Source organism: Halopseudomonas sp. (genome assembly GCF_036961105.1).
Taxonomy (GTDB): domain Bacteria; phylum Pseudomonadota; class Gammaproteobacteria; order Pseudomonadales; family Pseudomonadaceae; genus Halopseudomonas.
The window spans coordinates 1-55,521 of record NZ_JBALWW010000018.1; the positions used below are offsets into that span (position 1 = coordinate 1).

The 55,521-nt window shown below is 58.6% G+C and carries 58 protein-coding genes and 1 pseudogene (1 of these 59 only partly in view); 26 read left to right on the plus strand and 33 right to left on the minus strand.

Annotation, left to right across the window (positions count from 1 at the left end):
• Positions 1-59 precede the first annotated feature (59 nt).
• The 4 genes and pseudogenes from V7756_RS14925 to V7756_RS14940 form a co-directional block, all read right to left on the minus strand.
• A pseudogene (locus V7756_RS14925) lies at positions 60-251 on the minus strand (helix-turn-helix domain-containing protein); the annotation flags it as partial.
• Between the two features lie 417 nt (positions 252-668).
• Positions 669-2,042, minus strand: coding sequence for an IS1182 family transposase (locus V7756_RS14930; RefSeq protein WP_335610990.1), 1,374 nt, complete (start codon positions 2,040-2,042; stop codon positions 669-671).
• A 144-nt stretch (positions 2,043-2,186) separates the two neighbouring features.
• Complete coding sequence (gene umuC, locus V7756_RS14935; RefSeq protein ID WP_335610991.1) at positions 2,187-3,458, minus strand: translesion error-prone DNA polymerase V subunit UmuC; 1,272 nt, start codon at positions 3,456-3,458, stop codon at positions 2,187-2,189.
• On the minus strand, positions 3,451-3,882 hold the full coding sequence (locus V7756_RS14940) for a LexA family protein (protein WP_335610992.1): 432 nt from the start codon (positions 3,880-3,882) through the stop codon (positions 3,451-3,453). Before V7756_RS14940 ends, umuC begins: the two co-directional genes overlap by 8 nt.
• 154 nt (positions 3,883-4,036) lie before the next feature.
• On the opposite strand from V7756_RS14940, the gene V7756_RS14945 reads away from it, so the two are divergent.
• Positions 4,037-4,708 (plus strand): SOS response-associated peptidase family protein, encoded by a 672-nt coding sequence (locus V7756_RS14945; RefSeq protein WP_335611060.1) that lies wholly within the window; start codon positions 4,037-4,039, stop codon positions 4,706-4,708.
• Positions 4,709-4,896: 188 nt separating this feature from the next.
• Here V7756_RS14945 and V7756_RS14950 read toward each other — a convergent pair whose 3' ends face one another.
• The gene (locus tag V7756_RS14950) at positions 4,897-5,112 is read right to left on the minus strand and encodes a helix-turn-helix domain-containing protein (RefSeq protein WP_335610993.1); all 216 of its coding nucleotides are present in this window, start codon (positions 5,110-5,112) and stop codon (positions 4,897-4,899) included.
• A gap of 148 nt (positions 5,113-5,260) precedes the next feature.
• Between V7756_RS14950 and V7756_RS14955 the strand changes: the two genes are divergently transcribed.
• From V7756_RS14955 to V7756_RS14985, 7 genes are all read left to right on the plus strand, one after another.
• Complete coding sequence (locus V7756_RS14955; RefSeq protein ID WP_335610994.1) at positions 5,261-5,497, plus strand: hypothetical protein; 237 nt, start codon at positions 5,261-5,263, stop codon at positions 5,495-5,497.
• On the plus strand, positions 5,490-6,692 hold the full coding sequence (locus tag V7756_RS14960) for a site-specific integrase (protein WP_335610995.1): 1,203 nt from the start codon (positions 5,490-5,492) through the stop codon (positions 6,690-6,692). The genes V7756_RS14955 and V7756_RS14960 overlap by 8 nt, the downstream gene beginning before the upstream one ends.
• Positions 6,685-6,936, plus strand: a complete 252-nt coding sequence (locus tag V7756_RS14965) for a hypothetical protein (RefSeq protein WP_335610996.1) — start codon at positions 6,685-6,687, stop codon at positions 6,934-6,936. Before V7756_RS14960 ends, V7756_RS14965 begins: the two co-directional genes overlap by 8 nt.
• Complete coding sequence (locus V7756_RS14970; RefSeq protein WP_335610997.1) at positions 6,929-7,858, plus strand: HD domain-containing protein; 930 nt, start codon at positions 6,929-6,931, stop codon at positions 7,856-7,858. Before V7756_RS14965 ends, V7756_RS14970 begins: the two co-directional genes overlap by 8 nt.
• A gap of 161 nt (positions 7,859-8,019) precedes the next feature.
• Positions 8,020-8,418: a DUF6957 family protein gene (locus V7756_RS14975; protein WP_335610998.1), complete on the plus strand. Its 399-nt coding sequence runs from the start codon at positions 8,020-8,022 to the stop codon at positions 8,416-8,418.
• A gap of 165 nt (positions 8,419-8,583) precedes the next feature.
• Positions 8,584-8,886: a hypothetical protein gene (locus V7756_RS14980; protein WP_335610999.1), complete on the plus strand. Its 303-nt coding sequence runs from the start codon at positions 8,584-8,586 to the stop codon at positions 8,884-8,886.
• A gap of 146 nt (positions 8,887-9,032) precedes the next feature.
• A complete protein-coding gene (locus V7756_RS14985) occupies positions 9,033-9,431 on the plus strand; it encodes a hypothetical protein (protein ID WP_335611000.1) in 399 nt (132 codons plus the stop codon).
• 68 nt (positions 9,432-9,499) lie between these two features.
• Here V7756_RS14985 and V7756_RS14990 read toward each other — a convergent pair whose 3' ends face one another.
• Both V7756_RS14990 and V7756_RS14995 read right to left on the minus strand, forming a co-directional pair.
• Positions 9,500-9,985, minus strand: a complete 486-nt coding sequence (locus V7756_RS14990; protein ID WP_335611001.1) for an HAD domain-containing protein — start codon at positions 9,983-9,985, stop codon at positions 9,500-9,502.
• A 96-nt stretch (positions 9,986-10,081) separates the two neighbouring features.
• Entirely contained in the window at positions 10,082-10,333 is a 252-nt protein-coding gene (locus V7756_RS14995; protein ID WP_335611002.1) for a type II toxin-antitoxin system TacA family antitoxin, read from the minus strand.
• Positions 10,334-11,541: 1,208 nt separating this feature from the next.
• Between V7756_RS14995 and V7756_RS15000 the strand changes: the two genes are divergently transcribed.
• Positions 11,542-12,354, plus strand: coding sequence for a hypothetical protein (locus V7756_RS15000; RefSeq protein ID WP_335611003.1), 813 nt, complete (start codon positions 11,542-11,544; stop codon positions 12,352-12,354).
• Between the two features lie 6 nt (positions 12,355-12,360).
• Here V7756_RS15000 and V7756_RS15005 read toward each other — a convergent pair whose 3' ends face one another.
• The 4 genes from V7756_RS15005 to V7756_RS15020 all read right to left on the minus strand — a co-directional run bounded on the left by V7756_RS15005 (position 12,361) and on the right by V7756_RS15020 (position 19,702).
• A complete protein-coding gene (locus tag V7756_RS15005; RefSeq protein WP_335611004.1) occupies positions 12,361-15,939 on the minus strand; it encodes a hypothetical protein in 3,579 nt (1,192 codons plus the stop codon).
• Between the two features lie 170 nt (positions 15,940-16,109).
• Positions 16,110-17,690, minus strand: coding sequence for a hypothetical protein (locus tag V7756_RS15010; protein WP_335611005.1), 1,581 nt, complete (start codon positions 17,688-17,690; stop codon positions 16,110-16,112).
• Positions 17,691-18,497: 807 nt separating this feature from the next.
• A complete protein-coding gene (locus tag V7756_RS15015) occupies positions 18,498-19,034 on the minus strand; it encodes a sensor histidine kinase (protein WP_335611006.1) in 537 nt (178 codons plus the stop codon).
• Positions 19,022-19,702 carry a sensor histidine kinase gene (locus tag V7756_RS15020; protein ID WP_335611007.1) on the minus strand — a complete coding sequence of 227 codons (681 nt, stop codon included), beginning with the start codon at positions 19,700-19,702 and terminating at the stop codon, positions 19,022-19,024. The genes V7756_RS15015 and V7756_RS15020 overlap by 13 nt, the downstream gene beginning before the upstream one ends.
• A 189-nt stretch (positions 19,703-19,891) precedes the next feature.
• Here V7756_RS15020 and V7756_RS19135 point away from each other — a divergent pair, with 189 nt between their 5' ends.
• Positions 19,892-19,978 carry a hypothetical protein gene (locus V7756_RS19135; protein ID WP_442909013.1) on the plus strand — a complete coding sequence of 29 codons (87 nt, stop codon included), beginning with the start codon at positions 19,892-19,894 and terminating at the stop codon, positions 19,976-19,978.
• A 36-nt stretch (positions 19,979-20,014) separates the two neighbouring features.
• Here the strand turns inward: V7756_RS19135 and V7756_RS15025 are convergent, their stop codons facing one another.
• Both V7756_RS15025 and V7756_RS15030 read right to left on the minus strand, forming a co-directional pair.
• Positions 20,015-20,677 carry a cytochrome c oxidase assembly protein gene (locus V7756_RS15025; RefSeq protein ID WP_335611008.1) on the minus strand — a complete coding sequence of 221 codons (663 nt, stop codon included), beginning with the start codon at positions 20,675-20,677 and terminating at the stop codon, positions 20,015-20,017.
• 12 nt (positions 20,678-20,689) lie between these two features.
• Positions 20,690-21,283 (minus strand): SCO family protein, encoded by a 594-nt coding sequence (locus tag V7756_RS15030; RefSeq protein ID WP_335611009.1) that lies wholly within the window; start codon positions 21,281-21,283, stop codon positions 20,690-20,692.
• A 292-nt stretch (positions 21,284-21,575) separates the two neighbouring features.
• On the opposite strand from V7756_RS15030, the gene V7756_RS15035 reads away from it, so the two are divergent.
• The 9 genes from V7756_RS15035 (at position 21,576) to V7756_RS15075 (ending at position 29,410) form a co-directional block, all read left to right on the plus strand.
• On the plus strand, positions 21,576-22,709 hold the full coding sequence (locus V7756_RS15035; protein WP_335611010.1) for a mechanosensitive ion channel family protein: 1,134 nt from the start codon (positions 21,576-21,578) through the stop codon (positions 22,707-22,709).
• A 479-nt stretch (positions 22,710-23,188) separates the two neighbouring features.
• Positions 23,189-24,397 carry a PepSY-associated TM helix domain-containing protein gene (locus tag V7756_RS15040; RefSeq protein ID WP_335611011.1) on the plus strand — a complete coding sequence of 403 codons (1,209 nt, stop codon included), beginning with the start codon at positions 23,189-23,191 and terminating at the stop codon, positions 24,395-24,397.
• Complete coding sequence (locus V7756_RS15045) at positions 24,394-24,936, plus strand: thiamine pyrophosphate-binding protein (RefSeq protein ID WP_335611012.1); 543 nt, start codon at positions 24,394-24,396, stop codon at positions 24,934-24,936. Before V7756_RS15040 ends, V7756_RS15045 begins: the two co-directional genes overlap by 4 nt.
• Positions 24,933-25,262, plus strand: coding sequence for a hypothetical protein (locus V7756_RS15050; RefSeq protein WP_335611013.1), 330 nt, complete (start codon positions 24,933-24,935; stop codon positions 25,260-25,262). The genes V7756_RS15045 and V7756_RS15050 overlap by 4 nt, the downstream gene beginning before the upstream one ends.
• Positions 25,259-25,834, plus strand: a complete 576-nt coding sequence (locus tag V7756_RS15055; RefSeq protein WP_335611014.1) for a DUF6162 family protein — start codon at positions 25,259-25,261, stop codon at positions 25,832-25,834. The genes V7756_RS15050 and V7756_RS15055 overlap by 4 nt, the downstream gene beginning before the upstream one ends.
• Before the next feature lie 51 nt (positions 25,835-25,885).
• Positions 25,886-26,821: a metal ABC transporter solute-binding protein, Zn/Mn family gene (locus V7756_RS15060; RefSeq protein ID WP_335611015.1), complete on the plus strand. Its 936-nt coding sequence runs from the start codon at positions 25,886-25,888 to the stop codon at positions 26,819-26,821.
• Positions 26,818-27,600: a metal ABC transporter ATP-binding protein gene (locus V7756_RS15065; protein ID WP_335611016.1), complete on the plus strand. Its 783-nt coding sequence runs from the start codon at positions 26,818-26,820 to the stop codon at positions 27,598-27,600. The genes V7756_RS15060 and V7756_RS15065 overlap by 4 nt, the downstream gene beginning before the upstream one ends.
• Positions 27,597-28,502, plus strand: coding sequence for a metal ABC transporter permease (locus V7756_RS15070; RefSeq protein ID WP_335611017.1), 906 nt, complete (start codon positions 27,597-27,599; stop codon positions 28,500-28,502). The genes V7756_RS15065 and V7756_RS15070 overlap by 4 nt, the downstream gene beginning before the upstream one ends.
• Positions 28,499-29,410 (plus strand): metal ABC transporter solute-binding protein, Zn/Mn family, encoded by a 912-nt coding sequence (locus V7756_RS15075; RefSeq protein WP_335611018.1) that lies wholly within the window; start codon positions 28,499-28,501, stop codon positions 29,408-29,410. The genes V7756_RS15070 and V7756_RS15075 overlap by 4 nt, the downstream gene beginning before the upstream one ends.
• Positions 29,411-29,429: 19 nt before the next feature.
• On the opposite strand, the gene V7756_RS15080 is transcribed toward V7756_RS15075, so the two are convergent.
• From V7756_RS15080 to V7756_RS15090, 3 genes are read right to left on the minus strand one after another with little or no spacing between them, the layout of a single operon-like run.
• Positions 29,430-30,146 carry a phosphatase domain-containing protein gene (locus V7756_RS15080; RefSeq protein ID WP_335611019.1) on the minus strand — a complete coding sequence of 239 codons (717 nt, stop codon included), beginning with the start codon at positions 30,144-30,146 and terminating at the stop codon, positions 29,430-29,432.
• Positions 30,133-30,876, minus strand: coding sequence for a phosphatase PAP2 family protein (locus tag V7756_RS15085; RefSeq protein ID WP_335611020.1), 744 nt, complete (start codon positions 30,874-30,876; stop codon positions 30,133-30,135). The genes V7756_RS15080 and V7756_RS15085 overlap by 14 nt, the downstream gene beginning before the upstream one ends.
• Positions 30,873-32,831, minus strand: a complete 1,959-nt coding sequence (locus tag V7756_RS15090; protein WP_335611021.1) for an LTA synthase family protein — start codon at positions 32,829-32,831, stop codon at positions 30,873-30,875. Before V7756_RS15090 ends, V7756_RS15085 begins: the two co-directional genes overlap by 4 nt.
• 115 nt (positions 32,832-32,946) lie before the next feature.
• On the opposite strand from V7756_RS15090, the gene V7756_RS15095 reads away from it, so the two are divergent.
• The 5 genes from V7756_RS15095 to V7756_RS15115 all read left to right on the plus strand — a co-directional run bounded on the left by V7756_RS15095 (position 32,947) and on the right by V7756_RS15115 (position 36,771).
• Entirely contained in the window at positions 32,947-33,630 is a 684-nt protein-coding gene (locus V7756_RS15095) for a response regulator transcription factor (RefSeq protein WP_335611022.1), read from the plus strand.
• The gene (locus V7756_RS15100) at positions 33,620-34,882 is read left to right on the plus strand and encodes a sensor histidine kinase (RefSeq protein ID WP_335611023.1); all 1,263 of its coding nucleotides are present in this window, start codon (positions 33,620-33,622) and stop codon (positions 34,880-34,882) included. The genes V7756_RS15095 and V7756_RS15100 overlap by 11 nt, the downstream gene beginning before the upstream one ends.
• Positions 34,883-34,980: 98 nt before the next feature.
• Entirely contained in the window at positions 34,981-35,670 is a 690-nt protein-coding gene (locus V7756_RS15105) for a class I SAM-dependent methyltransferase (RefSeq protein WP_335611024.1), read from the plus strand.
• Complete coding sequence (locus V7756_RS15110) at positions 35,667-36,389, plus strand: lipopolysaccharide kinase InaA family protein (protein WP_335611025.1); 723 nt, start codon at positions 35,667-35,669, stop codon at positions 36,387-36,389. The genes V7756_RS15105 and V7756_RS15110 overlap by 4 nt, the downstream gene beginning before the upstream one ends.
• Entirely contained in the window at positions 36,379-36,771 is a 393-nt protein-coding gene (locus V7756_RS15115) for a diacylglycerol kinase (RefSeq protein WP_335611026.1), read from the plus strand. Before V7756_RS15110 ends, V7756_RS15115 begins: the two co-directional genes overlap by 11 nt.
• On the opposite strand, the gene V7756_RS15120 is transcribed toward V7756_RS15115, so the two are convergent.
• From V7756_RS15120 to V7756_RS15145, 6 genes are all read right to left on the minus strand, one after another.
• Positions 36,768-38,276, minus strand: a complete 1,509-nt coding sequence (locus tag V7756_RS15120) for a PepSY domain-containing protein (RefSeq protein ID WP_335611027.1) — start codon at positions 38,274-38,276, stop codon at positions 36,768-36,770. The genes V7756_RS15115 and V7756_RS15120 overlap by 4 nt on opposite strands.
• A 52-nt stretch (positions 38,277-38,328) precedes the next feature.
• The gene (locus V7756_RS15125; RefSeq protein WP_335611028.1) at positions 38,329-40,494 is read right to left on the minus strand and encodes a TonB-dependent receptor; all 2,166 of its coding nucleotides are present in this window, start codon (positions 40,492-40,494) and stop codon (positions 38,329-38,331) included.
• A 92-nt stretch (positions 40,495-40,586) separates the two neighbouring features.
• The gene (locus V7756_RS15130) at positions 40,587-40,970 is read right to left on the minus strand and encodes a DUF2946 domain-containing protein (RefSeq protein WP_335611029.1); all 384 of its coding nucleotides are present in this window, start codon (positions 40,968-40,970) and stop codon (positions 40,587-40,589) included.
• 86 nt (positions 40,971-41,056) lie between these two features.
• Entirely contained in the window at positions 41,057-41,878 is an 822-nt protein-coding gene (locus V7756_RS15135; protein ID WP_335611030.1) for an alpha/beta fold hydrolase, read from the minus strand.
• Between the two features lie 62 nt (positions 41,879-41,940).
• Positions 41,941-42,096: a hypothetical protein gene (locus V7756_RS15140; protein ID WP_335611031.1), complete on the minus strand. Its 156-nt coding sequence runs from the start codon at positions 42,094-42,096 to the stop codon at positions 41,941-41,943.
• A 222-nt stretch (positions 42,097-42,318) separates the two neighbouring features.
• Positions 42,319-44,502: a heavy metal translocating P-type ATPase gene (locus V7756_RS15145; protein ID WP_335611032.1), complete on the minus strand. Its 2,184-nt coding sequence runs from the start codon at positions 44,500-44,502 to the stop codon at positions 42,319-42,321.
• 74 nt (positions 44,503-44,576) lie between these two features.
• Between V7756_RS15145 and cadR the strand changes: the two genes are divergently transcribed.
• Positions 44,577-45,023 carry a Cd(II)/Pb(II)-responsive transcriptional regulator gene (gene cadR / locus V7756_RS15150; RefSeq protein ID WP_335611033.1) on the plus strand — a complete coding sequence of 149 codons (447 nt, stop codon included), beginning with the start codon at positions 44,577-44,579 and terminating at the stop codon, positions 45,021-45,023.
• 3 nt (positions 45,024-45,026) lie between these two features.
• On the opposite strand, the gene V7756_RS15155 is transcribed toward cadR, so the two are convergent.
• On the minus strand, positions 45,027-45,737 hold the full coding sequence (locus V7756_RS15155) for a tellurite resistance TerB family protein (protein WP_335611034.1): 711 nt from the start codon (positions 45,735-45,737) through the stop codon (positions 45,027-45,029).
• A 164-nt stretch (positions 45,738-45,901) separates the two neighbouring features.
• Between V7756_RS15155 and V7756_RS15160 the strand changes: the two genes are divergently transcribed.
• Complete coding sequence (locus V7756_RS15160; RefSeq protein ID WP_335611035.1) at positions 45,902-46,573, plus strand: NAD-dependent dehydratase; 672 nt, start codon at positions 45,902-45,904, stop codon at positions 46,571-46,573.
• A 72-nt stretch (positions 46,574-46,645) separates the two neighbouring features.
• Here V7756_RS15160 and V7756_RS15165 read toward each other — a convergent pair whose 3' ends face one another.
• From V7756_RS15165 to V7756_RS15210, 10 genes are all read right to left on the minus strand, one after another.
• Positions 46,646-47,101, minus strand: a complete 456-nt coding sequence (locus tag V7756_RS15165; protein ID WP_335611036.1) for an excinuclease ATPase subunit — start codon at positions 47,099-47,101, stop codon at positions 46,646-46,648.
• A gap of 61 nt (positions 47,102-47,162) precedes the next feature.
• Positions 47,163-48,425 (minus strand): beta-ketoacyl-ACP synthase, encoded by a 1,263-nt coding sequence (locus V7756_RS15170; RefSeq protein ID WP_335611037.1) that lies wholly within the window; start codon positions 48,423-48,425, stop codon positions 47,163-47,165.
• Complete coding sequence (gene fabG / locus V7756_RS15175; protein WP_335611038.1) at positions 48,425-49,150, minus strand: 3-oxoacyl-ACP reductase FabG; 726 nt, start codon at positions 49,148-49,150, stop codon at positions 48,425-48,427. The genes V7756_RS15170 and fabG overlap by 1 nt, the downstream gene beginning before the upstream one ends.
• A complete protein-coding gene (locus tag V7756_RS15180) occupies positions 49,147-49,623 on the minus strand; it encodes a hotdog family protein (RefSeq protein WP_335611039.1) in 477 nt (158 codons plus the stop codon). Before V7756_RS15180 ends, fabG begins: the two co-directional genes overlap by 4 nt.
• The gene (locus V7756_RS15185) at positions 49,616-50,809 is read right to left on the minus strand and encodes a beta-ketoacyl-ACP synthase (RefSeq protein WP_335611040.1); all 1,194 of its coding nucleotides are present in this window, start codon (positions 50,807-50,809) and stop codon (positions 49,616-49,618) included. Before V7756_RS15185 ends, V7756_RS15180 begins: the two co-directional genes overlap by 8 nt.
• Positions 50,794-51,342, minus strand: coding sequence for a DUF3261 domain-containing protein (locus tag V7756_RS15190; protein WP_335611041.1), 549 nt, complete (start codon positions 51,340-51,342; stop codon positions 50,794-50,796). Before V7756_RS15190 ends, V7756_RS15185 begins: the two co-directional genes overlap by 16 nt.
• On the minus strand, positions 51,336-52,619 hold the full coding sequence (locus tag V7756_RS15195; protein ID WP_335611042.1) for an NAD(P)/FAD-dependent oxidoreductase: 1,284 nt from the start codon (positions 52,617-52,619) through the stop codon (positions 51,336-51,338). Before V7756_RS15195 ends, V7756_RS15190 begins: the two co-directional genes overlap by 7 nt.
• 24 nt (positions 52,620-52,643) lie before the next feature.
• Complete coding sequence (locus V7756_RS15200) at positions 52,644-54,878, minus strand: MMPL family transporter (protein WP_335611043.1); 2,235 nt, start codon at positions 54,876-54,878, stop codon at positions 52,644-52,646.
• Complete coding sequence (locus tag V7756_RS15205) at positions 54,875-55,420, minus strand: LolA family protein (RefSeq protein ID WP_335611044.1); 546 nt, start codon at positions 55,418-55,420, stop codon at positions 54,875-54,877. The genes V7756_RS15200 and V7756_RS15205 overlap by 4 nt, the downstream gene beginning before the upstream one ends.
• A protein-coding gene (locus V7756_RS15210) for an acyl-CoA thioesterase (RefSeq protein WP_335611045.1) crosses the window boundary here: on the minus strand, positions 55,420-55,521 show its 3' portion. 339 nt of this gene lie beyond the right edge of the window; only the last 102 of its 441 coding nucleotides appear in the window; its start codon lies beyond the right edge, outside the window; the stop codon is at positions 55,420-55,422. Before V7756_RS15210 ends, V7756_RS15205 begins: the two co-directional genes overlap by 1 nt.

Here is a 55,521-nt window from a genome sequence, read left to right on the forward strand (position 1 = left end):
CCTGTTCCCCGAAGGCGCGTTTGAAAAGCTCAAGCCCGAGCTGGTCAGCCCCCTGGTAGCCTTCCTCTGCTCCGACGCTGAGCCACGCGGGCCGAGTAGCTGCCAGCTGCATCTCGATTGCGGCGCATCTCTCGGCTGACCGTCGAAGGGGATCGGTTGATCCAGCAGGCAATCCTGCGCAAGCTGAGGCCTTGGGCATGACTAACTTGAATGGTGGCACGCTCTTCAACGCTGAGTTCGGAATAAGACATAGGGCAGCACCGTACCGGAAAGGTCAGGTGTTGCGCTCAGTTTTTGCCGCCGCCCTCGTGTCGAGAACCAATTCTGATCATCTTAGGAGGACACCCTCCACGAGAATTTAAGCTCAGCGCAACAGTTTTTCCGGCCAATAGGCCAAACGTGAGACTAATCCCATTCCCCTACAGCTGATACGCGCCATCGTTCCCTGCAGGCAGTTCATCCTAAATCAGTCCCAACTTGGTCAGCCCCGCTGACGTCTGCTTTTGGCCGATTCTGTTGAAAAAGTCGGATTTTCGGTTCTGCGGTGCTGAGGCACCGCAACCACCGGAGGACCTAATCACCACACTCAGTGGTTTCTCGGCCCTTCGTTGACTCTTGCTGCTCTGTTATTGGGTTAGTTTGAGGGTTTTTGCTTAGTGCAGGCGCACCTATCCCGTGACGGGTGGCGCTTGAGATGTAAATTTAGCCAGCCGTCGCAGGTTCTGCACCGTGGCGGCCAGGGTAAATTCATCGGTCGCGCCACTCATGCCACGTAGTCGCAAGCGATCCAATTTCAGGATGCGCTTGAGGTGGGCAAATAGCATTTCGACCTTTTTACGTTCGTGGCGAGAGCGCTGATACGCCGGCGTTGCTGCAATGTGCCGAGCCACATCACGAGCGGCTTCATGGACGCTGCGAGCGATCTTGCGGAACGACGTGTTCGGGCAGCACTTGGCTTTCATCGGACAGGAAACACAATCGGTCTGCCGAGACCGGAAGATGATGGTGTTGGCTTTGGTGACGTGCGAACGTTCGTTTTTGAAGGCTCGCCATTCGCTACGTAGAGCATTGCCAGCTGGACAGCGGTATTCCTCAGTCTCTTCATTCCAGTGGAAATCGTTGCTCGAAAAACTGTCGTTCTTGCGCTCGGTTTTGTCCCATACCGGCACATGCGGCTCGATCTCCTTTTCCTCTACCATCCAAGCCAGCATCGGCGCGGTTCCGTAAGCGGTGTCGCCAATGAGGCGTTCCGGCTTGATGTCGAACTGAGCCTCGACACGGTCGATCATTGTCTTGGTGCTCTCGACCTCGGCCGTACGATGGGCCGGTGTGGGTTCCACATCCACGATGACACCGTGCTCGGTATCGATCAGATAATTAGTGCAGTAAGCGTAGAACGCCGGGCCACCTGGTGCTGCGGTCCAGCGGGCTTGCGGATCAGTCAGCGATAGGCGCTTCGGTAGCGTTTCGGCCAAAGCCTCTTCGTCGAGTGCCTCAAGATACTCACGCACGGCGCGGGTGCTCAGGGCCGGATCGCTCCAGTTGACCTGTTCGTCGCTCGGTACACCGCGCTGCCGGCTAGCATCCGCTTTGATGATGCTGGCGTCCACGGCAAAGCCTTCACCTTTGACCAAACCTGCATCCATGCAACGACGCAGCACTTCATTGAACAGCCAACGAAAGAGATCGCTGTCTCGAAAACGGCCGTGTCGATTTTTGGAAAAGGTCGAGTGATTGGGGACTTCATCTTCAAGGCTTAACCGGCAGAACCAGCGATACGCCAGGTTCAAATGGGTCTCTTCGCATAGCCGCCGCTCGGAGCGAATACCGTAGCAGTAACCGACAATCAGCATGCGGATCATAAGCTCAGGATCAATCGAAGGACGCCCTATCGGGCTATAGAAGTCGGCGAGGTAACGGCGCAGGTCGCTCAGATCAAGACATTGATCGATGCTGCGCAGAAGGTGATTGGCTGGAATGTGATCTTCAAGGTTGAACGAGTAAAACAATCGCGCCTGTCCACTCGATAATTGTCCCATCATGCTGTGTGATCCCTCGCCGGCCAATGAAGATATTTTGCCGCAGGCCAGCAAAGGGAGCTACTTTTTCAACAGAATCGGCCGAAACCAGTCTCTCTCGACGCTCAAGCTTGAACCGATAAAATCGTTGCCATTGGCTCAACTCCCTCATTTACACCGCGCACGCCAAAGCTGATCCCACCTAGTAGTGTAGTTCGGGCTTTTGAGCTCCTGTTTCATTCCCCAGCCGGGTGCAACTGGCACTCGCGCGGGGCGTAAGGTGCCCCTTCCCCAGCGTCCATTGATTTCATCCAGTACGCTCATGACTCTTTCGGCCGCAGCGGATTGTGCCTCGGCGAATAGATCGTCTGTGAACTCACCCTGCTGACGAAGATCTAGCAGCATGACTTCTGCTTTCGCGTAGGCATGGCCCGGGCGGAATATAGCTTCTAAACCCTGTAGGGCGGCGCGGGTGATCAACCGGGTATCGTCTGAAGGGTATGGCAGCTCGCATAGGATGCCTTTGGCAAACTTGGCTTCATCCGGATTAAACATGCCCGTGCGAATCGCCACTCGAACCTTCTTGCATAGCGAGCCCTGCGCTCGCAGCTTCTCGCAGGCTCGGGTTGCATAAGTGGCGACAGCCTCTCTGATCGGCTCAATTTCATATAAGCGCTCACCGAACGCGCGGCTACTACAAATCTCCTGTTTCGGCGGTGCTGTCTCTTCCAAAGCCAGACAGGGTATACCCCTGAGTTCGCGGGCCGTTTTTTCAACGACAACCGAGAACTTCTTGCGCAAGGTCCACGGGTCAGCTTGAGCCAGGTCCCACGCGGTTTTTATGCCCATCGCCGTGAGATGCTCGTTCACTCGCCTACCTACTCCCCAGACCTCGTCGACCGGCAAAGCTCTCAATACTTTGTCTCTTCGTTCTGGGTCGCAAATATCCATCACGCCACCGTAATGCTTCTGCCAACGTTTTGCGGCGTGGTTGGCAAGCTTGGCGAGTGTTTTGGTCTGAGCAATTCCCACGCAGGTGGGCATGCCCGCTAATTTGAGCACCTGTGCGCGAATCCGTCGGCCGAGCTGCTCGCGGTCTGCTATCCCGGTCATATCCGCAAACGCTTCATCGATCGAATACACCTCAAGAGCAGGAACCAAGCTTTCTATAATGGTCATTACTCGTTCGCTGATATCCCCATAAAGCGCGTAATTCGAGCTAAATGCCAGCACACCATTGCGCTGGAGCGTCCCGCGTATTTGATGGTAGGGCTCCCCCATCTTTACAAACGGCTTGGCGTCAGCACTTCTGGCAATGACGCAGCCATCGTTGTTGCTGAGCACGACGATCGGCACCCGACTCAAGTCCGGCCGGAATACCCTTTCGCACGAGGCGTAGAAGGAGTTGCAGTCGATCAACGCAAAAACAGCATCAGCCATGGCTGCGGTGCCTGCGGATACTGTCTGTAACGACGCCCCAGATCAGCAGGTCATCGCCCTCGAGCACATAGCGCGGTGGGTACTTGGGGTTTTCAGACTGCAGCACCAGTTCCTCTCCGCGCAAGATCAGCCGTTTAACAAAAGTTTCTCCGTTGATGGCGGCAATAACCACATCACCATTCCGGCCAGTCAACGCTCTGCTCACCACCAGCACATCCCCATCCAGAATACCCGCCCCGATCATGCTGTCGCCTTCTGCGCGCACGAGATAGGTGTGCGGCGCATCTATATCAAGCAACTCATCAAGGGACAGCGTCTGCTCCATGTGATCCTGCGCCGGCGACGGGAAGCCCGCAGAGACCCGAGAGGAAAAAAAGGGCAGCTCAATACTCGAGCTGCCCACGGGACCCAGAATGAGAACCATGTTCATACCAGTCACTCCGAAAATACTGTTCATATATACAGTAAACGAAATTGAATGCACCGGGTCAAAGAAAAGTGTGAATTACAGATAGGCGGGAACAGGAATGTGCGTACGATTCACTCAGTACTAATAGCAGGTACGCTATCTCGAGAAGCTGAACTGGCAAGCTCCGCTCGCTTTTGAGCCGGATGAAGAGCCTATGAGCCGGTACAACGTAGCCCCCACCACTCAGGTTCAACTTCTGCATTGGGATGAGGATGGGTTACGAATGAGCGCCTTGCCCTGGGGCTACGCTCCGCCCTGGGCAAGAGGCAGTGGCAACCGTCCTCCAGCAATCAATGCCCGATTAGAGACTGCGGTAACCAGCCGATACTGGTCCAACGTTTGGAAGAGCGGGCGCTGCCTGGTGCCCGCAAACGGGTGGTACGAGTGGGTAAAAGACCCAACTAATACCAAACGCAAGCAGCCTTACTACATCAAGCTAAAAACAGATGAACCTATGTTCTGTGCCTCAGTTGGCCGCTTCACTGGTGGAGCTGATGAAAAGCTGGATGACGGCGACGGCTTTGCAATCGTCACGAGCGCCAGCGACCAGGGCATGGTGGACATCCATGATCGTATGCCGGTCGTGTTGACTGCGGACACCGCCAGGGAATGGTTAGACACGGGATTGGAACCTGAGCGCGCAGAAGACTTGGCAAGACATCATGCTGAGCCAGTAGATGCCTTCGAGTGGTATGAAGTCGGTAAGGAAGTCGGAAATGTTAAAAACAAAGGCCCCGGCCTGATACGCGCCACCGCGACCCCCACTCAGCAGCAGCTGTAAATGGGGCGATACGCGCAGACATTTGGGAAGAGCTTGGCCGGGAGCAGCCTGTCGCAATAACCAAAGTAGGGTGACGGGGCCATACAGACAACACTCAAACCCATTTGAAACTTGGCTTGATAGGAGTCTTTGCTAGCGGGTCAATTAATGGCTGCGCCGGGCCTAAATTTGGCAAGCTGTAGAAAGGTTCAATCCCCACCATTCTCAGGCTGTATCTCAAGTAGGTCGCCGACCTCGCAACCCAGGTATCGGCAAAGCTCTTCAATAACATCCAGCTCAATACGTGTGGCGGTCTCATGATAGAGCCGCGTAATCGTACCGCGGTTAATGCCTGTATCTCGAGCTACGTCGATCACTTTGAGCTTCTTCTCGCCCATCAACCTCGACAGATGGCACTTAATCATGTTCCCACCAAAGACTATTTGACCCGCAGGAGATCAAAAAAGCTTGCAGAAAGCCTTTTTGAATGCATAATGATCTTCAGGAGATCACATTAACCTTTAAGAGGGCCTTGTGGCCTCCAGCGAGAAACATTACCAGAGGATCATTGCTATGTCACAGATATACCTAACAACCGACGAGCTAGCCGCTCGTATCAAATACGACGCCCGCACCATCCGCGAGCGCCTAAAGGATTCTGTGTTGTTTGAAGGCACGCATTACATCCGTCCTTTCGGTGGCCGAAAAATCCTTTATCTCTGGGATGCGATTGAGCGCGACATGGCTGCCACTTCAAGCACATCCGACTTCAGCATCCCCATGGCCAATGGAGGTGTGATGCATGGCTAGTATTCGTGTAAGAGAGCAGACTGGAAAGCTGTTCTTTGATTTCCGCTACCAGAGCACACGCTGTCGCGAACAAACCGCGCTGGATGACACTCCCGCCAACCGCCGCAAGCTCGAAACCATTTTGAAAAAGATAGAGGCCGAGATCACGCTTGGTTCATTCGACTACGCCCGCTACTTCCCCGGTAGCAGCAATGCGCGCAAGTTCAGTGCGGCTGACGCATTAAGGGCGAGAGCAAGCAAAACGGTCACGCCACTGTTCAGCGATTTTGCTGATACCTGGTTTAGTGAAATGCAGGCCCAGTGGCGACGTTCACACAGCGACACTGTTGCCGCCACGCTGCGCGGCCACTTGAAGCCAGAGTTTGGAGAAAAAGAGGTCGGCTCCATCACCAAGGCAGAGATTTTGTCATTCCGCTCCCAGCTCGCCAAAGTCAGAAACGGAAAAGGCAAACCCCTGTCAGCAGAGCGAATCAACCATATCATGACGCCTTTGCGCATGATCCTTAACGAAGCAGCCGACCGCCATGAGTTTACCTCACCCTACCAAGGCATCAAGTCGCTTAAGGTGCCCAGAACCGATGTAGAGCCGTTCACTGTTGAGGAAGTAAAAAAAATCATCGCGAATGTGCGTGTCGACTACAAGAATTACTACCTCGTGCGCTTTTTTACCGGAATGCGTACCGGCGAAATTGACGGATTGCAGTGGCAATTTGTGGACTTTGAGCGCAGGCAAATTCTGGTACGGCAATCGCTAGTACGGGAAGAACTGGTGTACACCAAGAATGATGGCTCATTCCGGTCTATCGATATGTCAGGCCCTGTTTACGAGGCCCTGCTGGAGCAAAAAAAGGCAACCGGCGCATTTGATTTCGTTTTCTGTAGTCGCAACGGGTCGCCCTTATTACACCGCAACGTCACTCAACGAGTGTGGTACCCACTGCTCCGTCATCTAGGCCTGCGAGAGCGCCGTCCTTACCAAACGCGCCACACCGCAGCAACTTTGTGGCTGGCAGCGGGGGAAGCACCGGAATGGATCGCAAGGCAGATGGGCCATACCACCACTGAAATGCTTTTCCGCGTGTATTCCCGCTACGTGCCCAACCTGACGCGGCGCGATGGTTCAGCAATGGAACGACTGCTGCTGCAAGCCCTTGATCAACAGACTGCTGGTAACAAGGAGCACGACCATGCCTGAGTTTTCAAAAAAAACGTGCCTGCGACTCGCCAGTGCCATGCAAGTGGCGCTTAGAATTCCTGACGGGGATAGCCTGGTTTTTTTGATTGGTCGCGGGAATGAAACAAGCAACCTGGCAGCACTAGAAACGTGGGTCTGCGAAACGCTACCGCAGTTAGAAGATCAATGCGGACAAGCCATACTGCCGTACCTGCTCGATCGCCTGGATCAAACCATTAACCAATGGGGGGCGCGCTATGACTAAGCTCCTGCCACCCACGATCGCGGATGAGCGTATTGATTCTTTCTGGCTGACAGGCTGTCTTACTCCTCAACACGCCTATCAGGTGTCCCCGTTAAGCGAAGGTATTTTTCTAAACGTGGAAAACCTGTCGGGCAGCCATGAGGTACTGCTTGAACTAGCTGACCACCCGGGAACTTGGCCTGCTAATGACCTTACCGCTGTTCGGCTTCTGGTGAGGCATCATGGTCGACACCTGCTGGGCAGCAACAGCCAGATCAGCATACTGGACATCTTTCAGTCGCTGACCCATTTACCCCTCAGTATGGTTGATTCAGAGGAGGCCGTAATGGCCGTTGAGCGCTGGTTGTGCCCCTGCCCCTATGAACCTTTGAAGAACTTCGTTTATCAAGTTCTGGGGCAACCCAGCATCGGCTGCCCTTTCTTTACGTACCCTGCAAGCACCCATTACCACCACTGTTCCAGTGGCGGACTGGCACAGCACAGTCTTGAGGTTGCGCAAACCGTTTACGGTATGACAGCGTGTTTTCCAGAGCATGAGCGCTGGCTGGCAGCCGTCGCCGGACTACTACACGACCTAGGCAAGGTGCGTAGCTTTCTGCCGGACGGACGCCGCACCTCAACCGGCTTTCTGGTCAGCCATGAGCTCTTAGGATTCGAGCTGCTTGTGCCTGCCCTGAGGCGCCTTGAAGAATCATGGGCTGACGGCGCAAACGCCCTGCGTAACATGTTCGACTGGATTATCCGCCCAAAGCAGCAGCGGCCTTTAATGCCCGTCGCAATGAGCATCCAGCAAGCGGACATGATGAGCGCATCTGCTGATAACCGGCAGAGGACATTCAATAGCAAACCTGACTGGTACAACTTTGCCAAGTTTGACGGCCCAGGCCCGTCAAGCAGCTACTGGCTACCCAGCCCACCCTGAGGCTTGGTGGTGGCCTCAACAGCAACACTCCAGTCCGCTGGACGCAAGCTCACGACAGCCGCTCTTCACAAGGTTCTACTAACAAGCACGCAGCACGCCTATGGCTTATACAAACGCAGCATAGTGACAACCTGTTCTGATCAATAAACGAGGAAAACAATATGGACGACCTATACGTTATGACTGACCTACTGCTCGGCGAAGGGGAACCGATGCCAGGCGGCGAAATGACTCTTGAGGAAGCCATTGCCTTGGGCAAGTCCGAGGCCAAGGACAAGCCAATCCGAGTTGTCCGGGACTGGATCTGGGCTGACCTTGATGTAAGCGAGACAGAAGCCAAAGCCATGCAGGAGCAAGGATTCCAACCCGTCATGGTTTATGCACACTACGTGATGCACGACAGCAGTTATAAGTTCGGTACCGGGTTCTGGGTAAGAACCACCCCGCTAATACGTTTTACCCCACCCTGCATTTTTGAAACAGCCAACACAGTCTACATTTTGATCGGTGAGGGAAAGCGCAAAGCCACTTCCGTTAATGCAATCATGAGTATATTTTGAATCTAAGCAAAGCTTCCACTGAACTTTCTGCCTTTACCAAGGCGCTTGAACGGCGGACCAGTACCGAATGGACTCTTTTAACGCAGCCGAGCGTGAAGTAAATGACTGGCGCGAGCTGCCACCATGAATCTCGCGGTTAGCGTTTAAAAACATTAAAGTCGACCTATGAAAATCAAAAAAGAGAAAACTGTTGCTGGCGTCGTGGATATAACCTGTGATGTATGCGAAACATCCACATCAGGTAATTCATATCCCCCTCAGCACGGCGTGCTTTCAGCAAACTGGGGGTACGGCTCCGAGCATGATGGGGAACGTTATGAAGTACACCTGTGCGAATCTTGTTTCTTCAGCGCGTTGGGAAGTCTGCGCAGGGCGCGAATGACTGAATTTTTATTCGAAGAAGATACTCGGCAATGGCCAGATGGAACGTTTGGCCTTATCCGCAAAAACGACTACTTCAATGATTGAGAAGGTAGCTGCGCTTGTGCAAAGTAAAACAGTATTGTAATAAAATCCGACTTACTGCTTCGATCAGGCTTACGATCCTATACTCCTCCCAGTAGCAGCATTAACGGTGTCGCCGGAGGTCCAACACCTAATGGAGTCCAGAAGACATGAGCAGACAACCCTCCCTAAACAGCAACCGCTTGCAGCTTTCTGACCAGCAAGCAAGTACGGCCTTGCGCGTGGCAATCAAAATATTGCAGCTCTGGGGGGTTCTTGAGCAAGAGCAATCAGTCATTCTGGGCTTTAATCGGAAGAACTTGACTGAAGACCAAATGCAAAGTGCTCTAAGCAAGGACCAACTGAGCCACATTAGCTTGATTCTGGACATACATGCAACGCTACGCTCAGTGTTTTCTAACCCGGCAAACCAGTATGGATTTATGCGAATGCGCAACAACAATTCGTTCTTTAATGGGCGCACCCCGATGGAAATAATTGGCTCAGGCGAGTTAAAGGATTTGTACGAGACCTGGCATAGGATTAAAAGCCTTGAGCAGCCGATGTAGCTGGCTTTACTTAACAAACAGCGGGACGCCGCTCAACTATTTTTTGCAAAGGACTGGCAGCGCCATTGTCAGCTCTCCAATAAACGCTGCGCCAGCTCTCGTCGAACCCGGACATCAGAAAGCCCGAGCCTTGGGTCTGTCCGCACCAAATTTTTACGCTTGTCGTCCGGCCAACCGATTGCGTCATCATCTATCGCTAGCCAGCTCTGTTTGGAGGGCAAACGCGCCAAATAGGATTCAATTTGCTCATAGCGACTTTGCTCGTCCCAAATGATATGCCCCGGCCCGCTTCGCTTCATCGCCGAGTGCCAGGTAGCTCCCACCACTCTGGATGACAACGGCTCCGGAAGAGCTTTACGCGCCCGCTTGAACCCAAGATGCCTGACCCAACTGGTGGATAGCACAACCTGCACATCCAGATCAGAAATCAGCTCCATTAGGGTGGGTGCCCACATGAAAAGACTACCGTCCGCCCGTAGCTCGACTCGACCGTTACTCAGAAGAAAAACTTCGTCCGGGTGGAGCACACCGTCGTAATCCAAAAACAGCAACATTTAGCTTACCCGCAGACTACCCAAATTTCTCAATGACACCTGTCAGTTGTCTGACAGGCAATTATTCAGACCCGCTCACTCTCCGAACTAAACGTCCTACCCTTTGACCTGCCGACCATCGACGGACGGCACTTCAAACGCCGAGAGGATATCGCGACAAACTTCCTTGTAAGCAGCAGCAGATAAAAATGCGACTTTGTCAGTCAATAGTACATCAATAGCTTTTTCAATAGCCGAGTCTAGCATGAAGTCAGATACCGACTGGTTACACAACTTTGCCGCGCACTCGATCTTCTCTAGCGCTTCCAGCCCAACATCGACCGTAAACTCGCAGATTTCTCCGACCATCTAACACCTCAATTTTAATTGCCGCTTATATAAGACAACTTAATTTTGTAGCACGAGTATATCAATAAAAGACCACATAAACTTTAACGCCAGCCCCTGACAGCAGAACATATCAGCCTGAGAGGATTAACCTCACCGTCAGGAAAATCATCAAAATCAGCTGAGATTTCGGGATCCGAAATTCCGGATCTGACCTCTACACCCTCAGACCAACCGTCAGTTTCCGTCAAGCGTCCGAAGCCTTTCTAGAATCACGTCACGATGGGCGGACGCGTAAATCCAATTCTTGAACGTGGCGTTATACTCACCCCCAGCTCGTCACGCCACGATCTTAGCAAGTCAACTATCTGAGGACTGTAAGACTAAGAGCGAACAGCGATAGCGCCACTTTGTAGTGGTCTACTAATCCCGGACACCAAGTTAGGCGGTATAATCGCCATCATCAAGGTTCGCATCTTATCCGAGGGCGATGGCGTCGTGCATCGCCACATGAGGATACCCGAGTATCCTCCTCGCTCGTACGCCATTGTGTTCGTACTTTTAAATCAACTCCAAAGACAACCTGGTCCAAGCGGTGAGCTCCAGGGGAGCAACTGCTTGTCTAAGCGGACTAGGACGAACACTTTCAGTTTCTGAGCTTTTAATTGAAAACCATGCAACCCATTCATTCGCATCCGTGTGCATGGAAGAGGCTTCCGTCACTCCAAAGTAGGCAGAAAAAAACATACAAGCCAGAGCTTGGAAAAACTGAAGCAGTAGTGGATAGCGACTCCATTTCTGACAAAACTACTGCGCGCGATTCTCGCTCACAAAATATATCATGTAGCTTCATCCCCAAGACAGGTCTACCTAGGATGAGCAGTATAATTTATTCAAAATATGCTTATTCATCTAATGATGAAAATAATAGTTACTGATTTAGGACTAGCGCTCGCAGGCCACGTTCGGCCGGGCGGCGCATTACGCCTTTCTTTTTTCCCACTGCCGTCGATTCTAATGAGCCAACACGGCAGGCCCAACACGCACTGAAAATCTAACCATTCGCAGACCGCAAAATAAACCAAGACTTCTCTTATAAAATAGCATGCAATAAGAGCTAACTTCTTATTAAATAATACGCAATAAGAATTTAACTAAAAAATTTGCAACCCGCAACTTACCCTGATATAAAAAGTGCATAAAACCCCGAAAAGGAACATGTACCAGCAATGAATCAACCTAGAAAAACCTTATTTGAAATTTTCTTGGCGAACGCAAAAATCGAGCAGGATCGCATCACTTGGCCACCCGGGCACGCGCAGGACGGCGTAAAGGCAGAGAGAACGATGGACCAACTGCATTCTCTCCTAAAAAAACCCACCCAAGGACTGGTTGATTCAACTTTCCACTATCAGGTCCTAGATCACGAGGTCCAGCTCGTATTGCTGGCCGCGCCCTCGTCTTCAGAGGTAGATCTTGGCGGTGAGTATGATTATGAAATGACCCTCGAGAATCTGCGCGCAGCTTGCGAGACGTTCAATCAGGTACAAAACAGCGAAAACGCTCCCCCGACCCAAATATCCATATCAGCTGGTGACCCTTCGAAATCAACTGATCGCGTACTGCTGCGGCCAGAGCCAATAGCAGCAATCGCGAATTTATTGCGAAAGAACCTACCATCTGAAGGAGTAACTATAAGAGCCGGAGACCACTCCCCTCGCCTAACCCTTAAATCCAAGAAAGCCCATAACGCACGTTATACAGCAGAGGAGGCCTCTAGCAGCATTTGCATATCCAGCCCGGTATTCTGCGTCAACGACTTGAACAACACGGCCAAACTCGAACTTTCCCATACAAAACCAAAAACCATTGAGGCGAGCTTCTCGGGGCAGCATAGAGAACCCCTTTTAGATGCGCAACTCGCTGGAAAGATATTAAACTTAAACTTGAGATCAACACACAGGCTTTCTGATGACGCCAAGAAAGTCAGTAGTTACGTTATCGAATCCATAACCGAACATGAGCAGGGCCGCCTGTTGTGAGCCCGGCTAGTTTAGCTCTGCCACTGCAAGAAGGAAAAGCAATCGCTGTAAAGATCTCACTGGACCGACTTGGGGCGATGGCTCCAGATCGATAGCCACCCCCCCAGTTACCCCCTTTGACCTAACACCTCGAGCGTCATATGTACTCTTTATCTTGACACCTAACTGTTGAATCTCGTGTTTTAGTTTTTCGTCCCGATCATTTATCAGAGCACTCGCTTTTATTCCAATATCCATCGCGCAGAATAGACGCAATAGACTTTCCAGCTCCCGCATACCTGAAACCACGCAGAGCGGTGTTTTCACGTTTGCGGACCGCACCCAAGAGGCCAAGCCTTCCAACCAAAGCTCCCCGTCTTGTTCAGACAACCCGGCACGGCGCGCTTCAAGACCTCTAAGCAGCTTCTTCAACCGCTCGGTTTCCGAATGGAATATCTGCGTCGACTTTAAATTTGAAGCGCTCAACCTTGTTATTGGGTCTGAGCTCGAGGCGATCAAATCGTAACCGGTGTAACCTGACTCTAACTCGACCCGTGTTGCTTTCGACTGCAATGCCTCAGCGCGCTCTTGACTCAGGAAAAGACGACTAGCCAGGCTGCGAATGTCTCTACCGGTGTACCGCACCTGTCTTAGTAGGAGGTCTACCTCCTCTAGATGAATGTGCTCTTTAGGGGAAGTAGTGTTACTCAATATGCTGGGTACTTTGCGAACCCGCTTTCTGGTATCGACTCCCAGAGGTATGAATGACACCTTTCTGCCGCTGAAAGGTCCACGAGCCCTCCTGCGCCGTACCGTCGCGTAAGCGATTTGGAGCGAGTACGCCAATGCGAAATCAGACAAGGCAGGGCTGGATGCCCTCAGGTGGGCATGAGCCACCTGATCGATACAGTGTGTATAGCTAGCCAAGGTGGTGCGCTCATCCGCATGACCGGTTGCCACCATTACACTGCGCAGAGGGTATAATGCGTCTGCTCCTACGAGCTCGCCCCACCCCTCCCTGTGCATTGCTTCATCCGCAAATCCCGGTAACTTAACCGCCTCAGTTCGACCAACGATCCGTGAGACCCAGCCGTGGCGCAGATGGTGGAATCTAAGCGTTTCATCACCGGTTAGAGACCTCAGCAGCGTATTCAAATAACGTGCGGTAAGATGTCGATCAATTAGACGCTCTAAGCCAGCCGTTTCGCTCATCAGCGGCACTGAAGCACCTTCCGTCCACACAGCACCAGCCGCCCCGACCAAACGTTCAATTAACTGCTTTTCTACATCATCCAAGCTCTCCGCCAAATGAACGATACGGACAGAGGAAGATGTTTTTGTGTCGCCGTGCGCGGTATTACGCACCCAAAGTATGATCTCACCAGCATCGAGCTGAATATCGCGATATTCCAGCCGAAGCGCTTCACCAAACCGGAGTCCAAATCTGTAGCCGAAGAACAACATTCCACCGTATTGAATCCGTACTCGTTCAGATAGGCCGTCGTCTGATAAAACAACCTGCAACGCGTCACGATACTCAGTGGCCGTTAGGAAATTTGCATCAGTATAAGCGGGCTTGCTTAGACCGCCGGCCGCAGCCATGATACCGGCCCAACTCAACTCATCCATGCCGAAGCGCTGCACTAAGAAGTAATGAAACTCTCGTAGCCTGCTCGCCAGTTCGTAACGACGCGACTCATCCGTAGTTTCAACTACCTTCAGGTACAGCTCCTCAAACCCTGCTTCGTCTAGGTTCAGAACATCTGCCCCACAGGCAGCAGGCGTCAGATGACGAACTATCAGCATCAGATATTTATCGATCGTCGAGTACGCCAGATATTTCTTTGTACGGGTACCATGCTCACATAGATGTACGGCCCAACCCACGATCAACAAAGGTAAAATCGACCAATCCGCCTCTCTGTCAAAAGTAGATTTTAAGATCTCCGCAAAGTACTTCTTGCGGCGGGTTGAAACCTTCATATTACCCGTCGTAGGCAGCGAGACTGCTTGCGATATCAGCTTTCGGATCAACAGAGCGAAACTCCTGGCCTCCCGAAGATCAAGCTTTGCTTCCTTGCGACAATGCCTAAGATCTGGAGCCCAATCTTGATCCGGATTGAACGCACCGGGTGTACTTAAGTGTGTAGCCGGCGTGGCGATCGCGCGATCAGCTGTGGCTCTCACCCACGCATTCAGTGGTACTGAAACGGCCGCAATCTCTCCGCGCAAGCACTCTGCAATATAGCCAGGCATCTCAAATAGCAGTGCCGCCTGAGAAAGCTTTTCCAGTAGAGCCAGGCTGCCACCTCCGCAACCGATTGACTCAAGCAAAGCTGCGATACTTGCCTGCAGTTTTTGCTCGGAAACCTTCGCCTCAAATCCTTCCTTTCTGAACAGCCCTTCTATAAGAGCAGAGCTGACTGGATCTGGATGCCACCGAAAAACCGCGCTACCTCCTAATGGGATATCAACACTCAGCTCCGCAGAAATTCGATGCGTGTGTAGCAACACTGCACTCGCCAACAAACGGAGACGAGCTTCAGCAGCGATCCCTCCAAAGAGCGCTGCTGCACATACTATCTCTGCCAACCGAACCGAAGCGTCTACCTCGCCGTCACGACGACCTTTATTGTCAAGGTGTGCTATGAACGCAGCACGGAACGATACTAAATCCCGGTATTCCGCCAGAGAAGCATCTGTAAATGGCGATGGCTCGACCTCAATCTGGCGTACGCGCAAGACATGTTTAATGAGATCCTTACCGCCTTTTCTTCGAGCAAGGTACCGGTAGAAGAGCCGCAAGCAACGGTTAATGGGACATTTACGCTGCTGCGCAGTGGCAACTAGATGCTCCACCAACCGATGAGCTCCATCAGCGTCAATACTTTGAAACTTGGCCAAGTGATCTGAGACCAACGCCTTTACCAGCTCTTTGGACTTGGCGTGAACCCCCTTTCTTTTTTCCTCACGCTTGCGGTGACCGAACAGCAGTGCGTTTCGACTGGCCCTCTGGCCGATGCCCGGTACGCACGCCTGCAGCGACGCCAACGGCGGGGCCTCCATCACTCGCCATCCAGACTCGCGCAGATATCCGTCAATGTGTTTTCTAATGATCTCCGCTGCAGCCAGGACTGACACAGTCGATTTACTACCCAGCGGGTAGTCAACTCCCTCCGTATGACCTAGTTGGAGCTGGACTAGGTCCGGCCGGCCGGATGTTCTAAGCAACTCAGTCGCCATGACGTGCCGCAAAAAGTTGATTGGTAGTATCCAGAAAGCACTCCATTCAGACGAAAGGGCCGCAGAGCTGATCGGGACATATGAGTCAGGCTGGCTTTCGTTCAGATAAAAGAACAAGGGCATATCCGCCTTCGATCCGCTCAACCGCTTGATACGTGCTCCCAGTTCGCGACTACTATCTCGCGCCTGTAAACAACCTGAAAGACGCTGCAGATGCTTTAAGTACACCCGCACTTGAGCCACTGCCAGTTCAGATAACGCAACTGCTCGCCACGCACGCGTTTCATCGACAACCTTGTCACAGATCAGCAGCAGTCCACGTTCTAAATCAAACTGGCTCAGCTCCGCGAATGGGTCATCCACGGGCCGGTGTCCCGTGCAGCACATCAACAATGCCAGGCAGTAATCCGTAAACGCGTTGTGAGACGAGAAGAGATTTACATCACCTCCAGAGAGCGATGTAGTGCGCTCGAAACAGCCGTCTACCAGCGCTTTTATCGTTGATGGCCGTGGGTAGTAACCCGTGAAAGACGTCATGATGTGCACAACATCCGTTCTGCGACCTGGTGGTAGCGATCTTCCACCTGGGTTAGCTGATGTACAACGTAATAGCTCAACATCGGCGCAACATGAGAGCTCGCCGAGGACAATAGGAACGTAATCGATGGATCTCTAAAGGTCAGAGTGAGCTCTATAGCAAGCGCAGTAGTGATCCTTTCCATGCGTATACGGGGGAATCGCCCCCCGTGACGTAGGCGGACCAAAACATCATCCAGGCACTCTCTCGCTTCGCTCTCTCCCACACCGAGACAATCCAGAAACCGACCGTCGCTCGACTGAAAATGAGCCTGCATCCAAGTCGCAACAACGTGCGGTAGAACTAGATTTAGTTTTTCGCCGCGGGGTTCAAACAAGGCTGCAATATCAGATGGAGGCTCATAGGCTGCAACTGGCAAACGAATATCGCGTCGAAGGCAGCCCTCAGCGCCGAACTGGCCGTCACTACCCAGCGCTGCCTCAAATATGGTCTCCCAGCCCAACCCGGTTACATACATCAGAGCCACAATGCCAGCCCCAATACGCGTGCGACGATCCTTAGAGATCATCCACTCTGATAACGAGGATGCTAACCACCGCCGCTCTATGGAGGTAAATCGCCCTGGGTCATTCGCGGTCAGTCTTTGATGGCGCGAGATCCAATAGCGTGTTTCCGTCGCAGCCACCTCGACTTCAGTTTCAGACGGGGGAGGGATTTGTTCATCAACCGCCTCTGGCTCAACTACGAATAGCTCGACAGTAGCCGGCTCATCTCCTGCCGACGAGTCGGTTTTGTCAGACTCAACCACATGGGTAACGTGGCTTCCTACCTGCTTACCCTCTTCGATCGTTCCAGTTGTTTGCCTTCTAAACCAACGATTCTGGCCTGCTTCGGACAAGGGCTCAGTTTGTGCCTGCTCTGCTGCTTTGCTAGCACCAGTTTTGCAAATCTCCCAAAGCGAACTGATCGCCTTTATAAGTTGGGCATGATGCTCATTCTCACCGGCTGCCGCGAAGTCAGACAGAAAAGACTCGATACCAGAAAGAAAGCTGGACCCCCTTGAGTTCGGGAGCTTATTGATCAAAGCATGTGCGCCCGAGCCCAAACCTTTTGGCGAAACGGCCCTTCGACATGCGTCTGCAATTGACTCGAATTTTCCATTTGGCCGTACCAGCAGCGCAGTTAGAAGTAGAGTGTTCAGCCCTAAATATTGCGCAGTAGCAAGCGAATGAGGCTTAGGCTGAAGAACGAACGCGGGCAGTGGATAGCTCGCAAAACTGCCCCCAAGCGGATTGCCGCCACGCTTCGTGGCAGCATTGAGAAACCAACCAAACCTTTCCTTCTGGTTTTCGCCTGCTCTTCGAGCTTCTTCGAGTGCCGCCATCCAGCTTTCTTGTTTTTGGTTGGGTTCCAATGCCGCCAACAATTCGATGAGCTTTTCAACCAAGTTCCTTCTGGCTGGGAAAGCAGCATCCAGGCCAAATGCTACCTCAATTTCCTTGAGTACCGCTGATGCGTCTTGCTTCGCAATCAAGCTACTCAGAACACCGGGCCTATCAACGTTACTCTGCTGCATCTGCGGTCTCCCCAACACACACCCTTAAGCCCATCAGGCTAGGTGTCAAAATACGTGAAGGAGAGTGTGCCACATTCTGTGCCACCTCTAAGAAATTGCAATTTGCGCCCGAAATGAAAGGCATTAAATGGCACAACTTGTTTTACCTAAAAATCAATAACTTAATCTATATAAACCGAAATTTAACGATTAACATCAAAAAATATTCATTCTAAAACATCTATATTTTCTGCCCTCCGAAGGCGGCGAATCCTGTCGGGTGCGCCACTCAAAGCAAAAGGCCCAGCAACCGCTGGGCCTTTTGCTTTGAGTGGTTTACCGGACGGCAGATTCGAACCTGTCGTTCGACAAATCGCACCGCGATTTGGGCGGAGCGCAGCGACGGGGCAAAGCCCCAAGAATCGCCAAAGCGATTCGCAGCCAATCCTGTCCCCTCCAGCCACACCCAAGCCTAGCTGAACCTCTTGCTTTGCGCGGTTTACCTGATGGCAGATTCGAACCTGTCGTTCGACAAATCGCACCGCGATTTGGGCGGAGCGCAGCGACGGGGCAAAGCCCCAAGAATCGCCAAAGCGATTCGCAGCCAATCCTGTCCCCTCCAGCCACACCCAAGCCTAGCTGAACCTCTTGCTTTGCGCGGTTTACCTGATGGCAGATTCGAACCTGTCGTTCGACAAATCGCACCGCGATTTGGGCGGAGAGCAGCGACGGGGCAACGCCCCAAGAATCGCCAAAGCGATTCGCAGCCAATCCTGTCTCATACCGATCGACTGAATCTTGTGTTTCGATCAGAGACCAGGAGCCAGCTCACTCAGCCAACACCGCCAATTGAGCAATCGGCCACCTCGCCACAAAAGTGGTGCCTGCCTCCGCCGTCGACGAAACACTCAAGGTGCCCTCGTGCCCCGCTACAATTTGCTCGGCAATGTACAGCCCGAGCCCCAGGCCTTCACCGCGCCCGCGTGTCTCTGACCGGGTGAACGGACGAAACAGCGACGGCAAGAGCTCCGGCTCAATGGGTTCGCCCTGGTTGGTGACCGACAAGACCAGCTCGTTGCACTCGGTTGTCACCGTGACTTGTATAGGCGATTTGGAGCAACCGTGGGTGATCGCGTTGACCAGCAGGTTGGATAGCAACTGCCCCACTCGACCCAGGTCGCAATAGGTTTCGCATCCTATGGAAACATTACGAATGAGCGATACGTGCGGGTGCGACACCCTCACCTCGTCTATTACTGAATTGATCACAGCGCCCAGCTCGCTGGTCGGCTCACGCTGGACCGAAATGCCGCTGCCGAGGTGTCCGCGAGAAAAATCCAGCACGTCTGCAATCAGCGCTCCCATGCGGCCGAGCTTTTCCGAATGGCGCTAGCCAAGGTGCGCTCACGGCCGGTTGGCAACTTGGCTTCCAGCAACTCGGCACTCATGCCTATTGCCGTGAGTGGCGAGCGCAAATCGTGCTCCAGTACGGCGATAAAGCGTTCTCGCAGGCGGCCGGCTTCGATTTCGTCAACCAACGCCTGTTCCGTTGCTTGCTGCGCTTCCTGCATATCCAGCTGCACCGCGATCAGCTGCGCAAACAAGCCAAGGGTTTTCAGGATGGCATCTTCATCAAACTGCGCCGGATCGCTGTCGATCGCGCAGAGGGTGCCAAAGAACTCGCCATTGGATCTGATGATGGGGATAGAGACGTAGCTTTCCAGCTTATAGAGCTTGGGTGTGTGGTGCTGCGAATACACCTCATGCTCCGTGGCGTGCTGAAAGATCACCGGCTGACGGTGCTGACGGATCTCGTTGCAGATGGTGGTATCGAGCACCAGCTCGCCGCCGGGTTGCAAGCCGAAGTTGATCGAGTCATCTACTGCGCAGGCGATCCAGCGCGCCTCCGTGACCCTGGCGACAGCCGCAAAACGCATACCGGTAGCGTGCTTGACCATATTGAGGATAAGCGGCACCGCATCAATACGCGCAATGCGCTCGATATCGCGGATAAATTCTGGCGTATTGGGCATCAACAGGGCCAAGGCAAAAAATGGACACCGTCGATTCTAAGGGCCATTGCGGCAGTTGCCCACCCCGATGTGCCAGCAATGGGTTGAGCCCAGGCCTGTCGGCTGTGACTGCCCCGAAACCATTCTCGCTGAACGATGAGGGCAGCAGCAGGTCAAAACCGATGTACACACAGCGCAGAGGTAACAACCATGTTGAAGTTCCTGGGCAGCACAATCGGCATTATCTTTCTTATCGGCCTGGTGGTGGTGATCGGTATTTTTGCCTTGATCTTCTAATTCGCTAGAGCTTCCACGCTCTGCCGTTGGCCGGGCTCACTCAGTTTTGCTGGAGTTGGGGTCAGGCGCAGCAGTGGGTGTCCTGAGCAGACGCGCTGCCAGCACTATGCTGCCAAACAGATAAACGGTCCCGCTCCACCCGGCCATCAATATCCCACCAAAACGCTGATCCTCCAGTTGAGCGAAGCCGAAGGCGCCCAGGCAAAGCTCGGCGGGGTAGATCAGCTTGGGCGCAAGCAGCAGCAGCATGCCCAGCATGGTCATGTGCACAAAGGTCAGAAAAAAGCCCAGCACCCCGAGCGCTATGCCACCGTTGGAACGAACCGCGAAGCCCAATAACCACACGGCCAACCCCACCGCGAGAAAGCTCGCCTGTTGCAACACAAACACCCCGATATGCCGGGCAGCTGCCTCATGCAGGGTGGGCGCGTGCCAGCCCCACACCACCAGCATCTCCAACGCGAACACTGCGACCAGACAACTGCGCAGGCGATCCATGGCTTCCAGCCGCACACCCAGACGGGAGAGGCCGATAGCCAACAGCGGTGCAGCCAGAGCCACCACGCCCAGATGCAACAGCATATGCGCGGAAAAGGCAGTCCGACTCATGGCCGGCAGCGGCCCCAGCCAGAGGGCCGCCAGTACGGCAAAGCCCAAATACAGTGGCCACACGCCTTGGCGGGTTGCGTTATCGGTCATCTGCCAAGCCCGCTATCGTGCATCAAGCAGCGCCTTGACTGCGCGTGTGATACTCCCCGCCGGTTCACTGTGAGAAAACACCTGCTGCACTGTGCCTTGCGGTGAAACGAGGAAAAGCGTGGTGGTGTGGTCCAGGGTATAACCTGTGTCCATGGGTACCTTCCTGAAATAAACGCCGAATGCGCTGGCAGCATCGCGAACCTGCATCGGGCTGCCGGACAGGCCCAGAATGCGCGGGTCAAAAAACCGACTGTATTCCGCCAGTCTCGCCGGGGTATCGCGCTGCGGGTCCAGCGTTATAAACAGCGGTTGCAGCTGGCTGGCTTGTTCACCCAGATTGTCCATCACCTGGCCGACAGTGGACAGCGTAGTAGGACAAATGTCCGGGCAGTGGGTAAAGCCGAAGACCACCAACTGCCATTTACCGGCGAAGCTCTGCTCGGTAACACTCTGGCTCTGCGCACTGCGCAGTTGATAGCGGACCTGCAGATCGGCACCACCAGCGCTCACCGGTACCGGCGCTGGCCAGGTGAGATACGCCAGCGGCAAACCGACAAACAGCAGCAAGGCGATTCCGACGCCCAGCGCGATGAGCCTGTTTCTCAATGAGCTCTCCATAATCTGCAACGGGACTGAGTGTGCCGCCCCAACCTGTGGTCATACAGCAATACAGACCCGCGCAGCGGTCGCAAGTGCCCGGCAACAACGCAGCCGGACTCGCCCCCCCCAGGCAGGCCTGCCACGGGCAAGCCCCATCGCTCTATCTCGAGGCTCTGCGGCCATCCTGGCGACAGCTCGCCGCGGTATTTCATTGAACTAATGCCCGCGCGCGACGGACTGAAATTTTACGCATTGTTTCAGCGCTCCACGCGCTCATGCCATTGGAGGATTTGGCTCTATGAACTGGGATGCGATAGCGAACCGCGATCTTTGGCTCAATCTGGGCATTATCGCCGTGGTGGCCCTGCTCAGTTACCTGGTGCTGAAAACCGCGCTGCGCATCATCGCCAACCGCTTGCGTGCGATGGCGAACGGCGCGCGCGGGCGCTTTGCCAGCATTGCCGCAGAAATGCTGGATCGCACCAGTCAGGTGCTGCTGCTGGCGCTCTCGCTGCTGCTCGCGCTGAAGTTTGCCGAACTGCCAGAGGGCTGGGAGTCGGCCATGTCGCATGGCTGGTTCATCGCCCTGGCATTTCAGATCGCGCTCTGGCTCGACATCGCCGTGCGCCTGTGGATGGAGAGCCTTACGCGCGACGGCAAGGCGCGCAACCCGGTCACCACCACCATCATCGGCATCATGCTGCGCATTGTGGTCTGGACCATGATGCTGCTGTCGATACTCGGCAATATGGGTGTCGACATTACCGCCATGGTCGCCAGCCTGGGGGTTGGCGGCATTGCCATTGCCCTGGCGGTGCAGACCCTGCTGAGCGACATCTTTGCCTCGCTGTCCATCGGCATCGATAAACCATTCGAGATAGGTGATTTCGTGGTTTTCGGGGATGTCGCCGGGAACATCGAGCATATCGGGCTGAAGACCACCCGTATCCGCAGCCTGAGTGGGGAGCAGGTGGTGTGCTCCAACGCCGATCTGCTGCGCCAGACGTTGCACAATTACAAACGCATGAATACGCGGCGCATCGTGTTCAAGTTCGGTGTGACCTACGACACGCCTTCCGAGAAGGTGCGCGAGATACCTCGCCTGATGAAACGCATCGTCGACAGTCTGGACAATGCCAACTTTGATCGTGCGCACTTCCTTGCTTTTGACGATAGCCAGCTCACTTTCGAGGTGGTCTATATCATGCAAGTGTCAGACTACAACCAGTACATGGATGCGCAGCAGGAAATCAATCTACAGTTGCTCGATGGCATACGGGAAATGGGCGTGCAGTTTGCCTTCCCCACGCGCAGCGTGGAATTCATTGGCGGCAGCTTTCCCGAGGTCAGCGTGGCCGGCGTACCGCAGGAAAAGACCGCCGCCAATCAGCCGGACGATGGCATCACTGCAGGCTCCCCGCCCACCACCTAGCACCAGGCCTGGCCTGGCCAGCATGCGTTCCGTGCGTGCGCCTCGGCGAGTGTCGCAGCCCAGGCGCCGCTCTGAACGCAAACTCTTCACGCAACATATTGAATTCAACTTAACTCAACGCTGCCCGCGGTAGCGACAGGCAAGGCGCTCTCAGCAGACCGCCGGGGCCAAGCACGAATGGGCGTAGACAATAGGCAGATATAAAACGATAATAGTTCGCATTAATGAAAAAGACCGTGGCGTAGGGCCGCATAGATGCAGCCCTTCCGATCAGCACGACAGGGAATCCCGTCTCCCGCTGCCTCAGCAGCCTGATCGCTTCAACTCACCGCGCCCCACGGCAACAGCACAAAACAACCGCGCAACTGCCCTCGGCCGTTGCGCGTTTCATTGTTGAGAAGGCTGTCACCCATTAAGAACCCGGCGATGATGCGCGCTGCGCCCCGCCGAGATTGATGATCTGATAAAGAATTGAGCTCATGTCCAAGAAGTCACGCTCGAAAATCTGGTTCCTGGTACATAGCTGGCTGGCGCTGCCGATCTGGTTTTTTGTGCTCATCGTTTGCGTCACCGGAACCCTGGCCACCGTCAGTCAGGAAATCGTCTGGCTGGCCGACCCGTCGGTGCGCGCGCCCAAGCCGTCGCCGGATGCCGAGCGCCTGAGCTTTGGTGCCGTGCTGCAGAAGATCAATGAGGCCGCGCCCGAGATCGAGGTGCAGTCGCTGAGTCAGCCGCACGAGTCGCATTTTGCCATTCGCGCGCGCGTCAGTTACCCCGACGGCAGCACCCCCACGCTTTACGTCAATCCTTATACCGGCAACATTCAGGGCGTCAGCCCCACCTTCGACTTTCGTCAGTTCACCCGTGCACTGCATGGCTGGTGGCTGGTGCCTTTTACCAATGGCTTCAGCTGGGGTTGGTATCTGGTCTCCTTTCTGGGCCTGCCGATGCTGATTTCGCTGATCACGGGTCTGGTGGTCTACAAAAAGTTCTGGAAAGGCTTTTTCTCGCCGCGTTTGCGCATGAACCAGGGCGCCCGAATCTTCTGGGGTGACTTCCACCGCCTCAGCGGTATCTGGTCGATCTGGTTCATCGCGGTGATTTCCATCACCGGCATCTGGTTTCTGATTCAGGCGTTACTCTTCGACAACCACATCTCAATCTCCACCGAAGGCGTACCGCCGGTTATTTCACGCGAAGACGTGCCGCAGAGCGATGACGCCTTTGCGCCAGAGCAACTGGGTGTAGACGAGGCGATAGCGCGCGCCGTCGAAAAGATCCCATCGCTGGAAGCCAGCTCCGTGTTTCTCCCCGGCAACGCCTATAGCCTGCTGTTTGTCAGCGGCCGCGGCTGGTATCCGCTGATGAATCAGACGGCGGGCGTCAACCCTTACGATGGCGACGTGGAACACACCCGCCTGTTGAGTGATCGCAGCCCACTGGAGTTTGTAACCGAATCCATGCGTCCGCTGCATACCGGTGATTTTGGCGGCCTGATCGTCAAGCTGATCTGGTTCTTCTTCGGCCTGGTGCTGAGCATGATGGTGCTCAGCGGCTTGCTGATCTGGAGCAAGCGCACCGCTATCGCCACCGCCAAGGCACTGAAGAGAAACAACAAAGCCAGACCGGTCGAACTTGAGCGCGAGCATGAGCGTGATATGACGACTTGCGCCGAGGGCCGCGCATGAAAACTGCAACCAATCCGCCCGCACAGAGCACCCTGGGTCGCTTCTGGCAGCGCTATCGCTTTCATCTGAACATACTGCTGGTGCTGGTGCCGCTGGGGTTCATGCCGCGCTACTTTCAGGATGCCGCGCTGTTTCGGGGCGATATCGGCCTGGGGCAGCGCGAAGCCGGTGTGGTCGATGTGGGCCCCTGGAGCCTGACTCTGGCCGAGTTGCGCGAGGATGCACCGGTCTCGTCCGGCCCGGCCGGGTATTTCAAGTCATTCAACGCAGCGCTGTGTGACACCTGCCTGGACGAGGTGAAGGCAACCTACCTGCGTATCGGCAAACCGCGCAGCCTGCGCGCCGCCGGTGCGCTGTTCTTCGGCAGCCCCTACCGCATGGGTGCCAGCCTGCCGGTGCCGGAGCGCGCCAAACCAGACGACCTCTTGTGGGTCACCATGGAGGGTTGGGACGGCACCGTGCACCAGGGCTCCATTCCCTTGGCCCAGGCATCCCCTGCTACTGTTGCCTGGCTGAAACAACGAGGAGACACCCCATGAAAATCCTGACCCGTTTCTGTTTGAGCGCCCTGACCGCCACCTTGGCCCTGGCTGCCGGCCAGGCCCAGGCGCACAACCCGGTGTGCACCTGCGAACCCCTGGGCGATGAGGAGATTCGTTGCACTGGCGGCTTTTCCGACGGCAGCGGCGCGCCTGGCGTCACTCTGGATGTGATCAGCTACAACGAGGACATTCTGGTGCCCGGCAAGCTGGGCGATGATTCCAGCATCACCTTCGCGCGGCCTGACGACGAGTTCTACATCCTGTTCGACGCCGGCCCCGGCCACGTGGTGGAAGTGGACCATACCGAAGTACCCACCCCGTGACGGTACAGGTTGTTCGCCCGGCCGGCGCCGGGCACGAGTCGCTCTATGTTGCCATGGTCTGTGCGCTGATTCTGGCGCTGGCTGCGGTGGTGATTCTCTGGCACCACGAAGCACCGGTGGAGCAGAGCATCGCCGACTACCAGGTGGATGCCAGACGCGACCTGAATGCCGCCGAGCAGGGTATCTATGCTGACCTGCGGGTAGTGGCAGAAGAAGTGCCCTACCTCACCGAAGAGCTGGGCGAGCTACCCGATCCGCAGCAGATGGCAGAAGAGGGCTTTGCTCCCTTCATGGCCGACATGAGCGCGCAGCAACGAGGTGCTCATCATTGGGAGCTGGTGCGGCGGGGCGAAACTGCGGCTTATCTGGGCGACAGTGACGACGCTAGCGTTGCCGGCAGTTTTCTCATGCGTATCACTGCACCCGACCAGCTCAACCAAGCCGTCTGGCTCCATGCCCAGGCTCCGGCGCAAGTCCCCGACAGCCTGAATGACGACGCCCTCATCGCCGCCGGATGGAAGCAGCTGGCGATTCAATACGACGCCGGCGTAACACGGCACCGCGAGCACTGATCCGACCCCGAGCTTTTCAATCTCTTTTCAAACACCAACACCTGGATGACCATGACACGCAAAGCCGCTTTCCATCGACGCACCTTTCTGCGCCTGGCCCTGCTCAGCCTGATCGCCCTCTTCACCAGTCTGCCCAGTCATGCCGCCAGCGATAAAAAGCTGCGCGTCGGCATTACCCTGCACCCCTACTACAGCTACGTCATCAACATCGTCGGCGACAAGGCCGAGGTGGTACCGCTGATTCCGGCCGGCTTCAACCCGCACGCCTATGAACCGCACTCCGAAGACATCAAGCGCATCGGCACGCTGGATGTCATAGTGCTCAACGGTATCGGCCACGACGATTTTGCCGACCGCATGATCGCCGCCAGTGAAAAGCCCGACATCCCCACCATTGAGGCCAACGAAAACGTGCCGCTGCTGGCCGCCACCGGCAACGCTGCCCGTGGCGCTGGCAAAGTGGTCAATCCGCATACCTTCCTGTCGATCAGCGCCAGCATTGCGCAGATCAACAACATTGCCCGCGAACTCGGCAAGCTGGATCCCGACAACGCCAGTACCTATATCCGCAACGCCCGCAGCTACGGCCGCAAACTGCGCAAGATGCGCGCCGATGCCTTGGCCAAACTGTCCGATGCGCCCAACGCCGAGCTGCGCGTAGCCACCATTCACGGTGCCTACGACTATCTGCTGCGCGAGTTTGGCCTGGAGGTTACCGCCGTGGTTGAGCCGGCCCACGGCATCGAGCCCAGCCCCAGCCAGCTGAAGAAGACCATCGATCAGCTCAAGGATCTGGATGTGCAGGTGATCTTCTCCGAGATCGACTTCCCCTCGGCTTACGTGGATACCATCCAGCGTGAGTCGGGCGTGAAACTCTACGCCCTGACGCATATTTCCTATGGCGAATACAGCGCCGACAAGTACGAAGAAGGCATGCGTCAGAATCTGGATACCGTGGTCCGTGCCATTCAGGAGTCGGCGCAATGAACAGTGCCGGCGCCGCGCCTGAGCGCGTATTGCAGCGCCAGATTACCGGCCCAGGCATCGAGTTTGCCAGCGTCTCCCTGTCCCTGGGGCGCACCGAGATCTTGCGCCACATCGATTTGCAGGTAGCGGCCGGTGACATTCATGCGCTGGTGGGCCCCAACGGCGGCGGCAAAAGCTCGCTGATCAAGACGCTGCTGGGGCAGATGCCGCATCAGGGCGAGCTGCGTCTGCACTGGCCCGACGCCCCAGGGGTGATTGGCTATGTACCGCAGGCACTGGAGTTTGATCGCGGCCTGCCGCTTAGCGTGGAAGACTTCATGGCTGCGATGTGCCAGCGGCGCCCGGCATTTTTCGGGATTTCCCGGCATTTTCGCGCAGCTATCGACGAAGCACTGGAGCTGGTCGGCATGCAGGGCAAACGCAAGCGCCGCATGGGCGCACTGTCTGGCGGTGAGCGCCAGCGCGTGCTGCTGGCCCAGGGTCTGATCCCGGCGCCGCAGCTGCTGGTGCTGGACGAGCCCATGTCGGCCCTGGATGAAGCCGGCATACAGGTCTTCGAGCGCCTGCTGCAGCACTGGCGTGCCGCTGGCGTGACCGTGCTGTGGATCGAACATGACCTGGCCGCAGTCGGGCGCATGGCCGATCAGGTCAGCGGGCTCAACCGGCAAATCCTGTTCAGCTCTACCCCGCATGAGGCGCTGACACCGCAGCGGCTGCTCGAGCTGTTCTCTACCCATCCGCGCAGTAAAGATCATCCGCAGCAGGGGCAGCCCGCATGACTCTGGATTACGAACATTTTCGCCTGGCCATTCAGGGCTGGGCCAGCGCCGGTTATCTGCCGGAGATGCTGACCTACGGCTTCGTCGTCAACGCCCTGCTGGCCGGCCTGATGATAGGCCCGGTGCTTGGCGGCCTGGGCACCCTGGTGGTGGTCAAGCGGTTCGCCTTCTTCTCCGAGGCCGTGGGTCACGCTGCACTGACTGGTGTGGCAATTGGCATTCTGCTGGGCGAGCCCTATACCAGCCCCTACGGTAGCCTCTTTGCGTACTGTCTGCTGTTTGGCCTGCTGCTCAATTATCTGCGCAACCGCACCGGCCTGGCTCCGGACACCCTGATTGGCGTATTTCTTTCGGTTTCGCTGGCATTGGGCGCCAGCCTGCTGTTGATACTGGCAGGACGCATCAACATCCACATTCTGGAGAACGTACTATTTGGCTCGGTGCTCACCGTCAATGGCACTGACCTGGCCGTGCTCGCCGGCGTCGGTACGCTGGTGGTGTGCCTGGCCATCCCGCTCTACAACCGCATCATGCTCGCCAGTTTCAATCCGCAACTGGCCGCGGTAAGAGGCGTGGCAGTGAAAACCATGGACTATCTGTTCGTGGTGCTGGTAACCCTGATCACGGTCGCGGCGGTCAAGGTGATTGGCGCCATTCTGGTCGGCGCCCTGCTGGTGATTCCGGCAGCGGCCGCGCGCCTGGTCGGCCAATCGCTGCGCGGGTTTTTCTGGTACTCGGTACTCATTGCCACCCTCAGCACCCTCGCCGGCATTCTGCTGCCGATCATGATCGATCTGCCGATCCCCTCAGGCGCCGCCATCATTCTGGTGGCCGGCATATTCTTCGCGCTCGCGGCCATTGCCCGCGGCACACTCCCGCAGTTGAAAGGAAATATCGGATGAACCCAGCCCTTCGCTCCTGCCTGCTGGCCGCGCTGATGGCCAGCGTCAGCCTTCCCAGCCTGGCTCAAGAATCCAGCGAACCCGCAGCCGCTGACAGCCCGATAGAGTTGCTGGCAGCGCTGCCTATCACCTACGGGCTGACCGCCATGTTGATCGACGGCAGCGACATTCAGCTGGAACGCGCCGCGCCAGCCAACTTGCCCGGTAGCCGCCAGCCGTCTTACTTTGCTGGCCGCGGCGCCGCCAAACTGGATGCCTTGGCTAAGGACGCCGATGCGGTCATCAATCTGCGCTCCAGTTGGCCGGACGACAGTCTCTATCCGCTGGCACGCCGCAGCAACATCCGCATCATCGAGATAGATGCCGCGCGCCCGGTCGATGGTGCCCTGCCCGGCATCGCCACCCAACCCTCTCTGAGCGCTAATGGTCTCGACGCCGAGCCCTGGCTGGAAACCACCAACATGGGTCGCATGGCCGATATCATCGCCGCTGACCTGGTGCGCCTGGCGCCTGAGGCCAAACCGCAGATCGAGCAGAATCTGGCCAGCCTCAAGCATCGCCTGCTGCAGCTGAGCGCCAGCAGTGAAACCCGCCTGCTCGAGTTCGACAACCTCAGTGTGGTCAGCCTGAGCCCGCACTTCGAGTATCTGATCAGCGGTCTCAATCTTGAACCGGTGCCCTTCGAGCTGCCGATTACCCGCAGCTGGAGCGCAGAGCAGCTGCAACAGCTGACCCAGACCCTGACCGACTACGATGTGGCGCTGGTGCTCGCCAGCACCCCGCCGAACGACGACATAGTTGAAGCCATTGCCGCCAGCAACAGCACTCTGGTGGTACTGGAAAGCGGCGAGGCCGACCCGCTGACCGATTTGGAATCCAAGGTAAACGCAGTGTTGACTGCGTTCTGATTAAACCTGAGAAAAGGCCTTAGCCGGTCTTATCGTCCGGCTCAGTCCAACCTCCAAACAAACCGCGCCACTCACACCCTGCGAAAAAGGACGTACTACATTTACCCGTTGCGACAGCATTCCTGAAGGCAGACAAATCTACCCGATTCAAATAAGCAATTGCATCTTTCATGCGGTCGGCTGACCCAAAGCCACCTTCCAGCATTTCCGCCACGGCTTGCTCCGGCTTCCAGCCGTCATAGATGATGCGGTACATAGCAATGATGAGCCCAGTACGATTCTGCCCGTGCTTGCAGTGCACCAACACCGCGCCGAGGCGCTCACCTTGTCTGATCGCACGCAGCACAGCTATCACATCGCTGTCTTTCACCCGATCTCCACGGATGGGTATATGGATACGGCGAACGTGCGCGTCATTCAGCCAGCTTTCATCGCTTTGCTGATAAAGGTTTATCACCGTACTGATACCCAAGCGGCGCAACTCGTCCACATTGCCGCGCTCCGGCAAGGCGCTACGGTAAAGGCTGTCGCTAAGCACATAAAGTCGGAAACTCGCATTCAGGGGTTCTGCCCAATTGGCAGGACGGGAAGCGTGCGCAGATAAAGTCGGCAGAGGAATCTCGTGGGCGTCTTTACGTAATAGATCAGGCCGCCACAATCCGATAATGAGCAGCACAAGGCTCAGAGCCAGTGCAATCGATCCAATTGTGTACCAGGTGGATTTAAACAGAACCATGTTGAACCTCGCATGCCTGTACCGAATCGCGCAGTCTCAGTACCGGCTGAAACATCACTAAGCGGTAACAGCAGAGGCTGATGCACCAGTCGAACAACAGCGTCCACAGGTTGTGCGACATGAAATGAGCCCCCTGCATAGTTCGCCCCAAAGAGAACATCCCTCCGAGGCTCAAAGCGACTATCAATGCCAAGCGGGCGGCGCGCGGGCGACGGTCACGCAGCATGAAAAACAGTGCCAGCAGTGAGAACCCGGCAGAGGCATGGCCGCCCGGCCAGCAACGGCCGGGTTTGAGACTTGGCGGCCGCTTGCTCAGCAGCGGGGTATGCACCTGATCCCCACCGTACTGCTGCAGACTCCAGGGACACTGCACGTTGGTGAGGGTTTTGAGCGGTGTCACCAGGCTGGTGCACAGCGCCATGGCCAGCACAAGATAACCCAACGGGCGGCGGTACTGGCGCAGCCTGGTGGGCAACAGGCTGATCAAAAACCCGACAATTGCCAGCACGCCGATCACGATCACTCCCTGTTTGGCGCGGTCGTGCAGGATATCTTCGAGAAAAAAGCTATGACGCCCGACAAAGCCCACACCCGGCTGGTAAAACAAGTTGGCGATAGCCATATCCAGCGGGCCCGGATCGACCAGCAGCATGAGCGCCATCAGGCTCAGCGGCAAGGCAAACCAAAGCCGGAAATTGAATGACCTGGAGGCTCGATCAGATGCGCTCATCGCTGGCTCACCCGCGACCGGAGCGCCATCTCAGCATGCCAGGCCAGCAGGGCGTGGCTGAAATCATAACTGGCCCCTTCGTAGTAAGCGATGCTACGGGCGATCAACTGATCACTCTGTGCGGCCGTGCTTTCCAGGCTTTGACCGAGGGCGTCGTCGTGCCGGCGCATCAACTGACGCGGGCTGAGAATCGCCAGGTTATCCCCATCAAACAACCCCAAGTGTTGATAGTTGCCGATCAGCGCGCGACCAGATGCGTGGTCTTCCCGCAGCACATTGCGACCAAAGAAGGTTGAGGTGTAATCCATGTTCAACAGACCCAGCAAGGTGGGAGCAATATCAATCTGGCTGGTCAGCGTGGCCACCTCGGCCGGCTGCACCAGGCCCGGTGCGTAGATGAATAGCGGGATGTGGTAGTTGCTGACCGGCAGGTCTTCCTTGCCCGCGCTGCCGGCGGTGTGGTCGGCCACAAACACGAACACCGTGTTATCAAACCAGGGCTTCTGACGCGCCGCGCGCAGGAACTCACCAATGGCGTAGTCGGTGTATTTCACCGCGCCTTCACGGCCGGAACCCGAAGCAAGGTCGATGCGCCCTTCCGGGTAGCTGTAGGGTCGATGGTTGGAGGTGGTCATCAATTGCAGAAAGAACGGGCTGCCGTTGGCAAAGTCCGCATCCGCGACTTTTAACGTCTGGTTATAAAGATCCTCATCGCTCATGCCCCAGGCATTGGTAAAGGTGACTTCATCGTCCGGCACACTGGCCTGATCGACGATGCGATAGCCGTTTCCCGCAAAAAAGGCGTTCATATTGTCAAAGTAACCGCGCCCGCCATACATAAACACGCTGTCGTAACCCTGTGCGGTAAATTGCTGGCCCAGGCTGGCGAAGCCACTTTCGCGGCCTACACGCTTGACGATAGAGCGGCCAGGCGTTGGCGGGATCGACAGGGTAATAGCTTCCAGCCCGCGCGTAGTACGCGTGCCAGTTGCATACAGATTGCTGAAATACAGGCTCTGATGCCGCAACACATCCAGCTCAGGGCTCAGATTACGCGTATCGCCCTCACTACCCAGATACTTGGCGCTCAGGCTCTCGATGGTTACCAGAATCACGTTCATGCGTTTGGGCTGACCGGGGTTGTCGATCTGCCGGCGAATGCTCAAGGGGTCGGTATCGACAAAGCGCGCGTTGGGCTCAATAACTTCATCACGCAGCTGGCTGGCGACCTGCTGCAGTGGCAGCACCGGGTAAAACTGCTCGTAATCCAACTCGTTATTACGGAACGCGGCAAAGAACTGATAAGGCCCATTGGCCGAGAGCTCGTGCTGGTATGCGTTGCCCCCGCTGCTACGCGGAAAGCCCTGACCCACAACGCCGATGCCCAGTCCGATCAGCAACGCCCAGCTGGCCAGAAGCGTACCGCGCTGACGCCACTCAAGCACCGGAGCAGCAACAACACGGTGCATCGCACCCCGCAGGGCCAGCGTCATGCCGAGGGCAATTAGCGCCAGCACACCCAGCAGCGAATAAACCGGGTAAGACTCCAGAATGTTGTTGAGCACTTCATCGGAATAGACCAGATAGTCCACAGCGATGAAGTTGAAACGCACGCTGAACTCATCCCAGAACAGCCACTCAGCAACCACCGTAAACAGCATGAGAAAAATGCTGAAGGTGAGTATCAGTTGCAAAAAACGCGGATGCCACCGGCTTTGCCAAACGCGCGCCGGGCACAAAATTAAATACAGCGCCAACGGCGCCAGGGCATATAACAGGAAGGTCAAGTCGTAGACCAGACCTTCAGCGTACAAAGCCAGAGTGCTGCCCACGCCAAGCTGCGCCTCATGCAAATGGGTAAACAGCAGCAGGCTGCGGGTCAGGATAAACAGGCTCAGCCAGAGCAGACTGATCAGAGCGAGAAAACGTGTTTGCGCAAATTTTAACGGGTGCATTGTATGATCCGGGTTGATGACAATGGCGCAAGTGTGGCCATACTGCTGTCAGCAGTTCGTCAACACGCTGTGAAAAAAACGTTAAACAACAAGCCCGTATTGGTGAGGCAGCTGGATGCGCATTCTGGTAATCGAAGACAATCGCGACATTCTGGCCAATGTGCTGGATTACCTGCAGCTCAAGGGCTACACGGTTGATTGCGCCCAAGACGGACTATCCGGACTGCACCTCGCGGTGAGCGAGCATTACGACCTAATCGTGCTCGACATCATGCTCCCCGGTATGGACGGCTATCAGCTGTGTCAGCGTTTGCGCAACGACGCTCAGCGCGACACGCCAATCATCATGCTGACCGCACGCGACCAGCTGGATGATCGTCTAAAGGGTCTGAACAACGGGGCCGACGACTATCTGGTCAAACCCTTCGCGCTGTCGGAGCTGGTCGCTCGCATCGAGGCCATCTTGCGGCGCAGCCAGGGTGGCAGCCGGCATCATCTCAACGTTGGCGATCTCAGCTACGACCTCGATACCCTGCAAGTCAGCCGTCAGGGCAAGCAACTCAAACTCAATCCGGTTGGGCTCAAACTGCTGGAAGTATTGATGCGCAAAAGCCCGGCCGTAGTACGCCGAGCGGTGCTGGAAGAAGCACTGTGGGGCGAAGAACTACCCGACAGCGACAGCCTGCGCAGCCACGTTCACCAACTGCGCCAGGTGATAGACAAACCTTTCACCCAGCCGCTGCTGCATACCATGCACGGTTTGGGTTACTGCCTGGCAGAGCGTGACAATGACCTCTAAACAACCGCTGGTTCGGCGTATCGTCATCGCTTTCACACTGATGACTCTGGTAGTCAGCGGCGGTTTCTCACTGGGCATTGTGGCCATAGTGCACTTCATTGAAGAGCATCTGGTAACGCAGGAAATGAACGAGGAGCTGGAGAACATTCTGCAGAAGGATTTGGCTCAGGGTCTAGCACCAAGATTGGATGACAAGACCCGACTGTTTGCCTCACACATGCCAGGTTACGAGATACCAAAGAGTTTCATTGGGTTGGATGAAGGCTTCAATGAAGTTGTCACCGACACCGAAGCCTATTACGTCTATATCCGCGACTTGCCACAGCAACGTTACCTACTGGTACAGGAACAAGCCGAATTTGAAGCACGGGAAAATGCGCTGTTCATGACCGTCTTTGCCGGATTTTTGCTCAGCGGACTGGCCGCCTGGCTACTCGGCTGGCTAATGGCGCGAACCATCATCGCGCCATTGGTGCGCTTGGCCCAACAGGTTCGCCACCGCGATCAACTGCTCACGCTCGCACCCAATCTGGCGCCCGAATATCCTGCCGATGAGGTCGGTCATTTGGCGGCCGCCTTTGATGAAACCCTGGGGCAGCTCCGTAACTCCCTGGAGCGGGAGCGCTTTTTCACCAGCGATGTGAGCCACGAGCTACGCACGCCCTTGATGGTAGTCGCCTCCTCAGCAGAGCTGCTGGAGACCAGTGCGCTGGACGAGCGCCAGCGCCGCCAGGTCAATCGCATCAAGCGCGCTACCGCAGAGATCAACGATCTAGTGGAAACCTTTCTATTGCTGGCCCGCGCCAATACCCAACCCAACCCGCTGGACGGCAACACCACCTTGGAACAGGTAGCACGTGAACAAGCCGAGCGCTGGGCGCCGCGCTTTGCAGAAAAGGGTCTGACATTTGATCTCAACATAGAAGCAAACAGCGCCACTGCACTGCATGCCGGTTTTATCAGCACCGTAATGTCCAACCTGTTGCGCAATGCACTGCACTATACCGATAGCGGCGTAGTACGCCTGCTAATCAACGCCAACAGCTTTCGCGTGGAAGATACCGGCCAAGGCGTACCCAGCGCACAGCAGCACGAGATCTTCGAACCCTTTGTGCGCGGCACGGAAGCACGCGGCGAAGGACTGGGACTCGGACTGTCATTGGTCAAGCGCATTTGCGCGCACCAGCGTTGGCAGGTAAGTATGTATTCGCTGCCAGCCGGTGGTAGTTGCTTTGAGGTGACGGTGATCTAAAACCTGTTGCCGTTTCACGTTTTTTTCACATTCTTTTGACAATCGGTTGACCCCCCGCTGTTTAGTCTGGCCCTCGTGAACTCTTCGAGGGCTTTGTGATGTCAGATTCAAAAGCGATCAAGTTGGAATTTTCCGACAAGTACGATCAACAGCACGCCTACCACTATTTGGAAAAACACCGGGCTGGGTTGTCTCGTCGGTTGTCCAGCTGGCGCGATATGCAGCTGGCGCGGCGCGCGTTGAAAGACGCCGGCGACCCCAACTTGGTACTCGACCTGCCCTGCGGCGCCGGACGCTTTTGGCCCATGCTGGCCGAAGCACCTAACCGCGTAATTCTGGCTGCAGATAATTCCGCAGACATGATAAAAACCGCGCTAGCGGGCCAACCTGAAGAAATCGTCTCACGGGTAAAAACCTTTCAGACCTCAGCCTTCGATATCGACCTGGGCGACAACGCTGTCGACAGCATATTGTGCATGCGCCTGATCCATCACATTGCCGACCATGAACACCGTTTGGCCATGCTACGCGAACTCTGCCGAGTGTCCCGCGATACGGTGATCATCTCGCTTTGGGTCGATGGCAACTACAAAGCCATGAAACGCAAAAAACTGGAAGCACGTCGCGCTGCACGCAGCAACACCGATAATCAAAACCGTTTTGTAGTGCGCCGCGAAACCATGGAAAGCGAATTCCGGCAGGCCGGTTTCAGCATCATCAACCATCACGACTTTTTACCCGGCTATGCCATGTGGCGCGTGTACGTACTGCGCAAGAGGCGCGCATGAGCGCCCTGTCCTGGCAGCATAGCGACCTGCGGAGCAAAGCCAGGCCATCGTCTTTTGAACGCTGGTGGCAGGTGCAAGGCAAATGGGTCGAGGAGAAGAACCAGCGACGCGGCGGTGAAAGCGGAGTGCAGTTGCTTGCGCCACAGCAATCCGACAAGCCACCTTTGTATAGCAAACGGCAGATCGGCCACCTGTACTACTCCCTGCGCCACCCCTTTGGTTTACCTACGGTGCTGCGTGAAGAACAGGCGCTAATAGACTGCGAAACACTAGGAGTGCAAGTACCCAAACGCGTGTTTTGCGGCGCGCGCAAACAGGCCGGGCAATGGCAGGCGCTACTGATCACCGAGGAACTAAGCGGATTCGTCAGCCTGGATGAATGGTACGCAGAGCACGCCGACAAACTATCCGCCGCGAATCGGCAAGCCGTACTGCACCGGCTGGCCTTGGTGTTACGCAGGCTGCATAGTGGCAGGCGGCAGCATGGCTCGCTGTACAGCAAACACGTGTACATCAGCCTGGCTGCGCAACAGCCAGCGGTAGCCTTGCTCGATCTGGAGAAAAGCCGTCGCCGGTTGTTCCAGCACAAGGCTGTAAAACATGATTTGGCGCAGTTTTGCCGCCGTCGCGGTGCCATGCCGCAAGCGGACTGGGCCTATCTGTTAAAGTGTTACCACAACCCGGAACTGAAACCGGAGACAAACCTTGATGCAACCTGATTCAAAAGCCGGTGAAGAGGCCCTGTCATTGAAAAGCCGTGGCGGGATAAGCCGTGTTTTCAAGGCAACCGCTTACTCGCTGGCCGGCCTGCGCGCCGCCATCCTCGGCGAAGCGGCGTTCCGGCAGCTGCTGGTGCTCAGCGCGGTGCTGATTCCGCTGGCGTGTGTGTTGAACGTCAGCGCGCTGGAGCGCGCTGTGCTATTGCTGGTGGTGTTTGTTGCCCTCATCGTCGAGCTGCTCAACTCGGCCATCGAAGCGGTGGTTGATCGCATTTCGCTGGAACTGCATCCGCTCTCCAAAAGAGCCAAGGACATGGGCAGCGCCGCCCAGCTGATCTCGCTGCTAATGATTCTGACGGTGTGGCTGGTGATCCTCATTTAGTATCGCAACGCCGCCGACTGCAAACGGACGCGGCGGCGTGCTGCTGCCCTGCTCCGCAATCGCCGCCAGCCCATTACCGTTCCGGTCAGGCTGATCAGCAGGCCACCGATACTGAAGCCCAGCATCAACACATCCCACAACGGCCGATTCTGCAGTAGCGGCAACCAGTCCCAGCTGTGCAGCAGTGCAAAGAGCACCCGCGAGGTTCGCCGGCCGCTACTGGCCTGGCTGAGAATCTCGCCGGTGTAGGGGTCGATATGCAGCCAGGTGCGCGCCCCATCCGGGTACTCTACCCGTAGCACCGGCAGGGGTTTGGCCAGGTGCCCCAGCATGCTGTGCTCGGTGCGCGGGTAGTAGTAGAAGTCGTAAGCGTTGAGCCACTGCATCGGTGGCTCAACGGCGGGCCAGACCGCCGCCGCGGCCCGCTCCAGCAACGCAGCGGGCAGACGTTCGCGCACCGGTCCACCGCCCAGGCTCACCCGCGTGGCACCGCTGGCATCCTGCGCAACCAACAGCATCTCGCCAGCCACCCGCCGCCACACCAGCTCCACTGGGTCAAAGCCGCTGGCCTGAAAGCGCTGCAGTGATTGCGCCGGGCTTTGCGCCAGGCGCTCCGGGCCGAGAACCCCGCCAGCATAGGCGCGAGTATCCAGCGGCTCGCCAGGGCTGAAGATCGACCAGGGGTTCATCGACATCAAACCGCTGAAGATCCAGGTCACCAGCAGAGCGCCGGCGCCCAGCCCTACCAGATGATGCCATCGCCCCATGCCGCTATAAGGCGAGTGCGAGCCATTGCGGTAACGCCGCTTGCCACGCCAGCGCATCACCCCCAGCAACATACCCAGTAGCGCCATTACGGTGGCCGCCGCCGACAGGTACACCACGGTGTTGTGCCAGGCCGGCTGCAGCCAGTTGCCGCGCAGTGGGTAGAGCCAGTGAATCCAGGCGCCCACCCAGTTCCACAGGCGCTCATTGGCCGTGGCATCGCGCACAACCGCGCCGGTTTGGCTGGAGATATACAGCAGCCGCTGCTCGGCGTCCTGCAGTTGCACGCGGTACAGCGGCCGCTCGGCATCGAGGCCGCGAGAGTGCGTCCAGGCATCCTCGTCTATCAGCCCCTGCGCCTGCATTGGCGTGTTCGGGGCAAACTGCTGCGCCGCCTGCAACGCCTGCGCCGGGCTGATCGATGTTACTCGCTCGCCACTGCGGGCGTTGACCACCACTCGCCCACCGTCGGCATAGCCCAGCACATAATGCGGCTCGCCGCGCAGGCTGGTCAGCCGCACGCTCTGCAGGGTTCCGTCAGGATCATCGGCGGCCAGCGACACCGGATCAATGCAGCAGCCCTCCAGCGCCAGCGGCGGCAAATGGGCCAGATGCTCGCGTGGCGTCAGCTTGGGATAACCGACGTACATCATCACCACGCCGGAAAAAAACCACATGGCCATAAACAGGCAGAGCGCTATACCCAACCAGCGATGCCAGAGAAACAGATAGCGCTTCATCACTCTCTCCCGGCCGGCGAGTGTCTGGCACCCGCCGGCGGCTGTTGACTGGTCAGAAGCGCGTTTGCAGCGCCACTTCAAGGCTGCGCGGTGCGCCAAGGTAAAGCATGGTGGAGCCGGCCTGTCGCGCGTAGATCTCATCGGTCAGGTTGCGTCCGCGCAGGCTCAGTTGGGTATCTTCCGCCAGCTCGTAGCCGACAAAGGCGTCAAAGAGCGTGTAGGACGGCACCGACAGGGTATTGGCAGCATCGGCGTAAACGGAGGCGACGTAGCGCGTGTCCATGCCCAGCTGCCAGCGCGGCGCAACGTCATAGGTCAGCCACAGGTTGGCCACCTTGTCGGGCACGTTGCTGGGGCTGTTACCGGCTCGGGACACGGCCACTCCGGCGACGTTATCGTTGAACTCGTCGTACTCGGCATCTACCCAGGCAAAGTTGCCCTCGGCCAGCAGCTTAGGTGTTACCCAAAGTGAGCCGGCCAGTTCAATCCCGGTAGACGATTGCTGCCCCACCGGCAGAGTTTCACCGGGGTTGTTCGGGTCATTGGTGGCCAGATCCTTGCGCGTGATCTGGTAGAGCGCCACGGTGGCCGAGCCACGCCCAGCAAGAAAGTCGAACTTGCTGCCCACCTCCCATTGCTCGCCGGTGGTCAGGTCAAAATCCTGGATCTGACCAAAGCTCGCCGTGGTCAGCACGCCCGACGGTGGATCTGCTGCCGTGCTGTACTGCACATAGACATTGGCGGCTGGCGTCAACTCGTAGACCAGGCCAATTCGGACGGTGGTGGGCTCGTAGGTCTGACCGAACTCGGCTGGATTGGTGGCCGAGGGCGTCTGGTGGTTGGTCACCTGCAAGTCAATCCGGTCATGCCGCAGGCCGGTGAGTAGCGCCAGTCGGTCGGTCAGTTCGGTACGGTTTTCCAGGTACAGCGCCCAGGTGTTCAGCTGGTTGCTGCGCTGCGGCTCGTGGCCAGGCGTCATGCCCGGGATGTCGTAGAAGTGACCGGGGTCAAAGTTGTCTGGATCCACCACATCAAAGACCGCCGAGACCGAGCGCGGGTACCGGGTCTGCACGTTGTGGCTGTAATCCAGCCCCAGCGACCAGTCGCTCTTGCGGTCGAACAGACGGCTGTTATGCAGCAGCTCGACGCGGTCGCCGTTGACCTCCTGGTCGTGACGCTGCAGCAGCGCCGCCGAGCGGCTGATCTGGCTGTTGTCGGCGGTGTAGGTGTAGCGCTCCAGATTGCGATAATCGCGCTGCGCGTTGTAGTGATAGAAGGTGTTGCGCAGCCGCGTCTGGTCGCTGAGCCAGTATTCGGTGATCGAGCGCAGCCAGCGCACCCGCTGCTCGTAGCGGCCATCTTCCACGTTGTAGTTCTCGAAGCGGCGGCTCTCGTCGACCTTCATCTCGCCGCCAATGGGTTGCAGCACCGGCGTGCCCCAGTAGGGGCTGTCGACCTGCTCGTTCTGGTATTCCAGCGCCAGGGTGTGCGACAGCTGATCACTGAAGTCGGTGCGTAGCGACAGCGCCGAGCTAAAGGCGCTGCGCTCCTCGCGATCGACATAGCCGTTGCTGCCGGTCTGGCTGACGTCGAGGCGCAGGGTATTGCGCACCGGGCCGTCGTTGAGCTGCTGGTTCAGGCCGAAGGCCAGCTCGCGGCTGTCGTAGCTGCCATACTTGATGCGCCCTTCGCTGAACGATTGGTTGGGGTCGGCCAGCTTGCAGATGTAGTTCACCGAGCCGCCGACACCACCCGAGCCGTTGAGAAAGCTCGAGGCGCCGCCAATGGCTTCAACCCGGTCGTAGATCCAGCTGTCGACCGGGCGCGCGGCGATGGCGTCGTATTGCAAGGTGATGCCGTTGAACATCTGCGTCACCTGCGAACTGGTAAAACCGCGCCAGGAGATAAAGCCGGCAGAGCCCGGCGGCGCCGCCGCGGTGACACCGGGGATGCTGGCGAGAATGTCCTGGGTATTTTCCGCACCGCGCGCGCGGATCTGCTCGCGGTTGACCACCGAGACCGAGGCGGGGGTTTGCCGCGGCGTGATATCCAGGCGTGAGCCGGTTTCTGCCGGCCCATCCAGCTGCAGCCCGGTAGTTTCCTGCTGGCTGCCGATGACTTCCAGCGTGGGCAGTTCCAGCGCGTCCTGAGCACCAACATATGACACAGGCGCGCAGAGCAGCAGCGCGCCGGTAGAGCGAAGAAAAATCGATTTCATTAGATAGATCCTGACAAATCCGAGTGCTCACTCTCTGGAGCGCACGGCGCGGAGAGCAAGAGCGGCAATACCGCCAGCAGGCGGTGGACGTGTCAGAACAGCGGCGGTGCCCTGGGGTTGGCCGGTGGCCAGGCATAGCGCGGATACAGGCGCTGCAGTGCTTCGCGCAGCGTTATCGGGCCGTCGCGGCGCAGCGTCAGCAGCCAGGCCAGCGCAAACAGCAGCCCAATGGAGATGCTCACCGAGCCGCAGACCGGGCACTTGAAGGCCAGCATATTGCCGGTGGCGCTGGCGCCATCATCGGCGCTCAAATCAACGCTGCTGCCGTAACCCAGCGAGCAGAACACAATGCCCACGCCGCTTAACTGCATGCCCGCCATCTGCCCATGCAGCAGACCACAGGTCGGCACATTGAACAGGATGCTGAAATACAGCAGCCAGACAAAGAGTGAGCGTTGCGAGCGGGAGAGCGTCATGCGGGCTAGTCTAGCAGCGCGTCAGAGTGCGGGGAACGTCAGGGGCAGCTACCGAATGTCGCAAGCCAGGCGTACACGCTCTGTGCTCAGGCATCCTGGCTGCCGGCCAGATGCGCGTCAATCAGCGGTGCCACCCGGTCAGCTGCCTCTACCACCACCCAGTGGCCCACATCGGCAAAGCGTTGCACGCTTGCTGCGCCAAAACGCTCGGCGTAGCGGGCTGCAATGAAGGGGTCGCGCTGCCCCCAGAGCACCAGGCTGGGATGGGTTGCGGTCACTGCCAGCATGCGGGTTTCCCAGCCGGCAAAATTCGCCGGATCGGTTGCACGATAAAGCCGCAGCACCTGCTGGCGCACCTCGGGGGTGAAATGGCGATAGGCTTCGGCAATCTGCTGTTTGCTGAGTCCGGGGCCGCCGGCACGCAGGGAGGCGCTGAACATCGCCTTGCCCAGGCCGGGAATTCCCATCATCGCCATGGACAGCTCGCCCAGACGCGGCTTGCGCCACACGCGGCCCCAGAAATGCCAGCGGTAATCCTGTTGGAATACGGTATTGGTGATCACCAGGCGACGAACACGTTCGGGATAGGTCGTGGCAAAGGCCAGGCCGTAGACACCGCCAAAATCGTGCAGCAGCAGGTCTACCGGGCGATCGACACTTAATGCATCCAGCAGATGGGCAACCCACTCCGCCATGCCCTGCAAGGTCACTTCGGCATGGTCGGCGCGTGTTTTGCTGGCACCAAAACCGGGGAGGTCGGGAACGATAAGCCGGTAATTGCCGCGCAACTTGGCAATCAGCGGCAGCCACATGACGTGGCTGTCGGGGTTGCCATGCAGCAGCAGCACCGGTTGGCCGGCACCGCGCACATAGACTTCATTGGTTACGCCGTTTGCCTGAACCTTCATAGTCATCCATAACCGGGGGCAACCCCGTTCTCGTGGGGCGCGCTACAGGCGGGTCTATCGCCTCAGAAGCGGCTGAAAATATCACTCACCACGGCCACCGGGGCGTCAAGCATACCCGGCGTGGGCAAAGGAGACTGCGAGGAGGCGTAAAGCGCCGCGCTGCCAAACACCAGCGCGAGCGCCAGCGGGGTGAACCAGGAAGAAACCGACTTGATCATGACTTGCTCTCCTTACATCCAGCCTGAGCGGATGCAGAAATATTATTTTTGTTCGCTGGCAACAGTTTGTTGCATAAATCGCCATACGTCTAGCCACCCAGTGCCAACTAAATGGCAATCCAGGCCAAATGGCTGGGCAAACCGACAGAAAACCAAGCCTCCATGAAAGAGCGACGTGCCCGCGACGGCCGGATTGCGTGCTGGCCTGATTGTCGCGGCAGTTCAGCTCTGGCGCAGCAGCCGCAAGCCGTTAGCGACCACCAACAGGCTGGTACCCATATCGGCAAATACCGCCATCCACAGGGTGGCGGCGCCGAATAGGGTAAGGATGAGAAACAGCGCCTTGATACCCAGCGCCAGCGCGATGTTCTGCCACAGGATGTGCATGCTTTGTCGCGACAGGCGGATGAACCGGGGGATTTTGCGCAGGTCGTCATCCATCAAGGCCACATCCGCGGTTTCAATCGCGCTGTCGCTGCCGGCGGCGCCCATGGCAAAGCCGATATTGGCCTTGGCCAGGGCCGGCGCATCATTGATGCCATCACCCACCATGGCAACCCGGCGGCCTTGCGCCTGCTGCTCCGCGATCGCCGCCAGCTTGTGCTCCGGCAACAACTCGCCACGCGCTTGATCAATACCTACCTGCGCGGCCACGGCGGCAACCGTGGACGCATTGTCGCCACTGAGCATCAGCGTACTTACTCCCAGCGCGTGCAGTTCGGCTATGGCCTCACGGCTGCTGGGCTTGACCTGATCGGCTACTGCCAGAATGGCCAGCGCTTGGCTGTGATTACAGATCACCACCGCGCTTTTGCCCTGCTGTTCCAGCATCTGCAGCTGCCCTTCCAATTCTGCGGAGTGCAAACCCAGCCTCTCGACCAGCCGGCGATTACCCAGATAGTAGAGTTGGCCGTCAAGCTCACCGCTTACGCCCTGGCCCGGCACAGCGGTGAAACCCGTCACCGGCAGCAGGGCGACTCCGGCTCCTTCGGCATGCCGTGCTATGGCTTGCGAAACCGGATGATCGGAGCGTGTTGCCAGGCTGGCGGCGAGCTGCGCAGCCGATCGCGCCGTGGTAACGCCCAGGGCTATGCAATCGGTCTGTTGCGGGTGACCCAGGGTCAGGGTGCCGGTCTTGTCCAATGCCAGCACATTCAGCTTGCCGCCCTGCTCCAGATAAACGCCGCCCTTGATCAGAATCCCCATGCGCGCCGCCGCGGCCAAACCACTGACAATGGTTACCGGCGTCGAAATCACCAAAGCGCAGGGGCAAGCGACCACCAGCAGTACCAGCGCACGATAAATCCAGTCGTACCAGGCCGCGCCCATGAAAAGGGGCGGTATCACTGCAACTAGTAGCGCCAGCAGCATTACCGCCGGGGTATAGACTGCGGCAAACCGATCAACAAAGCGCTGGATGGGTGCGCGCTCAGCCTGCGCCTGTTCAACCGCGTGAATGATGCGCGCCAGCGTGGATTGGGCGGCTGCGGCCGTGACCCGGTACTCCAGCTCGCCGGTGAGGTTGATGGTGCCCGCATAGAGCGCATCGCCAGGCGCCTTATCCACCGGCATGCTCTCGCCGGTAATCGGCGCTTGATTGAGCGCTGACAAGCCGCTGCATACCTCGCCATCCATGGCGATACGCTCGCCCGGCGCCGCCCTTACCAGGGCGCCCAGTGCCACATCGTCCACGGCCAGCAGTTGCCAACTGCCATCGGCCTGCTGCACGCGCGCCTGCTCAGGGCTCAATGCCATCAGTTTGCCTATGGCGTCGCGCGCGCGATTCAGTGAGCGCGTCTCGATCAGCTCGGCAATGGCAAAGAGCACCATCACCATGGCTGCCTCCGGCCACTGTCCGATAAGCACCGCGCCGGTCACGGCGAGGCTCATCAAGGCGTTGATATTGGGACTGAGATTGCGCAACGCGATCCAGCCCTTGCGATAGGTACTGATACCGGTCAGGGCAATGGCAGCCAGCGCCAGCAAAGCAACCAGCCACTCGGGCGCCAGCGCGGTAAAATGCAGCACCTCTGCGGTCAGCGCCAGCAGGCCGCCCAGTGCCAGCGGCCACCAGGGCTTGGCTGCTGGCGCGGCCGGCTGCGCCTGCGGCGTGATCAGCGCCGGACTGAAGCCAAGCTCGCGCAGCGTTTGCATAATGGCTTCACGCTGCCCCGGCGCATGCTGGAGTGTCAGCTGACGTTGCAACAGATCGAATTGCAGCGCGCCTATATTTGGCTGTCCTTCGAGCTTGCCGCGGATAATGCGTTCCTCGACCGGGCAACACATCTGTTCAATACGAATGCGGCTAAGCTCTGCGCCCTGCAAAGGAGTACTGGCCGGCGCCGCAGGCCTGGCCCCGCAACATCCCTTGGCGGCACAACAAGAGGACGTATTTTCATTGGCCATGCTGGACTCTCCGGGTAACTGTGAGGCACAGTAAAAACCCTGAAGTCGCTATAGGGTCAAGCGGGAGGTCGAAAATGAAAATTGGCAAGCTGGCCGAACTGACCGGCACGGCGGTGGAAACGGTGCGCTACTACGAAAAGGAAGGGCTGCTTCCGGAACCCAGCCGCAGCCAGGGTAACTACCGGCAATACCATGAGCGGCACCTGGAACAGTTGGTTTTCATCCGCAACTGCCGCGCGTTGGACATGACCCTGAATGAAATTCGCGAGCTACTGACCCTGCGTGAGCAACCGCTGGCCAGCTGTGGCGAGGTCAATGGCCTGATCGACGAACACATCGAACACGTCAGCAGCCGCCTGCAGAGCCTGACCCAATTGCGCGAGCAATTGGTCGAGCTGCGTCACCGCTGCCGCAGCGCCAGTGATGTGGATCACTGCGGCATTCTCCAGCAGCTGGAAATCAGTGGCGCAGTGCAACCCAGCGAGCAGGACTCCCACGTCGGGCGCAGCCACGGCCACTAGGCATCACTGCGCCGCTCGCACCTCTTTTTCCAGCTCGGCCTTGAGCGCCGGATCCAGTTTGAGCTGGCTGGCCAGCTCCTGCAGGTAGCTGCGCTCCATGAAATTTTCCTCGTCCACGATCAGCACACTGGCCAGGTACATCTCGGCCGCCATTTCGGGTGTGCTGGCCGCGCTCGCCACTTCGCCGGGATCCAGCGGCTTGTTCAGCTCGCGATCGAACCACTGCTGCATGGCCGCATCGGGGGTGAGCTTGGCGATCTCGGCATCGATCAGTTGGCGCTCGCGATCATCCACATGGCCGTCGGCCTTGGCTGCACCAATGACAGCGCGCAGAATCGCGTGGCTGTGCAGCTCGGCCTGCGGCGCCGGCAGGCGATCCACGGTCTGCGGCTGACCTTGTGGGGCGGCCTGATTATTCTTTTGCCAGGTGCTGTAGGCCTTGTAGGCAACAACGCCCAGCGCGGCCAAACCGCCATAGGTGATGGCCTTGCCGCCAAACTTGCGCGCCTTCTTGTTGCCCAGCAACATGCCTATGGCCCCCGCCGCCAGCGCGCCGCCGCCAGCGCCGGACAGCAAGCTGCCGAGCTGGCTGCTGCCACCGCCACTCTGCTGGCTGGCCTGTCCACGCCCACCGTTGCCGGTGGCGGCATTGTTGCCTTGCAGCATGCCGCTACCCGCCTTCAACAATTGATCCAGCAATCCGCCTGTGTTCATTCCGCTCTCCTGATGATAGCCATGCTGCGCTCTTTGACCTGATGCTACCGCCAACACTTCCCTGGGGAGCCAGCAAGTTGTTGCGGCATTTTTCCAGGCAACCTGCGCAATAGTAGGCACACTAGGCTTAACTGAAACTGACATTCATAAGCAGGGAGATGGCCATGCTGGACCGCAAGGGGAAAACGCTGCTGGTATTCGGCGGCAGCGGGATGGTGGGCATGGACATTCTGCGCCAGGCGCTGGCCGATCCGGCCGTCGCCAGGGTGGTAGCGCCAACCCGGCGCCCCTTGCCGGTGGCGGTCAGTCACTACGCGCATTTGCAGAACCCGCAAATAGATTTTGCGGCATTGCCCCAGGAGGCCGACTGGTGGCAAGCGGATGCAGCGCTATGCGCGCTGGGCACCACATTGAAACAGGCCGGCTCCAAGGCCGCCTTTCGTCAGGTGGACCGGGACTACGTAGGCACCGCCGCGCGGCTGGCGCTGCAAGCCGGGACCCGTACCTTTGTGCTCAACTCTTCGGTGGGTGCCAATCCGCGCTCGGGTTCCTTCTATCTTCGCGTGAAAGGGGAAGTGGAGCAGGATCTGATGGCCATGGATTTCCGTTCACTGACGCTGATCCGGCCATCGCTGCTGGATGCCGGCCCGCGCCCGGACGACCGGCCGGGCGAGGTGTTTGGACTGCTACTGTCCCGCAGCCTCAAGCCGATCATTCCCAAACGCTATCGCGCGATAAAGACCAGCGATGTGGCGGCAGCCATGTTGCAGGCTGCGCTGATGGCGCCCGTCGGGCAGCAGGTGATTGAATCCAGCGCCATCGCACGCCAGCGCTAAGCGCGGCCTGGCGTGGCGCGCGGGGCAGGCCCGAGCGCAAGACAGCCCTCAGCGCAGCAACGCCCCAGGCAATCAGGGCGCCAAAGTTACCACGTCGCCACGCAGCGCTACACCGGCAATAACGCCCCCAGCGTGGCACTCATACTCGGTACGGGAGATCATCGGATTGGCCTTGTAGTAGCTCTCAAGGTTGACCACCGCGTTGCCGCCTTCACTGCGCACCCGGTCCTGGAAACTCAGCAGCGCCGACAATAGAGCCCAGCGGCAGGCCTCCTCGTCGCTCTTGCCAAAGGCATTGGTTTTCTTGTTGCTGGTGTAGTTGCCATGCCGCTCACCAATGCGCTTGCCATTGGGCAGGCCGCCGAAGCTGAAGGTGATACTGGAGTCCAGGCGCTGCTGGAAGTCGGCGGAGTTCATCGCCTCTTCTATCGACAGCATCAACTTGGTGTCACGTGCCTGCGCGTTGCCGGCGGTCAGCAGGCCCAGGGTGAGCGCCAGTGCGGTAGTGGTGAGCATTCCTTTTTTCATCATCAATCCTATTGGTCAGTGGTTGCTTAAGTGGTTGCTGGCGTGGCCCCGTGCAGCGGGTTCAGTCGACCCAGCGGCGAAAGATCAGCGAGGTATTGATGCCACCGAAAGCGAAGTTGTTGCTCATGACGTAATCGCATTGCAGTGTCCGTCCCTCGCCACAAATATAATCCAGAGGTGCGCAATCGGTATCAGGGTTGTCCAGATTGGCGGTGGCATGGAACCAGCCCGCGCGCATCATCTCGATCGCCACCCAGGCTTCCAGAGCGCCACAGGCCCCCAGAGTATGGCCGGTGAAACTCTTGAAGGCGCTGATCGGCGTATTGCCACCAAAGACCGCATGGGTGGCGGCACTCTCGGCCACGTCGCCACGATCAGTAGCGGTGCCATGCGCGCTGATGTAGCCAATCTGCTCGGGCTGCAGGCCGGCATCGCTCAGCCCACCGCGGATCGCGCGCTCCATCATCTCGGCATCCGGCTGCGTCACATGCCGGCCATCGCTGTTGGTGCCAAAGCCCATGACCTCGGCATAGATGGTAGCGCCGCGCTCCAGCGCGTGTTGCAGGTCTTCAAGAATCAGCGCGCCCGCGCCCTCGCCCACCACCAGCCCATCGCGCGCGGCATCGAATGGCCTTGGCGAGGTATGGGGGGCGTCGTTGCGCGTACTGGTAGCAAACAGCGTATCGAACACCGCCGCTTCCGAGGCGGACAACTCTTCACAACCGCCGGCAATCATTGCCTTCTGGCGCCCAAAGCGGATCGCCTCGTAGGCATAGCCAATACCCTGGCTGCCCGAGGTGCAGGCGCTGGAAGTGGTGTGAATACGTCCGCGCACGCCCAGAAACACGCCGATATTGACCGCAGCGGTGTGCGCCATCATGCGAATGTAGGAGTTGGCGTTGAGGCCGTCGGTCGATTTGTTGATCAGCATGTTGCCGAAATCGGCCACCGCATCCGGTTCGCCGGCGGAAGCGCCGTAGGCGATACCCATGTCGCCGCTGCCCACCAACGGATCACCCAGCAGGCCAGCATCGGCCAGCGCCAGCTCACTGGCGCGCGTGGCCATGCGCGCGCCACGGCCCATGCTGCGCATGGCGCGGCGGGTGTATTGCGCGGGTAGTTCGAAGGGTGCCACCGGACCACCGAGGCGGGTATTCAGCCCTTCGTATTCGGCCCAGTCGTCCATATGGCGGATGCCGGTTTGCAGGGCGCGCAAGTTGGCCTCGATGCTCGGCCAGTCGTTGCCGATCGGCGAAAACCCCGCCATGCCGGTAATTACCACGCGGCGCCCCAACCCATCGGCGCGTATCGCCTTGCCATCCATCAGCACATACCTCCATTGACCGACAGCACCTGCCGAGTAATGTAACCGGCATCGGCCGAGCAAAGAAAACTCACTGCCGCGGCTACCTCTTCGACAGTACCGGTGCGCTGCATGGGAATGGCCTTCATCGCCTCGTGGATGATCTGCTCATCCAGCATTTCGGTTTCGACCAGACCCGGCGCCACACAGTTGACCGTGATCTTGCGCTTGGCCAGCTCCACTGCCAGGGCTTTAACCGCGCCGATCAGGCCCGCCTTGCTGGCACTGTAGTTGACCTGCCCGCGATTGCCCATGACCCCCGACACCGATGACATCACCACGATGCGCCCGGCCTTGCGACGGCGGATCATTGGCATCATCACCGGCTTGAGCACGTTATAGAAGCCATCCAGATTGGTATGAATGACCCTGTCCCAGTCGTCGTCGGTGAGGGCCGGGAAGGCACCATCGGCGGTCACGCCGGCATTGCACACCACACCGTAATAGGCGCCGTGTTGCTCCACATCCGCCTCCAGTGCCAGCGCAGCGGCGCTGCGGTCTGCCACGTCAAAGCACAGCACACGGGCATGGCGACCCAGGGCGCGGATCTGTTCGGCGACCTCTTCGGCTGCCTCACGCTGGCTGCGGCAGTGCAGCACTATGTCAAAGCCGTCGCGCGCCAGCCGCAGGGCGACGGCGCGGCCAATGCCACGACTGGAGCCGGTAATCAGGATGCTGTCGGTCATGGCATTTCTCCATTGCTCAGCGCCGCCAGCGCATCGGCCGAGGCGGGCTGGTAAACATTCAGGGTACCGCTGGCCAGCAATTCGCCTTGCGCGTCCAGCAATTGGCCTCGGAAGGCGCCGAGACCATTGTCGGCACGAAAATCGAGGAAGACTTCCACCCGCACCGGCTGGCCCAAAGCAAAGTGCGCAACGCGCGCTTCATAGCGCCGTGCGCCCAGCAGAAAACCCACTGCCGGGGACGCGCCTGCTGCCACCGCCTGCACGCCTGACCAGGCCGCTACTGCCTGCGCCATCCATTCGATGCCGACCCAACCGGGTATGCCACCATCGCTGGCAAAAAGATCATCGGCTTGCGGGCAGACCTCGGCGTACAGGTGGTCGGTGTTGTATTCCAGCAGGGTATCGAGCAGGCACATGCCTTGAGCATGCGGCACATAGGGGGCGATGTCACATGGGGCAGGTAGCTCAGTCATCGCAGCGCTCCAGCAGCAGCGCGGCGTTGTTGCCGCCAAAGGCAAAGGAATTGCTCAACGCGTGGCGCAGGGGCGCAGCGCCGCCGGCAGATAGTTGGATAGGCGCCAGGCTTGAATCTGACTCGCCATCATTGACCTGCGGCGGCAGGCAGCCCTCACGCAGCGCCAACCAGCAGAACGCCGCCTCCAGCGCACCGCAGGCGCCCAGGGTATGTCCGGTCAGTGCCTTGGTGGAGCTGCAGGGGACGCGCTCGCCGAACAGCTGATGGATGGCCTGGGCTTCCATGCTGTCGTTCTGCGCAGTGGCGGTACCGTGCAGATTGACGTAATCCACCGCTCCGGCACTCACCCCGGCCATGGCCAGCGCCGCCTGCATCGCCGCCTGCGCGCCGCTGCCATCGGCCAGCGGCGCGGAGATATGGTGCGCGTCGCTGCTCTCGCCGTAGCCGGCCAACTGGATGCCGCCGGGCTCTGGCGTGAGCAGAAACAGCGCCGCCGCTTCACCGATGTTGATCCCGCGGCGATTGGGCGAAAACGGCAAACAGGGCTGATCGCTCACCGCTTCCAGCGCGGCGAAGCCGTTTACCGTCAGCGCGCAGAGGCTATCGGCGCCGCCGGCAATCACCGCATCGCATAGCCCCAGCGCCAGCAGGCGACGGCCACTGGCCAGTGCCCGCGCACTGGAACTGCAGGCCGTAGACAGGGTGTATGCCGGGCCATCCAGCCCCAGATGCGCAGCGACAAAAGCCGAGGGCGAGCCGATCTCCTGCCGCTGGTAGACGAACTCGGCGGGCCACTCGCCGGTGCGCTGAAAATGCGCCACCGCCGGCTCGCTCTCGGCAATACCGGAGGTGCTGGTGCCCAGCACTACACCAATGCGCGCCTGCGGTTGGCGCGCGCGCAGGGTCTGAAGCGCTGGCTGCAGTTGCTGCAAGGCGGCGGCCAGCAGCTGATTGTTGCGCGAGCGATGCTCGGCGGGCCAGTGCTGCATGTCGGGCAGCTCACGGCTCACCCGACCCAGGGGCAGCGGGCGGCCGGGCGTAAACTCATCGGTCATCTGCAGGCTACGCTCGCCGCTGAACAGGCGCTGCGCGACTTCGGCCAGATTGTCGCCCAGCGAGCACAACAGCGCCGGGCTGGACAGGCGGCAGGGCTGGGTGGTGAGCGCGGTCAAAAACTCGGGCATGGCGTGGTGTTCCGCGCGGCCTCGGCCACGGTGATAGTGAGCTGGTAGCCGGCGTCGAGGTCATCAATCTGGCGGCAATGGCCGTCTATTTTAACCTTGGCAATCAGCTGCTTGCGATAGTAAATCGCACGCGCTTGCGGGCTGCCGCGCAGCGTCCAGCGGCTACCTGCGAAGCCCTGCTGCAGAGCCTCCGCCGGCCACAGTGACCAGGCCAGGCGGCTGCCCAGCCAGTCTGCATCGAAAGGGGGCTGCCATACCGAGGAGTGCATTTGTGCGCCATTGGCATCGCGCTGCCAGCTGAGCAGACGCTGCCCCTGCGGGCTGAGCAGCACCAGCCGCAGGCTGTCGGCATCGCGGCGCAGTACGCCGATCATCACATGCGCTTCACCCTGGTGCACAAAGCGCAGTTGCAAGGTTTGCGCAGGGGCCTGCGGCAGCGCAGCCAGCGCCGGCGGCGGCGCAGGGCCGCGCGGCAACAGCGCACAACCACTCAGCAGCAGCGCCAGCAGCAATGCTCCCAACCTGCTCAACATGGGTGACGCGCCAGATCAAAGCGACTGTCGGTGCTGCTCTGCGCCAGGGCGTTCAGACGTCGGCGGCTGGCTGCCACCAGCGGATTCTGGTTGTCCCAGGCGTAACCGGCCAGCACCGCGCTGATCATGCTCCGTATGCGTGCGGGTTGGCGCTGATTGAAGATGATGCGCGGCAGGCGACCGTCATACCAGGCCTGCACAAATTCCCGGAAGGTATCGACACCGGCGCGCAGCGGTTGCTCGAACTCGCTTTGCCAATCCACCGTTTCGCCGACCAGTTGGCGTTGCACCAGGGGCGCCGCCAGCCAGCCCGAGTGCAGGGCTATGGTCACGCCGGAAGAAAACACCGGATCGAGAAACTCTCCGGCGTTGCCCAGCAGCGCAAAGCCCGGCCCGTGCAATCGGGTCACAGCGGCGGAGTAGCCTTCCAACCGGCCGGTATCGCGCACCTGCACCGCGTTTTTCAGCAGTTCGGCATAACGTGGCTCCTGGCGCAGCATGGCCCAAAGCCGCTCGGCATCATCCAGCCCGGCCTGCTCCAGGGTGGCGCGGTCGCCCACCACCCCGACCGAGGCACGGCCGTCGCTGAAAGGGATCAGCCAGTACCAGACGCCGGTCAGTTGCGGGTGGATGCCGATCAGGATCTTGTTGCGATCGTAATCAGCGGTGTCGATACGGTCTTCCACATGCATGAACAGGGCGCAGCGCGACTCCAGCACCGAGTCGCAGGCCAGCCCGGTAAGCCGCGCCAGCACCCGGCCATAGCCGCTGGCATCCAGCACAAAGCGCGCCTCCAGCTGCTGCTTCTGCCCTTCGGCGGTGATCAGGCAGAGGCGCGGTTTGCGCGCATCGGGCGCAAAATCGGTTACCTTGCAGCCGAACAGCACCTCGGCGCCCAGCGCCTGCGCGCCCTCAATCAGCCGCTGATCAAAGTCCGCGCGCGGCACCTGCCAGGTGGTGCCCGGGCCGGGGCTGAACTTCTCGGTAAACAGAATCGCGGCGGACTCATCGCGCCAGCAGAAGGCGGCGCCATCCTTGTACTGAAAACCGCCTGCCTCGGCTGCCGCCAGCAACCCGCAATCATGCAGATACTGCATGCACTGCGGCAACAGGCTCTCGCCTATCGAAAAACGCGGAAACTGGCTCTGTTCCAACACCCGCACGCGCAAACCCGCGCGCGCCAGCCACGCAGCTGCAGCGGCGCCCGCCGGGCCGGCGCCGATAATGGCAACATCTACCTGCTCTATCCCGGAAACCATCGCAGCGCTGCTGTCCATTTGCACTCCCTGGCAAGACTCTGATTAATGAGAAAACCCAGGCCGTTCGGCACGGGCAAAGGGCACCAACGCCCAGGTGAAAGCCAGACCCAGCAGACAGGTCAGGCCGAGAAAATGCAGCGCTGGCGTGGCACTGAAAGCCAGCAGACCAAAAGCCAGCAGGCTGGATGCACAGGACAGGCTGACCGCCAGCCAGGTGGCCTCGCTGTCTGGCTCCTGGGCGCTGAAGATGCCGGCGTCCAGACCTATGCCGAGCACCAGCAGCAAGCCCAGCAGATGAAACAGACCAATACCCCCCACCAGGCTCAAACAGCCCAGCGTCAGCACCACCGCGCCCACTGGCGGCAACAGCGCCCGCCAAGCGGCCCTGCGCAAGCGCCAGCAAAGTAACAGGCCGAGCAGCAATACCGCCAGCGCCAGCCAGCTTGCCATGCTGCGGGCCAAATGCGCCAGCTGCGCCGACAGGCTCGCCACGCGATCGTGATAGAGCAGGTCCGGCGCTATTGCCAGTTGCTGCAGGGCACTGATCGCAGCCGGGCTGGCCTCGCCCAACGCGATGATGGCCAGCCAGCCACCCTCGGTCTGGGCGCCGAGCCAGAGGGCTGCATCGGGCGCGCCAGCGCTACTGTCCAGCCACAGCGCCGCTGTTAACAGCGGCGCAGCATCCAGCGCCGCCACGGCCTGCTGTTGCAGTCGCTCGGGCAAGCCACTGGCGGCCCGCAATGCAGGCAGTGCCTGCAGATAGCCTTGACGCAGCGCGTGCCGATTGTACTGCTGACGCGCCAGTGAAGGCAGGTGCCGCGCCGTATGGGTGTAGGCAGACAGCTCGCCTGCGGCTAGCAGCTGCTGCAAAGGCGCATCCAGGCTTTCCAGTCTTTGCAGCAGGGCCTGCCCGTCTGGCGCACTGACCAGCAGATAGCGACTGCCACCGGGTTGCTGCAACAACGTCTGCACCTGCTGCTGCTCGGCGATGAGTTGCGGTGGCGACGGGTTCAGCTGCTGCAGGCTACCGCTGAACTGCAATCGGCTGATCGCAGCCAGCGCCAGCAGCAGCAACACCAGCAAGCTGATCCAGGGCCAGCGCTGCCCCTCCCTCAAGCGCAGCGGCGCCAGCCGACGGGCCGCTGCGGCTGTAGCCGGATGCACCGACAGCGGCCATTGCGCCAACCACAGGCGCACCGTCAGCCAGGCACCGAGCAGCCCCAGCGCGGCAAAACAGGCCATCTGCCGCAGGCCCGGCATGGGCGTGAGCAATTGCCCCAGATAGGCAACCAGCGTGGTCACCAGCCCCAGGAGCAGGGCCGACCAGAAGCGCTGCTCGGGTTGCTCCGCCACCAGCTGACGCTGGCACTGCAGATGCAGGGCGTAATCCACCGCGATGCCGATAATGCTGACGCCAAACACCAGCGTCAGCAGGTTCACCCCGCCAAACAGCAGACCGGTGAGCGGCAAGGCCAATAGCAGGCCGCAGGCGATGGGCACCAGCAGCAAGGCCAGGGTGCGCAGACGACGAAACACCAGCCAGAACAGCAGGCACAACCCCAACACGGATGCGAGGCCCAGGCTCGACATTTCACGTTGCGCCTGCGTGGCACCCGCCGCCGCGTGGAAGATCAGCCCGGAGCGCAGCAGTTGCGCCTCCGGCCATTGAACGTGAAAGGCGGCAAGGGCGCTGTGCAGTTGCTGTTGCACCTCCAGCGCATAGGGGCTGGCTTGCAGCTGCCCACTGACCAGCACCCAGAGTTGGCCATCGTGCTGCAGGCCAGGCATGCCTTGGCGCAGCCGCAGCGGGCCGCTGAAACGCTCCTGCAACCAGCTGTCGAGCACGCCAAAAGGATCACGGCTGACGGCTTCGCTGCCGCCGGGCAACAGTAGTCGTTCCAGAGCCCGTGCACTCAATTGCTCCGAGTCCGCTGCGTGCAGCTCGTCGCTGAGCAAACCGTAGCGATAGGCATCCAGTTGCTGATCCGGCCTGTTGTCTGTTTGGTCGGCGCTCAGACCCACGGCCTGCAGGCGCTGCTTGAGATCACGCGCTGCCGCGACCGGCTGCGGCCCGCCAACCAGCAGCACAAACTGGCTTTCGAAAGCGCCGGCGAGCTGATTATCGGCGCGTTGCAGGCGGGCGCTTTGATCGCTGGCCGGCAGCAACGCGGTAATACGGGTATCCCAGAAATCAGGCTGGCGTAGTTGCGTCAGCAACAGCGCGGTACAGACCAGCAACAATGCAGCCCAGAGCCAGGCCAGCGCGCGCTGACTCACAGCGCGCCGCTGTTGCCGGGCAGCGTGGCGCAGTCGGCGGGACTGAGTTGCAGATTCATGCGATCACCGGAGACAAAGCGGATCTGCAGTTCGCGTACCTGCTCGGCGCCGCTCACCTGCAGCCGTTGCAGGCGTTCGGCCACCGCTGCATCGGTGGGCGTGAGGCTGGCCTGCCAGGCCTCCAGCTGGCCCTGCAGATCGACGGAAAAATGCTGCTGCAACGCGGCCCAGTCACCGCTCAGCAGGCCGGTAAGTACCGGCAATATGACCTGATAGGCGAGCGGCAGGTCGGGGTTGTCGGCATCCAGTACCAACCGGCTGTCGACCGGCGTGAGGGTGTGCCAGACCAATTGTTGCTCGCTGCGCTGAAAGTAGCCGCTACTGGCCAGCTCGGCTTCCAGATCGGCCAGCCAGCGGGTCTGCTCGAAACGGTTGCAGGCCGGACTGTGCTCGGCCAGTTGCGCACCCAGGGCGGCGCTGTCCAGCGCGGCCACGGCCGGCAGGCTCCAGCCCAGAGCAAGGCTCAGCAACAGGCGGCGCATCAGGCTTGCCTCTGTTGCCAGGCGGCGATCTTGTCACGCAGTACGGCGGGCGACTCGAAGCGCATCTCGCGGTCTTCCACCCCCACGGCCACCTGCACCGT

Bases quoted from the DNA above. Each gene is read 5' to 3' on its own strand.
- V7756_RS15025 (WP_335611008.1), bottom strand. From the start codon at position 20,677: ATGACCGATAACGCAACCCGCCAAGGCGTGTGGCCACTGTATTTGGGC.
- V7756_RS19135 (WP_442909013.1), top strand. From the start codon at position 19,892: ATGTTGAAGTTCCTGGGCAGCACAATCGGCATTATCTTTCTTATCGGC.
- V7756_RS14960 (WP_335610995.1), top strand. From the start codon at position 5,490: ATGGCTAGTATTCGTGTAAGAGAGCAGACTGGAAAGCTGTTCTTTGAT.
- V7756_RS15070 (WP_335611017.1), top strand. From the start codon at position 27,597: ATGACTCTGGATTACGAACATTTTCGCCTGGCCATTCAGGGCTGGGCC.
- V7756_RS15145 (WP_335611032.1), bottom strand. From the start codon at position 44,502: ATGGCCAATGAAAATACGTCCTCTTGTTGTGCCGCCAAGGGATGTTGC.
- V7756_RS15065 (WP_335611016.1), top strand. From the start codon at position 26,818: ATGAACAGTGCCGGCGCCGCGCCTGAGCGCGTATTGCAGCGCCAGATT.
- V7756_RS15195 (WP_335611042.1), bottom strand. From the start codon at position 52,619: ATGGACAGCAGCGCTGCGATGGTTTCCGGGATAGAGCAGGTAGATGTT.
- V7756_RS14995 (WP_335611002.1), bottom strand. From the start codon at position 10,333: ATGGTCGGAGAAATCTGCGAGTTTACGGTCGATGTTGGGCTGGAAGCG.
- V7756_RS15085 (WP_335611020.1), bottom strand. From the start codon at position 30,876: ATGAGCGCATCTGATCGAGCCTCCAGGTCATTCAATTTCCGGCTTTGG.
- V7756_RS14930 (WP_335610990.1), bottom strand. From the start codon at position 2,042: ATGATGGGACAATTATCGAGTGGACAGGCGCGATTGTTTTACTCGTTC.
- V7756_RS15095 (WP_335611022.1), top strand. From the start codon at position 32,947: ATGCGCATTCTGGTAATCGAAGACAATCGCGACATTCTGGCCAATGTG.
- V7756_RS15185 (WP_335611040.1), bottom strand. From the start codon at position 50,809: ATGCCCGAGTTTTTGACCGCGCTCACCACCCAGCCCTGCCGCCTGTCC.
- V7756_RS15020 (WP_335611007.1), bottom strand. From the start codon at position 19,702: ATGCCCAATACGCCAGAATTTATCCGCGATATCGAGCGCATTGCGCGT.
- V7756_RS15010 (WP_335611005.1), bottom strand. From the start codon at position 17,690: ATGCAGCAGAGTAACGTTGATAGGCCCGGTGTTCTGAGTAGCTTGATT.
- V7756_RS15050 (WP_335611013.1), top strand. From the start codon at position 24,933: ATGAAAATCCTGACCCGTTTCTGTTTGAGCGCCCTGACCGCCACCTTG.
- V7756_RS15080 (WP_335611019.1), bottom strand. From the start codon at position 30,146: ATGGTTCTGTTTAAATCCACCTGGTACACAATTGGATCGATTGCACTG.
- V7756_RS14980 (WP_335610999.1), top strand. From the start codon at position 8,584: ATGAAAATCAAAAAAGAGAAAACTGTTGCTGGCGTCGTGGATATAACC.
- V7756_RS15205 (WP_335611044.1), bottom strand. From the start codon at position 55,420: ATGCGCCGCCTGTTGCTGAGCCTTGCTCTGGGCTGGAGCCTGCCGGCC.
- V7756_RS15075 (WP_335611018.1), top strand. From the start codon at position 28,499: ATGAACCCAGCCCTTCGCTCCTGCCTGCTGGCCGCGCTGATGGCCAGC.
- V7756_RS15060 (WP_335611015.1), top strand. From the start codon at position 25,886: ATGACACGCAAAGCCGCTTTCCATCGACGCACCTTTCTGCGCCTGGCC.
- V7756_RS15110 (WP_335611025.1), top strand. From the start codon at position 35,667: ATGAGCGCCCTGTCCTGGCAGCATAGCGACCTGCGGAGCAAAGCCAGG.
- V7756_RS15120 (WP_335611027.1), bottom strand. From the start codon at position 38,276: ATGAAGCGCTATCTGTTTCTCTGGCATCGCTGGTTGGGTATAGCGCTC.
- V7756_RS15105 (WP_335611024.1), top strand. From the start codon at position 34,981: ATGTCAGATTCAAAAGCGATCAAGTTGGAATTTTCCGACAAGTACGAT.
- V7756_RS14985 (WP_335611000.1), top strand. From the start codon at position 9,033: ATGAGCAGACAACCCTCCCTAAACAGCAACCGCTTGCAGCTTTCTGAC.
- V7756_RS15160 (WP_335611035.1), top strand. From the start codon at position 45,902: ATGCTGGACCGCAAGGGGAAAACGCTGCTGGTATTCGGCGGCAGCGGG.
- V7756_RS15180 (WP_335611039.1), bottom strand. From the start codon at position 49,623: ATGACTGAGCTACCTGCCCCATGTGACATCGCCCCCTATGTGCCGCAT.
- V7756_RS15190 (WP_335611041.1), bottom strand. From the start codon at position 51,342: ATGTTGAGCAGGTTGGGAGCATTGCTGCTGGCGCTGCTGCTGAGTGGT.
- V7756_RS14950 (WP_335610993.1), bottom strand. From the start codon at position 5,112: ATGATTAAGTGCCATCTGTCGAGGTTGATGGGCGAGAAGAAGCTCAAA.
- umuC (WP_335610991.1), bottom strand. From the start codon at position 3,458: ATGGCTGATGCTGTTTTTGCGTTGATCGACTGCAACTCCTTCTACGCC.
- V7756_RS15040 (WP_335611011.1), top strand. From the start codon at position 23,189: ATGTCCAAGAAGTCACGCTCGAAAATCTGGTTCCTGGTACATAGCTGG.
- V7756_RS15115 (WP_335611026.1), top strand. From the start codon at position 36,379: ATGCAACCTGATTCAAAAGCCGGTGAAGAGGCCCTGTCATTGAAAAGC.
- V7756_RS15130 (WP_335611029.1), bottom strand. From the start codon at position 40,970: ATGACGCTCTCCCGCTCGCAACGCTCACTCTTTGTCTGGCTGCTGTAT.
- V7756_RS14940 (WP_335610992.1), bottom strand. From the start codon at position 3,882: ATGGTTCTCATTCTGGGTCCCGTGGGCAGCTCGAGTATTGAGCTGCCC.
- V7756_RS15090 (WP_335611021.1), bottom strand. From the start codon at position 32,831: ATGCACCCGTTAAAATTTGCGCAAACACGTTTTCTCGCTCTGATCAGT.
- V7756_RS15170 (WP_335611037.1), bottom strand. From the start codon at position 48,425: ATGGATGGCAAGGCGATACGCGCCGATGGGTTGGGGCGCCGCGTGGTA.
- V7756_RS15165 (WP_335611036.1), bottom strand. From the start codon at position 47,101: ATGAAAAAAGGAATGCTCACCACTACCGCACTGGCGCTCACCCTGGGC.
- V7756_RS15015 (WP_335611006.1), bottom strand. From the start codon at position 19,034: ATGGGAGCGCTGATTGCAGACGTGCTGGATTTTTCTCGCGGACACCTC.
- fabG (WP_335611038.1), bottom strand. From the start codon at position 49,150: ATGACCGACAGCATCCTGATTACCGGCTCCAGTCGTGGCATTGGCCGC.
- V7756_RS15000 (WP_335611003.1), top strand. From the start codon at position 11,542: ATGAATCAACCTAGAAAAACCTTATTTGAAATTTTCTTGGCGAACGCA.
- V7756_RS15135 (WP_335611030.1), bottom strand. From the start codon at position 41,878: ATGAAGGTTCAGGCAAACGGCGTAACCAATGAAGTCTATGTGCGCGGT.
- V7756_RS15125 (WP_335611028.1), bottom strand. From the start codon at position 40,494: ATGAAATCGATTTTTCTTCGCTCTACCGGCGCGCTGCTGCTCTGCGCG.
- V7756_RS15140 (WP_335611031.1), bottom strand. From the start codon at position 42,096: ATGATCAAGTCGGTTTCTTCCTGGTTCACCCCGCTGGCGCTCGCGCTG.
- V7756_RS14955 (WP_335610994.1), top strand. From the start codon at position 5,261: ATGTCACAGATATACCTAACAACCGACGAGCTAGCCGCTCGTATCAAA.
- V7756_RS15100 (WP_335611023.1), top strand. From the start codon at position 33,620: ATGACCTCTAAACAACCGCTGGTTCGGCGTATCGTCATCGCTTTCACA.
- V7756_RS15045 (WP_335611012.1), top strand. From the start codon at position 24,394: ATGAAAACTGCAACCAATCCGCCCGCACAGAGCACCCTGGGTCGCTTC.
- V7756_RS14975 (WP_335610998.1), top strand. From the start codon at position 8,020: ATGGACGACCTATACGTTATGACTGACCTACTGCTCGGCGAAGGGGAA.
- V7756_RS15155 (WP_335611034.1), bottom strand. From the start codon at position 45,737: ATGAACACAGGCGGATTGCTGGATCAATTGTTGAAGGCGGGTAGCGGC.
- V7756_RS15035 (WP_335611010.1), top strand. From the start codon at position 21,576: ATGAACTGGGATGCGATAGCGAACCGCGATCTTTGGCTCAATCTGGGC.
- V7756_RS14970 (WP_335610997.1), top strand. From the start codon at position 6,929: ATGACTAAGCTCCTGCCACCCACGATCGCGGATGAGCGTATTGATTCT.
- cadR (WP_335611033.1), top strand. From the start codon at position 44,577: ATGAAAATTGGCAAGCTGGCCGAACTGACCGGCACGGCGGTGGAAACG.
- V7756_RS14965 (WP_335610996.1), top strand. From the start codon at position 6,685: ATGCCTGAGTTTTCAAAAAAAACGTGCCTGCGACTCGCCAGTGCCATG.
- V7756_RS14990 (WP_335611001.1), bottom strand. From the start codon at position 9,985: ATGTTGCTGTTTTTGGATTACGACGGTGTGCTCCACCCGGACGAAGTT.